The sequence below is a fragment of the Streptomyces sp. NPDC050147 genome (assembly GCF_040660195.1).
Classification (GTDB): domain Bacteria; phylum Actinomycetota; class Actinomycetes; order Streptomycetales; family Streptomycetaceae; genus Streptomyces.
This window is the reverse complement of the sequence record NZ_JBFALJ010000025.1, coordinates 112,085-158,518: the sequence shown is the minus strand read 5'-3', so window position 1 is coordinate 158,518 and position 46,434 is coordinate 112,085. Positions and strand designations below refer to the sequence as shown.

Sequence of the window (46,434 nt, the reverse complement as noted above, 5' to 3'; positions counted from 1 at the left end):
GCTGCCGAGCCGTTTCACCAGGCGTGGGGCGAGCATCGACGCCGCGAACTGCGCGACGCCCATGGGGATCAGGGTCAGACCGGACTTCAAGGACGCCGTCGCGTCCGCCACCGGGCCCGCCCCCGCGCGGCGCTACGAGTGAGCGGACTTCCGCGAGCGATCACGCGGCCTTGACCGGGTGAGTGCGGCGCCCGCCAGGATGATCACCGCGCCGACCGGGGTCGACCAGCTCAGGGACTCGCCGAGCACGGCGACGCCCGCGGCGGTGGCGATGACGGGGACGAAGTACGTGACCATCTGGGCCGTCGTCGGACCGACCTCGGAGACAAGGCCGTACTGGATCAGGAAAGCCAGCCCGGTGCCGACGGCACCCAGTGCCACGATCGCGAGGAGCGGCACGACGGGGAAGTGTGTGGGCAGGGACGTGAACAACGGTGTCACGACGGCCAGTTCGACGGTCGCCACCAGCAGTTGGGCGCCGGTCAGCGAGAGGTTCGAGTGACTGGAGCCCGCCAGGGTGCGGCGCACGTAGATCCAGCCGATCGGGTAGCTCAGCGAGGCGAGCAGCGCCAATGCCGTGCCACGGAAGTCGATGCCGCTGAAGCCTTGCCAGGCGCCGAGCACCGTGAGGACGCCGAGGAACCCGATGCCGAGGCCCGCGACCCTGCGCCGCGTCGGCCGGTCCTCGGAGAGCGCGACCATCGAGAGCGCCATGCCCCACAGCGGCGATGTCGCGTTGCAGATACCGGCGAGCGTGGACGGGATCGTCAGCTCCGCGTACGCGAAGAGCGAGAACGGCAGGGCGTTGAGCAGCAGCGCGGAGACGGTGAGGTGCGCCCAGGTCCGCACCCCGCGCGGGAGCCGTTCGCGCTTGGTGACGAGGACGACGGCGACGACCATCGTGCCGAACAGCAGACGCCCCAGGGTGACTTGGAAGGGGGCGTAACCTTCCGTGCCGACCTTGATCAGCAGGAAGCTGAAGCCCCAGATCAGCGAGAGGACGCCGAAGCGCAGACGCCAGCCCAGGGCGCGGCGGCGCTTCGGGTGAGCGGAGCCGGTGGCGGAGGGGGAGGTGGTGACGGGGGAGCCGGGAGGGGTCGTGACGTGCATGTACGCCAGGTTGAAGCCTCCGACCTCGTAGAACAAGCGAAATTAGCTGCCCAGTACCGCGTAGCATCGCTTACATGTTGAACCTGGAACGCCTGCGCACGCTGGACGCACTGGCACGGCACGGCTCGGTCAGCGGCGCCGCGGCCGGGCTGCACGTCACGACCTCGGCCGTCTCCCAGCAGATGACCAAACTGGAGCGTGAGGTGGGCCAGCAGCTCCTGGCCAAGAACGGCCGAGGAGTACGCCTCACCGATGCCGGGCGGCTGCTCGCCGAGCACGCCGCGCGCATCCTCTCCCAGGTGGCGCTCGCTCAGTCCGACTTGGAGGAGCAGCGCGGCAAGGCCGTCGGTGAGCTGCGGATCGCCGCCTTTCCCACGGCGATGCGCGGACTGCTGCCCGCCACGCTCGCCTCGCTGCGTGCCGGCCACCCCGGCCTGCGCGTCCGCTCGCAGGAGATGGAGCCGCAGCCCGGGGTGGCCGCCGTGGTGCGCGGCGACATCGACCTCGCGGTCGTCCTGGACTGGTACAACAAGCCGCTGCCGCTGCCCGGGGGCCTGGTCAAGGCGTCCCTCCTGGACGACCCCGCCGATGTCGCCATGCCCGCGGCGCACCCCCTCGCCGACCGCGCCGAAGTGGACCTGGAGGAGTTCGCGGACGACGAGTGGATCGCCTGGCCGGAGGGGGAGTTCTGTCACGAGTGGCTGATGTTCACGCTGCGCGCCAAGGGCATCGAGCCGCGGATCGCGCACCGCGCGGAGGAGCACCACACCCAGCTCGCGATGGTGGCCGCGGGCCTCGGCGTATGCGTGGCACCCCAGTTGGGGCGCGATCCGATGCCGGCCGGGGTCAGGACCGTTCCGGTGCGCCACCGGGTGCGCCGTCATGTGTACGTGGTGTGGCGCGCGGACGCGGACCGCCGCCCCTCGATCCGGGCGGCGGTGGAGGCGCTCCAGGTGGCGGGGGCCGGGCTGCGTTAGCGTCCAAAGGAGCACGCCGAAGTGTCCAAGGAGTGCGCCAAAGTGTCCAAGAAGCACGCCAAGGGGGTCAGGGGCGGGCGCGCGGCTCCGCCAGCTTCCGGAAGTCCCAGGACGTGACCGCTTCGGGCGTGAGGCGGAGCCAGGCGTGCTTCCCGTCGTACGGCATCATGTCCATTCCGAAGTACTTCTGGGCGAACAGCCGCTCAGGGGTTTCGAGTTCGGGGCAGGGCTCGCCCATGCGCGGTGATTCGGCGACGAAGACCGCCGACCCGGAAAGCTCCACGCCCCGCAGCTCCCCGTACTCCACGCCCGAGTCGATGACCACGGCGATCCGCTGATCGCCCCGCAGGTCGGCCCAGCGCTTGCTGCGGGTGATCGAGAACAGCCACAAGGACGTGCCGTCCCAGGCGAACCAGAGCGCGCTGACGTGCGGGGCGCCGTCACCGGACACGGTCGCGACCCGGCAGGTGCGTTCCGTGGTGAGGTAGGCGTCGAGCTCGTCCGGCGACATCATGATCCTGCGGCCCCGGCGTTGTGTGACGGCCATCGGTCCTCCTGAGCGTGGGAAAAGGCGGACGCACAACGTGAATTGACTACCCGTCAGTTCTGTCCGTCAGGAAAGCATGCGGTCTCTTCCGCCGTGACGCAATGGCGGCTAACCTCCGCGCATCCCGGGCGTGGCCGCTTCGAAGGACCCGACCGACCCGGACGACCCGGACGACCCGGACAGGGGGAGCGATGCCGTCGTACGAACAGCTCAGGGAACTCCTCGATCCCGCCACCACCGTACTGATGACCGTCGAGTGCCAGCAGGGCGTGGTGGGGACGGAGAGCGCGCTGCCCGAACTCGCCGATCAGGCACGCTCGTCGGGCTGCCTCGCCAACGTCGCGAGGCTCGTCTCCGCCGCCCACCAGGCCGGCGTCCAGGTCCTGCACGCCGTCGCCGAACGCCGGCCCGACGGGCGCGGCGCCAACCGCAACGCCCGCCTCTTCCGCGCCGCCGGGCGGCTTCCCGTGCAGCAGATCGCCGGGACCAGGGCCGTACGGATCGCGCCGCCCATCGAGGTGGCCGACGAGGACCTCGTCGTACGGCGGCTGCACGGGCTCTCGCCCCTCGCGGGCACGGACGTCGACCCGCTGCTGCGCAACCTGGGCTGCCGCACCCTCCTGGTGACCGGCGTGTCGGCGAACGTGGCGATACCGAACGCCGTCTTCGACGCCGTGAACCTGGGCTACACCGCCGTCGTGCCCTCGGACGCCATCGCGGGAGTCCCCTCCGACTACGCACCCGCGATGATCCGCAACACGCTCTCCCTGGTGGCCACCATCGCCACCACCGAGGAGGTCCTCGGCTGCTGGAAGCGTTCCAGGCCGGTGTGACCGGGACGTCTCAGGCCAGTGTGATCGTGTCCCCGTCCACCTTGATCTCGGCGGTGGGCAGCGGTTTCGGCGCGGGGGAGGCCTGCACGCTCCCGTCGGCGATGGAGAACTTGCTGCCGTGACAAGGGCAGTTGATGGTGCCGCCCTCGACGCTCGTGACCGGACACTGTTTATGGGTGCAGCGATTCGAGAAGGCCTTGAACTCGCCCTCCGTCGGCTGGGTCACCACCACCCCCTCCTTCTTGAAGATCTTGCCGCCGCCGACCGGGATCTCCGACGTCCTGGCGAGCGCGGCCCCGGCGGCGGCCTCCGGGGCCTCAGCCTCATCGGACCGCTCCGCGGCCTGGTCGGAGCCGTAACCGTCGTCGCTCTCACCGCAGGCGGCGAGGGCGGCGGCCAGGCTGACGACCCCCGCCGCGGTGACGACCGAACGGCGGGAGAGCGGGAGAAGAGGTTCCTTCGAAAGGGTCATGTCCGGAGGTACGAGGCCACGCGCCGCTGTGTTCAAACGCGTCAGGACTTGTTGTGCGAACCGAGTTCGGACCGGCATTAACCTGGGGCAATGCTCAACGAAGTCACCGCGGTCCGCTACGCCACGCCCCTGCGGGAGGGCGGATCGCTCCCCGGCCTCGTCGAGGCCGTCGACGGCCGGGGTGCGTACGCGCCGTACGTCATGAAGTTCACCGGGGCCGGACAGGGCCGCAAAACGCTCGTCGCCGAGGTGATCTGCGGTCAACTGGCGCGCGGCCTCGGCTTCCGGGTGCCGAGCCTCGCGCAGGTCCGGCTCGACCCCGTGCTCGGCCTGGGCGAGCCCGACCAGCAGGTGCAGGAACTGCTCAAGTCGAGTGGTGGACTGAACCTCGGGATGGAGTTCCTGTCGGGCGCGCTCGGCTTCGACTCGCTCGCGTTCGACGTCGCCCCGGCCGAGGCCGGCCGCGTCGTGTGGTTCGACGCGCTCATCAACAACGTGGACCGGTCCTGGCGCAACCCGAACATGCTCGTGGCCGGCGGAGACCTGTGGCTCATCGACCACGGCGCGAGCATGATCTGGCACCACAACTGGCGCACCGTAGAAACCGCGTCCGCCAAACCGTACGACGCCTCCGACCACGCCCTCGCCCCCTTCGGGCCGGACATCGCCACGGCCGCCGCCGAGCTCGCCCCGCTCGTCACCGAGGAGCTGCTCGCCGCCGCCGTGGCCGACGTGCCCGACGCGTGGCTGGTGGACGAGCCGGGCTTCGACGGCCCCGGCGCCGTGCGCCGCGCCTATGTGGCGGCACTGCTGCCACGCGCCAAGGCCATCCACGAACGGATCCAGCTGCCCGAGCCGCAGCGGAAGGGTGCCACCCAGTGACAGCGACAGTGACCGAGCAGCCACCGCCGACCGAGCGGGACGTCTTCGAGTACGCCCTGGTGCGCGTGGTGCCACGCGTGGAGCGCGGCGAGCAGTTCAACGCGGGCGTGGTCGTCTACTGCCGGGCGAAGTCCTATGTGGCCGCCCGTACGCATCTCGACGAGGGCAAGCTGCGCGCCCTGGACCCGGAAGCCGACCTCGGGGGCATCAGGGCGGCGCTCGGCGCCGTCGAGCGGATCTGCGCCGGGGGCCGGGAGGCTGGTCAGGCCGAGCGGGACGACGCCGGGAGACGCTTTCGGTGGCTGATCGCGCCGCGCTCGACCGTCGTACAGCCGGGTCCTGTGCACACGGGCCTCACCGCGGATCCTGCCGCAGAGGTGGACCGACTCCTCGACCTACTGGTGAGGTAAAGAATCACAGGCCCCGGTGTGCCGTTGACACCGGGTGCCAGGGCTTCTAGCGTCTCGTTCAGCTGAAGGTACTAAGCGGTCGCTCACCATCGGGGCGTACCGTAGAGCCGCATCCCAAGGGCGAGGAGAACCAGCATGTCCACCACTGAGCAGCGCGTCGCGGTCGTGACCGGAGCAGCGCGAGGCATCGGCGCGGCGACCGCCGTGCGCCTGGCCGCCGAAGGCCGCGCCGTAGCGGTGATCGACCTCGACGAGGCCGCCTGCAAGGACACCGTCACGCAGATCACCGCTGCCGGTGGCAAGGCGATCGCCGTCGGCTGCGACGTGGCCGACGAGGCCCAGGTCGAGGCGGCCATCGCGCGGATCGCCGACGAACTCGGTGCGCCCACGATTCTCGTGAACAACGCCGGTGTGCTCCGCGACAACCTCCTCTTCAAGATGAGCGCGAGCGACTGGGACACGGTCATGAACGTGCACCTGCGCGGTGCGTTCCTGATGTCCCGCGCGATCCAGAAGCACATGGTGGACGCCAAGTTCGGCCGGATCGTGAACCTCTCCTCCTCCTCCGCGCTCGGCAACCGCGGCCAGGTCAACTACGCCGCGGCCAAGGCGGGCCTCCAGGGCTTCACCAAGACCCTCGCCAAGGAGCTCGGCAAGTTCGGCGTCACCGCCAACTCCGTGGCCCCCGGTTTCATCGTCACCGAGATGACCAAGGCCACCTCCGACCGCGTCGGCATGGACTTCGAGGAGTTCCAGGCCGCGGCCGCCACCCAGATCCCGGTGCAGCGCGTCGGCCGCCCCGAGGACATCGCCAACGCCATCGCCTTCTTCACGGGCGACGCGGCGGGCTTCGTCTCGGGTCAGGTCATGTACGTGGCCGGCGGCCCGCTCAACTAGTTCGGTTCCGGTAGTTCTGTTCCGGAGGGATGCGGAGATGACAGTGCAGGACAGTGGAAAGGCGGCGCTCATCACGGGCGCGAGCCGCGGCATCGGCTACGGCATCGCGGAGGCGCTGGTCGCCCGCGGTGACCGCGTGTGCATCACCGGCCGCAACGAGGACGCGCTGAAGGAGGCCGTCGAGAAGCTCGGCGCCGACCGCGTCATCGGCGTGGCGGGCAAGGCCCACGACGAGGCTCACCAGGCGGTCGCCGTCGAGCGCGCCATGGAGGCTTTCGGGCGGGTCGACTTCTTGATCAACAACGCCGGTACGAACCCGGTGTTCGGGCCGATCGCCGAGCTCGACCTCAATGTGGCGCGCAAGGTCTACGAGACCAACGTGATCTCGGCGCTCGGCTTCGCCCAGCAGACCTGGAAGGCCTGGCAGAGCGAGAACGGCGGCGCGATCGTGAACATCGCCTCCGTCGCGGGCGTCGCCCCCTCGCCGTTCATCGGCGCGTACGGCATGAGCAAGGCCGCCATGGTCAACCTCAGCCTGCAGCTCGCGCACGAGTTCGCGCCGAAGGTACGGGTCAACTCGATCGCGCCCGCCGTGGTCAAGACCAAGTTCGCCCAGGCGCTCTACGAGGGCCGTGAGGCGGAGGCCGCCGCCGCGTACCCCCTGGGGCGCCTCGGTGTGCCCGAGGACATCGGGGGCGCCGCCGCGTTCCTCACGTCCAGCCAGTCCGACTGGATCACGGGGCAGACACTCGTGGTCGATGGCGGCATCTTCCTCAATGCGGGCGTCAGCTGACGAAGGCCTGACAACCGCCAGGTACGCCATCCAATGGGGACGTACACCCGCATCAAGTGCCCCGTCGGCGCCGCAAGTTGGCCCGGCGGGGCATTGCGATATTGTCTCCCGACCCATGGCATGGCCGATCGAGGAGCGTGCGCGTGTTCAGTGAAGTTCGCCTGGTGGTGGCGGCGGGTCTCCGTGGCCTGGCCGGGCACTCCCGCCGGGGCCTGCGGCCGGCCGCGGCACTGGTGTCCATATCCCTGCTTTCGGGATGCGGAATCTTCTCGTCGGACGAGTCCGACGAGGAAAAGAAGATCACCGTCGGCACCATGAGTGCCCCCAGTACCCTCGATCCGGCCGCGGCCTGGGACAGCTCCTGGGAGCTGTACCGCAACGTCTTCCAGACGCTTCTCAGCTTCCCCAGCGGGGCGGCGGAGCCCGAGCCGGACGCGGCCGAGTCCTGTAAGTTCACGGACGCGACGAACACCGTCTTCACCTGTGAGCTGCGCGAGGGCCTCAAGTTCTCCGACGGTCACGCGCTCGACGCGAAAGCGGTCAAGCACACCTTCGACCGCATGCGGCGCATCGACGTGAAGGGCGGGCCCGCCGGTCTGCTGGGGTCGCTCGACTCGGTCGAGACGAAGGGTGACCGGACCGTCACGTTCCGGCTCAAGAAGCCGGACGCCACCTTCCCGTTCGTGCTCTCCACACCCGCCATGTCGATCGTCGACCCCCGCGAGTACCCGGCGGACAAGCTCCGCAAGGGCCCCTCGATCGCGGGCTCCGGGCCGTACACCCTGGAGTCGTACGAGGCCGGCGATCGGGCGGAACTGGTCAAGAACGCGAACTACGAGGGCGCGGCCGACCGCCAGAACGACGCCGTCACGATCCGCTACTTCAAGAAATCGGCCGCCATGGTCGAAGCCCTGAAGGACAAGCAGATCGACGTCACCTTCCGCGGGCTCGCGTCGACGGACATCGTCGACATGCAGGCCAACAAGCACGCGCGCGAGGGAATCCAGCTGGTGGAGGGCTCGGGCACCGAGATCCGCTACCTGGTGTTCAACCCGGACGACCCCTGGGCCAGGAAGAAGCCGGTCCGCCAGGCATTCGCCCAGGTCATCGACCGCCCGGCCATCGCCCACAAGATCTACCAGGACACCGTCGAGCCGCTGTACTCGATGGTTCCCCAGGGTCTCACCGGGCACGGCACCGGCTTCTTCGACGACTACGGGGACCCCAGCAACAGCAAGGCCGCGGACATCCTCAAGAGCGCGGGCATCAACGAACCCGTGCCGCTCACGCTCTGGTACACCACCGACCGCTACGGTTCGGCGACCGCCGGGGAGTTCGAGGAGATCAAGCGGCAGCTCGAGGACTCCGGGCTCTTCGAGATCACGCTCAAGAGCCGGCCCTGGACCGAGTTCGACGCGGGGACCAAGAAGCGCGAGTACCCGGTCTTCGGCCGTGGCTGGTTCCCCGACTTCCCCGACGCGGAGAACTTCATCGCGCCGTTCATCGGGGAGAAGAACGTGCTCAACACGCCCTACCCGGCACCGGAGATCACCGACGAGGTGCTGCCGCGTTCGCGCCGGGAGGCCGACCGGGGCGCGGTGGCCGACGACTTCGAGCGGGCCCAGAAGGTCCTCGTCGACGACGCGCGGCTGCTGCCGTTGTGGCAGGGCAAGCAGTACATCATGGCGAGCGAGGAGATCGCGGGCGGAGAACGCGCCCTGGATCCTTCGGCGATCATGATGATGTGGGAGCTGGAGCGCAAGACCAGCTGGTAGCGGGGGCAGCGGGCCGTGGGCAGTGGGCGGCGGTGTGATTGTCAGTGGTCGCCGGTAGGTTCGATGGTGAGAAGTGACCGCACACCGGAGGTTGTTGACGTGACCGACATCGCCATGCTGCCCGCGTCCTGGCGCGGAGTCCTCGGCGAGGAGCTGCAGAAGCCGTACTTCAAGGAGCTCACCGAGTTCGTCGAGCAACAGCGGGCGCAGGGCCCCGTCTACCCTCCGCGTGACGAGGTCTTCGCCGCGCTCGACGCGACGCCGTACGACCAGGTCAAGGTGCTCGTCCTCGGCCAGGACCCGTACCACGGGGAGGGGCAGGGGCACGGCCTCTGCTTCTCCGTGCGGCCGGGCGTGAAGACTCCGCCCTCACTGCGGAACATCTACAAGGAGATGAAGGAGGAGCTCGGCCACCCCGTGCCGGACAACGGCTATCTGATGCCGTGGGCCCAGCAGGGCGTCCTCCTCCTGAACGCGGTGCTCACGGTCCGCGCGGGAGAGGCCAACTCCCACAAGGGCAAGGGCTGGGAGAAGTTCACCGACGCGGTGATCCGCGCGGTGGCCGACCGTCCGGACCCCGCCGTCTTCGTCCTCTGGGGCAATTACGCCCAGAAGAAGCTCCCGCTCATCGACGAGGAGCGGCATGTGGTCGTGAAGGGCGCACACCCCTCGCCGCTCTCCGCGAAGAAGTTCTTCGGCTCACGTCCCTTCACGCAGATCGACGAGGCGGTGGCGGCGCAGGGGCACGAGCCGATCGACTGGCGGATCCCGAACCTGGGCTGAGCCCCCTCCTGGCCGGGCTCAGCCGACTTGCCCTGCGCGCAGAGGCGGCGGGGACCGTCACCGGGCTGGCCCAGCGGTGCGCGCGTGCGCCTCGCGGCCGATCGCGCCTGACCGTGATTGTCAGTGGGGGCGGATAGCGTCGAGAGAGGTTGGCACGACGGGCGTACGAGTGTGGAGGAGCCGGTGGCGGAGCAGCAGGAGCAGGCGGCGGAAGACGCCATGATGACCCGGATCGGGCAGGCGGTCATGCTGCACCACGGGGGCGACCGTGAGGAGGCGCAGGGCCGCTTCCTCGGTCTGTGGTCGGAGATCGGCGAGGAGGGCGACCCGCTCCACCGCTGCACGCTCGCGCACTACATGGCGGACACGCAGGAGGACCCGTCGGACGAACTGGCGTGGGACCTGCGGGCCTTGTCGGCGGCCGACGAGCTCACGGACGAGCGCCTGCACGAACACCACGACTCCATCGCGGTCCGCGGTTTCTACCCCTCCCTGCACCTGAACCTCGCGGCGGACTACGCGAAGCTGGGGCGCCCCGAGGCGGCGCGCAACCACATCCGGCGGGCGCGAGGGGCGGTCGGGGCGCTGGGGGACGACGGGTACGGCGACGGCATCCGGGCGGCCATCGGGAGGCTGGAGCTGCAGTTGGGGGAGGGGAGCGAAGTGGAGTGAGTGGGGCGGAGTGAGTGAGTGGGGTGAGTGGAGTGAGTGGGGTGAGTGGGGCGGAGTGAGCTGAGGCGGCGCTTCGTGTCGCTTGGGGTCAACGCCCGTAGGCCTCCTGGCAGATGACTGATTCGGGGCTGCCCGGCTGCCAGCCGCCGTACTGCTTTCCGAGGGCGCAGAGGTCCGCGTTCGTGGGCGCGGCGGTGGGCAGAGTGGGCGGTTCCGCGGCCTCGGGCCGGTGCTCGGGGCGCCGCGTGGGCGGTTCCGAGTGCTGCGCGGGGCCGGCCGTGCGGGGCGGTGCGGCGGGGACGGCCGGGGCGGTGCCGGTGGTGTGGGGCGCCGGGGCCCGGGACGCCGGGGCCCGGGGCGGTCCGATGAGCTCAAGCGCCTCGCGGGCGGGGGCTTCCACGACGCGCGGGCGGGAGTCGCCGTCGGCGCGGGGCGCCGGGGGCGGGGCGCTCGCGGCGGACGGTCCTGGCGCGGGCTGCCGCTCGACGCTCACACAGCCGGAGAGGGCGGTGACCGCCACGGAGACCAGGAGTGTGGCGGTGGTCGTGGTTCGGTGCATTCGCGCAACTCTGCGGGCTGGGGGGTGCTTTCGGCGAGGGAACGGGGGGAAGTTGGCCCGCATGGGTGAGTGTGCCTCTGGCCGGAAGGGGGAGCGAAGGGCGGCGGGCCGGGAGCCTGCCTTGGTTGCTTCTCCATTCCGGGGTGTGGGCTCGGGGTTCTCGGCTGCGGGGTTCTCGGCTGCGGGCCGAGTCCCACCTGCCCGGCCCCTTCGCGCAGACCTCTCCCGTCCACGCATCCGCTTGCCCCGCGGTGGAGGCGTGCTGCGGCGACACCGCGCCCGCCATGGCCCCCACGCCGGCCCAGGGCGGCAATCAGACCGTCGAAAGCGCCTCGGCCCTGGCCTGGTCCCGCGGAGCTGCGCCTCCACCGCCGACCGGCACCCGCCGCGGCAGCCGTATGCTGCGGGAGCGGAACTCGCACAGCGGTAGAGCGAGCGGTCGTGCGGTAGAGCGGTAAAGCAGTGGAACGGCAGCAGTGGAACGGCAGAGGAGACAGGGAACAGTGGTGAAGGTCGGCTGTATCGGACTTGGTGACATCGCGCAGAAGGCATACCTGCCGGTGCTCACCACCCTGCCCGGGGTCGAGCTGCACCTGCAGACGCGCACGCCCGCGACCCTCGCCCGCGTCGCGGGCACCCACCACATCCCCGAAGGGCGCTGCCACACCGACCTGGACGCGTTGCTCGCCCAGGGCATCGACGCCGCCTTCGTGCACGCCTCGACCGCCGCCCACCCGGAGATCGTGACGCGGCTGCTCGAAGCGGGCGTGGCCACCTATGTCGACAAGCCCCTCGCGTACGAACTGGCCGACTCCCAGCGGCTCGTAAGCCTGGCCGAGGAGCGCGCGGTCAGCCTCGCCGTCGGCTTCAACCGCCGCTTCGCGCCCGGCTACGCGCAGTGCGTCGAGCACCCGCGCGAGCTGATCCTGATGCAGAAGAACCGCGTCGGTCTCCCCGAGGACGTGCGCACGCTCGTCCTGGACGACTTCATCCACGTCGTGGACACGCTGCGCTTCCTCGTGCCGGGACCGATCGAGCACGTCGGCGTGCGCGCCCGCGTCCAGGACGGGCTCATGGAGCACGTCGTGCTGCAGCTCGCGGGGGACGGGTTCACCGCGCTCGGCGTGATGAACCGGCTGAGCGGTTCCACCGAGGAAATCCTCGAGGTCTCGGGGCAGGACACCAAGCGGCAGGTCCTCAACCTCGCCGAGGTCATCGACCACAAGGGCCAGCCCAGCGTGCGGCGGCGCGGCGACTGGGTGCCGGTGGCCCGGCAGCGTGGCATCGAGCAGGTCGTGCTGGCGTTCCTCGACGCCGTGCGCGCGGGCAAGGTGCTCAGCGCCCAGGATGCGCTGGCGACCCATGAGCTGTGCGAGCGTGTGGTCCGTGCGGCTCAGGAGCAGGCTGGCTGAGGGGCCGCTTCGCGGGCCTTCGCAAGGAACGCACGCCTTCTGCCGCACACAGCACCGCGAGCACGACGAGCGCCCCGCGCACGGGCCAGTCGCCCAGCCTGACGTACGGCGTCACGCCGTCGGACAGCGGAATGTCGTACGTCGACGTGGCGCTCGCCGAGGTGCCGAGCGGTGTTCCGACCCGCTCGCCGCCCGCGCCGTAGACCGCGGAGACGCCGGTGAGCGTGGCGTGCACCATGGGGCGGCCGGTCTCGGCGGCCCGCACCGCCGCGAGCGAGGCGTGCTGCTCGGGCGCCCAACTGGACTGGAACGTCGAGGTGGACGACTGCGCGAGCAGCAACCGTGCGCCCTCACGCGTCAGATGACGGCTCATGTCGGGGAACGCCGATTCGAAGCACACCAGCGGGCCGACCTTCAGGCCGCTCCCGACGTCCATCACCACCGGACGCTCGCCCCGCCTGCGGTCCTCGCCCGCCGCCTTGCCCACGGACGTCGCCCAGCCGAGGAGCGAGCGGGCGGGGACGTACTCGCCGAAGGGGACGAGGCGCATCTTGTCGTAGCGGTCGCCGGTCGGGCCCTCGGGGCCCACGAGGACGGAGCTCTTGAAGATGCCGGGCCGGTCGGACCGGCGCGCGTCCACGTTCACCAGGATGTCGGCGCCGACCTGCCGGGACAGCGCGGCTATCCGCCGGGCGACGTCGGGGCGCTCCGCCAGGTCGTACCCGACACTGCTCTCGCCCCAGACGACCAGGTCCAGGTCCTGCCCCGCCAGGCCGCGGGTCAGGGCCTCCTCGCGCGCGAGCCGCCTGTCGGCGCCGCCCACCCCGTCGATGACGCCCGGCTGGACGACGGCCACGCGCATCCGGCCCGCCGGTTCGGGGCGCGGCGCCCACGCCCAGGCGGAGGTGGTCACGGCGGCCACGGCCACGAGTCCGGCGGTGGCGGGGACGGCCCTGGTGACGCGGGCGCGTGATGGCCCGTGCGTGTGCGACGCCCCCGAGGCGCGTGACGTCACGGGCGGGCGGACGGCGTGGGCCGCGACGAGCGCCGCCACGGCGGTGTTCACGGTGACGATCAGGGCACTGACCAGCCAGACCCCGCCCACGGACATCAGACGCAGGGCGGGTTCGACCTGCCACTGACTGGAGCCGAGCAGCCCCCACGGACCGCCGAGCCCCTCCCACGACCTGACCAGTTCGACCATCAGCCAGCCGGACGGCAGGACGACGAGAGCGGCCGCGGTCCGTCCCGGTGTGACCACCCCGCCCAAGAAGCGCCGTACGAGCCAGCCCCACGGCGCCCACAACAGGCCAAGGAGCGCGGCGATGACGAGGGTGAACACATGGAGGCTCGGCAGCAGCCAGTGGTGCACCGCCACCATGAACCCGAGGCCGCCGAGCCATCCGTCGATCGCGGCCCTGCGCCCGGTCTCCGCCGAACGTGCCAGCAAGATCCAGGGCACGAGCGCGACGTGGGCGAGCCACCACAGCGACGGTGCGGGGAAGGCGAGGGCGGGCAGCGCGCCGGCGGCGACGGCGAGGACGGCCCGCGGGCGGGCCGCTGTGAGCAGCCCCGCTGCCGAGGCGGCCGTGAGGCGTGGCCGCCGCCGGCCCCGGTCGTCGCGGAGTGGATCCATGCAGCGCCTCCCTCGGTCCCCGACGCCCGGTCGTCCCTCCAGTGTGCGCGCCACGGACGATCTAGGACAGTGCACCTGCCAGGCGTTTTCCCGGCCTCGCCTCAGCCCGCTCTCTCAGCCGGAGGCGCGGGTCCTGGACCGCTGCTCGACCTGGCGCCACTTCTCCTGCACGGTCACCTGACGCAGCCGCCAGCCCTGCTGCGTACGCAGGGCCGTGAAGGCGTAGCGGCCGCCGCATATGAAGTCCGGCGCCGAGGATGTCGTGCCGTCCTTGCCTTCGCTCCCGCCCCCGCGCTCCTCCTCGCCCGAGGCGAAGCGCATCGGGTTCACGTAGTCGGCCTGGACCTGGGCGATGTCGTCGATGTCCTGGTCGAGCGTCCCGAACCGTAGCCTCCGGTTGACGATCAGATGCTGGCGCATCGGGAAGAGCTCCATCGTCCCGGCCAGCCATCCGGCCACCTCGGCGGCGCTCGCGTCGATACCGCCCGCCGAGCTGTAGTCGGCGCGCCCGTCCGGGGTGAAGAGGCGCTGGTAGGCGTCCCAGTCGCCGTCGTCGACGGTCACTGCGTACTCGGTGATGAGGGAGTCGATGGCCAACCGGTCCATCACGGTGGCGAGTTCCACGCGCTGCGTCATCGGGTCAGTGTTGGGCACAGGGGGTCCGCAGCCAAGAGGCGTGCAGAAACGTGCCGGAACGGGGGCGGGAACAGGGACCTTGAACACACGCGGAACTGGCGCGGGAACCCGCGCGGGAACGCGGCACCTATGGTGCGGCCGGCGGGGGGCCGTGGCAGCGTAACTGCCGTACTATGCCCGGCAGTTCACCTTTCAGGAAGCAGAAACTCTCCGAGCTGGGAGGCCCGGTGAAGAACGAGCAGCGCATTGCGGCGTACAAACGGCAAGGCAACCGCAAGGAACTGACGGGGCGACAGAAGCGCCGCGTGGCGAGGAAGGCGCGCCAGGGCAAGGGCTGACGCGACGACCGTCGACGGCGGGGGCGTGACGCGGCGAGAGTACGGCACATGAGCCCGCACGCCCGCGGCGTACGTGAATGGACGTCGGCGGTGTGCTCGCCCGCGAGTGCCTGCCCGCTGTCGCGGCCAGTCGGGGCAGGCGGCCGGGCCTCACGACCATCGCCTTCACGGCCGCTCTGCACGTGGGGAACGACTCCGGGGTCCTCGTCTGCGGCGTCAGCGAGGACACCTGATGGGACACTGCCCGATTGCGGCTCCGCACGGGCTCCGACGCGATCGCCGAGCTGCGCCGGGGCCAGCCCCCCATGGAGGGCTGGGGCGAGGTGTTCGCGGCGCGCCTGCGCGACCTGCGGAAGCGGGGCGTCCGCACGGCCGTGGTCAGCGACATGTGGTCCGGCCTGCGCGCGGATGACGGCCGACGGCCTGACGGACATCGCCGACCACCTCGTCCTGACCTGCGAGGCCGATTGCGCCGAACCGGACCGGCGGATCCACGGGATCACATTGCGCATGCTCGCCGTCGGCCGCGCGAGCCTGCTCGAGCGCCCCGCTGACGCGAGCGCTCAGCTGAGTGGGTGAGACCGACTAGGCCGCCTTCACGACCTCTTCGCGCACGGCCGCGGCCCACTCCGTCACCAACTGTTCGTACTCACGGCGCTGTTCGGCCGAGAGACGTCCGTCGGCGCGCAACCACAGGCCGCGGATCCGCTCGTTCAGTTCCGCGGCAGACCGTGCGGAACCAAGGGACTGAGGGGTTAAGGGCATGAGTCAAGCCTAGGGGATAGCTACGACAATCGGAACTCTCAGCTACCGGGCACATCCCCCAAGTGAGCAGACGCACAGCTAAGCGGCCCCGGCGCCAGGTCGTGCCGCCTCATGCCGTACCCGCGCCTTCACCAGCCGAGACGCCCGTACCCGAGACTGCGCCCACGCCCGAGGTACGCCCGGAGGCGCCCGTACCTGCTGTCGTTCCCCAGAACGCCCCTCCGTCACCTCGGGTCTGCCAGCTACCGACTCGGCCCGGAACGACGGCGCTCCTTGGCTTGCACCCATTCGTGTCATAGCACCGCCATACCGCCTCCACAGCAGGCGCGTAGGCGCATGATGCTCCCCTCATCGCAGAGTCCCAGGGGGGAACCATGAGTCAACCGCAGCAACCGCCCGGATGGGGAGCGCCGCCCCAGCAGCCGCCCCAGCCGCAACCCCCGAAGAAGTCCAAAACCGGGAAGACGCTCGGCTTTGGCTGCCTCGGCGCCGTCGCTCTCATCGTCGTGATCGCCGCCATCGGCGCAGCCACCGGAGGCGACTCCAAGGACTCGACCAGCAGCGACAAGGCCGCGACGCCCAACGACAAGCCCAAGTCCGGCGACGCGAAGAAGGACCCGCCCGCCGAAGACAAGGGCAGCCAGGCAGACCAGTTCAAAGCATGCGTCGCCAAGGGCGGCAGCGGCAGCGAGAAGGCAGCCGTCAAGCACGTCACCAAGGTCACTGGCGCGGACAAGAAGAACGACATCCTCGATGCGGCCGAAGTGTTCACCGACTTCACCGGCGGGGTCGTGGGTCCGCACGCGTCGGATGGGAAGCTCGTTGCCAGTGCGTTCGGCTCTTGCTACGAGTCAGAGAACGGTCTGGTGACCGTGTACGACAAGGGCGGCGAGATCCTGTCGAACGGAAACTACTGACCGATCCACGCTGAATCGGCCCGGTCTCTCCCGTGAGCGGCCGGGCTTTCGTACGCCCGCAGGAGGTGGTGGCCCGTGACGCGTCCCAAGTTCAGCAAAAGGGGCCTCGTCTCCGACGAGGAGCGAGCCGAGATCATCCGGCTTCACGGGCGAGGCTACGGCCGTAACGGGTCTCAGGCAGGACCGCCACCGGAACCGCCGGCACTTCGGAGGCTTCTCGAATCGCCGAACGGAGTCCTCATCGCCTTCGGGCGCATTTCAGAGGACCTTTCGTCATGCCTTGTCGGCCTTCTGCTTCGCTGCTTCGAGCGCGACATCCCAGGGGTACCCCTTGGGGGAGCCCGAGCCGGGCGGGTTGGGTTCGAAACCGCCCTCGCCGTACAAGACTGTGATGCCCTGCTCGCGCAGCTCTGTGACGCTCCGGTCCAGGGCGCGATGACTGGCGTAGGCAGCGTTCACGCACGGCATTGCCACGGTTGGGATGCCCTTGCCGATTCCTTCGGCGACGACGCCGACTACGAAGGCCGACGTCAGCCCGAGCGCCCACGAGTTGAGGCTGTTGAAGGTCGCCGGGGCGAAGAGGATCACGTCGGCCTTGGGCCAGACGTCCGCCTCGCTGGGGAGCTTGTACTCGCTGCGGACCGGATGCCCGGTGAGGTCGGCCAAGCCGTCGAGGCTCTCGTCGAGCCACTGGGCCGCGGTCGGCGTCAACCCGAGGCAGACGTCCCACCCGTCAGCCTGCGCCCTCTCGATCACCTCGGCCACTTGGAAGACAGGAGGTGCAGCCGAGCCGAACAGGTACAAGGTCCGTGAGGTCATGGCCTCATCCCACCCTGCACGGTCGGCCACACGCAACTGCCCCCGGTTCAGGCGGATCAAGGGCAGAAGCCAGGCCAGCGCCACGGAGCGCGAGTACCGTTCCAAGTGGTGAGCCAGGAGCGGAGTTCCAGTATGTCCAGAGACGACCACACCGGGGCCCGAATCGCGCACCAGCGGAAGATCGCTGGCCTGACACAGCATGGCCTAGCTATGAAGATCCCCTACTCGTACAGCATGCTCCACCAGGTCGAGGGTGGGCATAAGGCTGCGAGTCCTGATCTCGTGTCGGCCGTCGCGCGGGCGCTGCATATCGACGTCACCGCCCTGACAGGACAGCCGTACATGACCGAACTGCAACAGGACCGGCTCGCCGAGTTGATCCGTCCCATCCGTGAGTCCCTCGACCTGTACGACCTCGGAGCCGATCCCGATGTCACCACTCGCCAGACGCCTCAACTCGTCAAGGCTGCAGCGGACATATGTGAACAGGTGCGCGCGACGCAGCTGAACACGGCCGCGCGAACGCTCCCGAAGCTGGTCGCCGAGCTGACAACCGCGGCATACCGCACACCGTCTGCCGAGCTGTGGGCCGCACTCGGCTCCACCTACCGCATGGCTCACGACGTCACGGTCAAGCTCGGGTTTTACGACCTGTCCACGATTGCCCTCGACCGGATGGAGTGGGCCGCGCAACGGGCATCCGACCCCGTACTGTCCGCGGTCCGCCAGTACATGCGCGGGCTCGTGTACCACCGCGAAGGCGAGCACACCATCGGCCTGCGCCTCGTGAACACCGGCCACCACGTCCTGTCCGAGGGCGAGGAGACCCGCGAGGCTCTGACCGTAGCGGGGCAACTACACCTTGGCGCGACCGTCATCGCCGCGCGTGCTCACGAAGAGAGCGTGGTCGAGACCCATCTCCGCGAGGCAAAGCGGATCGCTGACCAGGTCGGTGAAGCGGGGCACGTGCACTGGCTGTCGTTCGGGCCGACGAACTGGGCCGCGCACGAGCTGTCGGCGCTCACCGAAATGGGCAAGTACGGGAAAGCGGTGGAGAAGGCGAAGCAGCTCCACATGCCGCCGTCATGGCCAGCCTCCCGCCGGGCCCACGTCTGGATCGACCGCGGCCGGTCGGAGATGGAGACCGGTCACAGTGAGGCGGCACTGAAGTCCATCGCGAAGGCCCGTGAAGTGGCCCCGCAGCAGACCCGGTACCACCCCGGAGCGCGGGCAACAATCGAAGGATTGGTGCATCAGCAGCGCCGCACCCCGGACGCCTTGGGGCGCATGTCCGCCTGGCTCGTCCTGTGACATCGGCTGTCACTGAAGAGTGACAGTTAGCGTTCTTGCACGTCATCACACTGGTCTTAGACCTGATCGATGCTGATGACGACAGGGGCAGACGGTGGATGCGCAGCAGAGAGGCAAAGCCGCGGAATGGCTGGCGAGGGCGCAGGAACAGCCCGCGCACGCCTGGCGTGAATGGTCGGACACGGGCGTAGCTTTGCTGCCGCTCGGTCGGCGCTTCGTAGCGCCTCGTCTTGCTGAGCGGCTTGTGCAGGCAGCCACCGGAACCGGGGCGCAGAAGGAGACCGCCGTTCGCCTCGGGCAGCTCCTCGACGGGCCCGTCATCTACGACGGCCGCACGATGGGCGGCACCTACTACCCCTTGATGCGGCCGCTCGGTGACGCTGTGTGGGAGCACCAGAACACGGCGCCGCTCCTGACAGAGGGCACCTTCCTCGGGGTGCCGCGCCTCGACCGAGTGGATACATTCGGTACGCGCTCTACGCCGCGCTCATCACACCCCGGGGCGAGGGACGCCCGGTCCATCCCCCATCAGGAGGTACCTGATGGGCACGCGGATGGACAGCGGCGGCCCCCACGGACGAGATTCCGCGAGGGCCGCTGTTGCGCTGACAGTGGGAGAGAGTGGGAGACGACTGGGAGTTGATCAAGGGGAGACCTCTCGATTGACTACCAAAGTCCTCTAGTTCCTCTGACTTCAACTACAGGAAACTGTAGAAGGGGCGCCGCCCTCACCCTCCGGATTCACCCGCGTGAGGACTCAGCGCACCCGCCCCCACCAGGGCGAAGAGCACGATGCCGAGCACGATGCGGTAGTAGACGAACGGCATGAAGCTCTTGGTCGTGATGAACTTCATGAACCACGCGATTACGGCATATCCGACAAGGAACGCGACGATCGTCGCGAAGATCGTCGGGCCCCAGGAGACATGACCGCCCTCACTCGCGTCCTTGAGCTCGAAGACGCCGGAGGCGAGGACTGCCGGGATGGCGAGCAGGAACGAGTAGCGGGCCGCGGCCTCGCGGGTGTAGCCCATGAGCAGGCCGCCGCTGATGGTGGCGCCGGAGCGGGAGACGCCCGGGATCAGGGCCATCGCCTGGCACATGCCGAAGATCAGGCCGTCGCGGACGCCCAGTTCCTTCAAGCTCTTGCGCTCCTGGACGGCGCGGTGCTTGCCGCCGGCCTCGTCGCGGGCCGCCAGGCGGTCGGCGATGCCGAGGACGATGCCCATCACGATCAGCGTCGTGGCGATGAGCCGAAGATCGCGGAACGGGCCCTCGATCTGGTCCTTGAACGTGACGCCGAGCACGCCGATCGGGATCGAGCCGACGATGACGAGCCAGCCCATCTGCGCGTCGTGGTCGGAGCGTGGCACCTTGCCGAAGAGGGAGCCGAACCACGCGGAGATGATCCGGGCGATGTCCTTGCGGAAGTAGATCAGCACGGCGGCTTCGGTGCCGATCTGGGTGATCGCGGTGAACGCGGCTCCCGGATCGTGCCAGCCCGCGAACGCCGCGGTCAGCCGCAGATGCGCGCTGGACGAGATGGGGAGGAACTCGGTCAGTCCCTGGACGAGCCCGAGGATGAATGATTCAAGCCAAGACATGGAAACTGCGCCGTCCAAGTACGGATCATGGGCTGCGGGTGCGGTCATGTGATGGGAGATACGGGAGGTGTGCCAGCGAGGGGTGATCACTCCCTGCCGTGGGGCAGCGTAGCGTCACTTGGTTACGAGACCGCCGGAGGGCCGCCGTCCGGCGGTCCCGGCCATCCTTGTGCCGGACTTGTCCCTGTGTCGCCGTGGCTCACCTCGAAGCGCGCGCCCGCCCCTGCCGGGGTCTACCGGTTTCGCAGATGGTGGCGCTTGCACCACGCCACCACCGCACCCGCGAGCCCCGTCACGGCGATGAAGCCCATCGCGACGAGGAAAACGGGGGACGTCGGCGTCGACGCGCGGGCGCCCGCGATGACGTACGCGGCGGTGTTCGGGATCGACCCCAGGCCGGTGGCGAGCAGGAACGGCAGCCATCCCATGCGGGACACCGCCGCGCAGTAGTTGGCGGCCGCGAAAGGCACCCCGGGAAAGAGCCGCGCAGCCAGCATCGACCGGAAGCCGTGCCTGCTCAGCTGCCCGTCGGCCGCCTTCAGCCAGCGCCCGCGGAGCAGCGGGCGCAGCGCGTCCTGCCCCAGCATCCTGCCGAGCCCGAAGGCGATTCCGGAGCCGAGGACCGTGCCCGCGAGGGCCGCGGTGAGGCCCGCCTGCGATCCGAACAGGGCGCCTGCCGCCAGATTGAGCAACGGACGCGGTACGAACGCGGTGGTGCACAGGCCGTACGCCACGGCGTAGACCAGCACGGCGGCGGCGCCGCCGAGCTGCGCGGGCCAGCCGTCGGACAGGAGCCGCTGTGGCTCGAAGAGCAGTACGCACGTCCCGGCGGCCGCGAGCAGCGCCAACAGCAGAGACAGCCGCGACCACGGCGAGAGCAGCACCCTGGTGCAGCGCTCGGCGAAGCCCTGCGGGCGGACGGCGGCTGAGTCGAACATTCGGGGAGACTAACCGACAAACGTCTGTGATCGCCGTACGAGACGTCTCACGCACGTCACAGTCCTAGGGTGAGTCCATGAGCGTCCCCGTCCCGCCCAGCGACCTGGCCGACACCGTCATGGCACGGCTCACCGCCACGTACGCGACGTCGGCCGACCCCGCGCGGGCCGCGCGGGCGCAGGCGTACACAAGGAACGTCGCTCCCTATCTCGGCCTGCCCGCGCCGCTGCGCCGCCAACTGTCCCGCACGGTTCTCGCCGGGCTCCCGCGCCCCGACGAGACCGACTGTGCGGCGATCGCACTGCGCTGCTGGGAACTGCCGGAGCGCGAGTACGCGTACTTCGCCGTGGACTGTCTGCGCCGCCACGTGAAGCGCCTCTCGTCGGATTTCCTGCCGGTCGTGCGTCACCTCGTGACGACGGTCTCCTGGTGGGACACGGTCGACGCGCTCGCCGTGCATGTCGTCGGCGGCCTGGTCGCCGCCGATCCGAGGCTCAAGACCGAGATGGACGCCTGGATCGAGGACGAGAACCTGTGGGTCGCCCGCACCGCCCTCCTCCACCAGCTCCGGTACAAGGACGCCACCGACACGGAACGCCTCTTCGGCTACTGCGTGCGCCAGTCGGGGCACACCGACTTCTTCCTCCGCAAGGCCATCGGCTGGTGTCTGCGGGAGTACGCCAAGACCGACCCGGAGGCCGTACGCGCCTTCGTCGAGCGGGAGCGCGGGCGCCTCGCGCCGCTCTCGGCGCGCGAGGCCCTGAAGAACCTCTGAGCGCACCGGACTTCACGCGCCACCCCCGCGGCACCCCGGCGAAAACCATTCGACGTGTCCCCACCCGTCGGCAATGATCTGCGACATGTTCCGGTACGCCTTTTACGCAGACACGTCCGCAGTCGCGGACGTCGCGAAGGCTGCCGTTTTCCTCCGCGCCGCACTTCCTGTCGACGGCGCCCGACGCTGACCCTCCCCGGACACTCCGGCGGACCCCCTAGGGGGAGGGTCGGTTCGGCCCCGGGGTCCCCGTCCCGAGCGCGCACGCGATGACGTGCGCCCAGGACTTCAGCTTCGAGTTCCACAGAAGGAACCGCCATGTCCAAGACGGCATACATCCGCACCAAGCCGCACCTCAACATCGGCACGATGGGCCACGTCGACCACGGCAAGACGACCCTGACCGCCGCCATCACCAAGGTCCTCAGCGAGCGGGGCACCGGCACGTTCGTGCCCTTCGACCGCATCGACCGCGCCCCCGAGGAGGCGCAGCGCGGCATCACCATCAACATCGCGCATGTCGAGTACGAGACCGACACCCGGCACTACGCCCACGTGGACATGCCGGGCCACGCCGACTATGTCAAGAACATGGTCACCGGCGCCGCGCAGCTCGACGGGGCGATCCTCGTCGTCTCCGCGCTCGACGGGATCATGCCGCAGACCGCCGAGCACGTCCTGCTCGCGCGCCAGGTGGGTGTCGACCACATCGTCGTCGCGATCAACAAGGCCGACGCGGGCGATGAGGACCTCATCGACCTCGTCGAGCTGGAGGTGCGGGATCTGCTCTCCGCGCACGGGTACGGGGGTGACTCCGTCCCCGTCGTACGGGTCTCGGGGCTGAAGGCGCTGGAGGGGGACCCACGGTGGGCCGCCGCCATCGAGGCGTTGCTCGACGCGGTGGACACCTATGTGCCCATGCCCGAGCGGTACGTCGACGCGCCCTTTCTGCTGTCGGTGGAGAACGTGCTCACCATCACCGGACGCGGAACCGTCGTCACCGGAGCCGTGGAGCGCGGCACCGTGCGGGTCGGCGACCGGGTGGAGGTGCTGGGCGCGCAGACGGAGACCGTCGTCACCGGGCTTGAGACCTTCGGCAAGCCCATGGAGTCCGCCCAGGCGGGCGACAACGTGGCACTGCTCCTGCGCGGTGTGCCACGCGACGCCGTACGACGCGGGCATGTCGTCGTGGAGCCGGGCAGCGTCAGTCCAAGTCGCCGCTTCACCGCGCAGGTGTACGTCCTGTCGGCCAAGGAGGGCGGACGGTCGACGCCGATCGCGACCGGCTACCGGCCGCAGTTCTACCTCCGCACCGCGGACGTGGTCGGCGACGTCGACCTCGGTGAAGCCGCCGTGGCCAGGCCCGGCGACACCGTCACCATGACGGTCGAGCTCGGCCGCGACATGCCCCTGGAGACGGGCCTCGGCTTCGCGATCCGCGAGGGCGGCCGCACCGTCGGCGCGGGCACGGTGACCGAGCTCGGCTGACCTCCGATGCCCGCCTCCCGCGGGGGATCCACCCCCGGGGGAGGCGGGCACAATGGAGCGGTGACCGATGAGACCGATGACCAGCGCGCGGACGAGGCGATACCCGTCACCAAGGCCGTCGACCACGGCACGGCCAAGCTGATGCCGGACGTGGACCGGCCCCGCGCCTGGCTGCTCACGGTCGACGGAGCGCCCCAGTCGTACGTCGATCTCGACGCGCCCACCTACCTGGAGTTCGAGTACGCGCAGCGCCTCGCGCACGTCCTGGACACAGCCGACGACCAGGACCGCCCCCTGGACGTGATCCACCTCGGCGGCGGCGCGCTCACTCTGCCCCGCTATGTCGCCGCGACCCGGCCGGGCTCACGCCAGGACGTGGTGGAGGCCGACCGGGGGCTGCTCGAACTGGTCACCGAGCGGCTGCCGTTGCCCGAGGGGTGCGGCGTCACCGTGCACGGCGCGGACGCCCGGCAGTGGCTCGGGGCGGCGGCTACGGACAGCGCCGATGTCATCGTCGCCGATGTGTTCGGCGGCTCGCGGGTGCCCGCCCATCTGACCTCGGTGGCCTACGCGCGTGAGGCGGGCCGGGTGCTGCGCGCGGGCGGCGTCTATGCGGCGAACCTCGCCGACGGGGCGCCGTTCGGCTTCCTGCGCTCCCAGCTCGCCACTTTCGCCGCGGTGTTCGGGCAGGTCGCGCTGATCGCCGAGCCGGCCGTGCTGCGCGGCCGCCGCTTCGGCAACGCGGTGCTCGTCGCCTCGCACGAGGAGATCGAGATCGAGGCGCTGGCCCGGCGGACGGCGGCCGACGTCTTCCCGGCCCGCGTCGAGCACGGGGCCGCGCTGCGCCTGTTCACCGGTGACGCGAAGCCGGTGCGGGACGAGGACGCGGTCGCCTCACCCGAGCCGCCCGACGGGGCCTTCAGCATCGGCTGAGGGAGCACCGGCCGAGGAGGCGTCGGCTGGGAAAGCGTCGGCTGATCCGGCACCGGCTGAGGAAGAGCCGGCTGAGGGAGCGGTCGGAACGGGTGCGGGGCCGGCCGGGGGAGTGGCCGCCTTGGCCACCTCCTTCGACGACGCGCGCCGCGTCAGATTGCGCACGTCCGGCACGAACAGCACCAGCGCCGTCACCACGACCACCAGCGCCGCGCAGCCCCACAGCGATGCCGAACGCCCGAAGGCGAGCTCCGCCGGGCCAGCCAGCGCCGTGGCGAGCGGGACCATCGCGATCGAGCCGAACCAGTCGTACGCGGCGACCCGCGACAGCTTCTCCTCGGGTATCTCCTGATGCATCGCCGTCATCCACGAGACGCCGAACACCTCGATCGCCACGCCGCTGACGAACATCACCGCCGCGAGCCCCCACACCGGCAGCGGCACCGCGAGCGCCGCCGACGGCGCGGCGAGCGGGAAGACGCAGAGGGTGCCCGCGAGCAGCAGGCGCCGCGGCTTCCACCGCATCATCAGGAACGCGCCGCCGACCGTGCCCGCGCCGAACGCGCCGAGCGCGAGCCCCCAGGGGCCGGCGCCGCCGAGTTCGTCCCGGGCGACCAGGGGCCCGAAGACCGCCTCGGCCGCGCCGACCACCGCCACCACCACGGAGAACTGCGCGACGATCGCCCACAGCCACGGGCGACCGATGAACTCCCGCCAGCCCTCCCGCAGATCGGAGAGCAGCCCGCCGCCGGGTTCGCGCACCGGAATGTGGCTCACGTCGAGGAACGACCGCAGGGCTGCGGCCACCGCGAACGCCACCGCGTCCACTGCGAGCACCCAGCCGGGCCCGATCGCGGCGACCATCAGGCCGCCGAGTGCCGCGCCGCCCAGACCGGCGCCCTGCATCGCCATGCGGTACAGCGCGAAGGCGCGGCTGGCCTGTTCGCCGCTGACCGTCGACATCAGCATGCCTTCGGCGGCCGGGCCGAAGAACGCCTGACCGGTGCCGCCGAGCGCGGTGAGCAGCATCATCGACCACAGCGGGGGCGTGCCGGAGATGACGAGCACCGCGAAGACCGCCTGCGAGAGGCAGTTGAGGGCGTTGGCCGCGACCATCACGTGGTGGCGCGGCAGCCGGTCGGCGACGGCGCCCCCGATGAGCAGGAACAGCACGAGCGGCAGCGTGCGGGCCGCCGCCACCAGGCCCACGTCGCCGCCGTCACCGCCCGAGTCGAGCACGGCGAACGCCGCCGCGATCAGGGCGCCGTGGCTGCCCAGGTTGGTCACGATCGCGGCGGCGGTCAGCAGGCTGTAGTTGCGCCCGGCCCAGGAGGGGCGGCGCTCGGCGGCGGGTTTGGTCACCAGGGGACTATCGCCGCCGGACGACCGACTTGCCAAACCGATTCCGCACGGGGTCAAAACCCCCGCCGACGGCTCCGACGGCTCCGACGGCTCAGCGGCTCAGGACTCCGCGCCGTCCCCGTGCAGTCGCACCGTGCCGAGGATCTTCTTCACCGTGGCGTCGGGGATCTCGTCCTTCACGCCCTTGGCGCCGTACATCGACCAGGAGACGTACTCACCCTCGGAGTTCTTGAAGGCGAACGTCGTGGCCTTGCCGTCCGAGTCGCACTTGTCGCTTCCGGCCGCGCCGGAGGTCGTGGAGGTCGCGACGCTGCCCTTGATGCCCGACGCGGTGGTGAACGACTCCACCTTGCCGATCTTGATCTTCTTCTTGTCGGCCTTCTTCTGGCCCGTGTACCCGCCGAAGACCCACCACGCGGAGTCGTTGCGCGCGACGTCCTTGGTGTTCTTGGCGCCGTTCTGGCCCTTGGTGCCGACAACGCCGAGGGCGGTGTCGTCCTTGGTGCCGTCCTTGTCGTCGTCCGAGGAGCACCACTTCGGCTTGTAGTGCGCGGGCGCGGACATGCCGATGAGCGCGCTGCCGTCGCCCTTCTTCCTGTCCTCGAAGCCGATGAAGGTGCCCGGGGTGTCGACCTCCCAGTCCGCGGGCACGTCGAAGGCCGTACCCCATTTGGGATTCACGACGACCTGCCAGCCCTTGATCGTCGGCGTCGGGCCCTTGTCCGTGCCGCGCTCGCTGCCGCCGTCGTCCGTGGGGCTCGGTTTCGGGGACGCGGACTTGGCGGGAGACTTCTTGTCCGGCTTCCCGTCGGCCTCGTCGTCCTTGTCACCGCCGAGCACCAGGAAGCCCGTGACACCTGCGGCCACCAGGACGGCGAGCGCCGCGACGATCGCGGTGATCTTCGTCTTGTTTCCGCCGCCACCCTGACCGCCGCCCGGCTGGGGCGGCACGGGCGGTGGCGTGGGCGCGACCCACTGCGGCTGCTCCGGCTGCGAGAAGGCGCCCGAGTGCGGCTGCTGCTGGTAGCCCGGCTGCTGGTACGGGTTCGGCTGCTGGTACCCCGGCTGCTGGTACGGGTTGGGATTCTGACCCTGCGGGTTCTGCTCGCCCCCGGGCGGCTGCTGTCCTGGCCACATGAGCAGTAACCATAGAGGGGCTTGTGGCCTGATGTCATCGCTGGCCCCGTGGCGGGGACAGCACATCGGGGCCATAAGCCCCCGCGTGGTACGAAACGGCTCAGGACTCCGTGGGATCCCCGGACAGACGGACCGTGTTCAGGATCTTCATCACCGTCGCCTCAGGGATCTCGTCCTTGACGCCCTTGGCGCCGTAGAGACTCCAGGCGACGTACTCGCCCTCGGAGTTCTTGAAGCCGAAGGTGATCGCCTTGCCGTCCGAGTCGCACTTGCCGTTCTGCGGCGTGTTCGTCGAGTGAGCGCGCGCGATGCTGCCCTTGATGCCGGTCTTCGTGGTGAACGGCTCCGCCTTCTTGGTGAAGGTGAGGCTCTTCTTGTCCGGCTGGGTGTACCCGCCGAAGACCCACCACGGGACCTGGTTGACGGCGACCTCGTCGGTGCTCTTCGCGCCGTTCGCGCCCTTGGTTCCGACGGCGCCGAGGGCGGTGTCGTCCTTGGTGCCGTCCTTGTCGTCGTCGGCGGAGCACCACTTCGACTTGTAGTACGCGGGTGCGGACATCGTGATGAGCGGCTTCGCCTCGGCACCCTTGCTCGCGTCCTCGAAGCCGATGAGGGTGTCGGGGGTCTGCACCTCCCAGTCGGCCGGGACGTCGAAGGCCGTGCCCCACTTGGGGTTCACGACGACCTGCCAGCCCTTGATCGTCGGCTTCGGGCCCTTGTTCGTGCCGCGCTCGTCCTCGCCGCCGCCGGTCACCGGGTCCGGACTCGGCTTCTTGGACACGGACTTGGCCGGCTTCGGGTCCGCCGCGTCCGCCTCGTCGTCCTTGTCGCCGCCGAGCACCAGGAAGCCGGTGACACCCGCGGCCACCACGACCGCCGTCGCCGCGACGATCGCGACCAGCTTGGTCTTGTTGCCGTTGCCGCCGCCCCCGTCACCGCCGGGCTGCTGCGTCACGCCCATCGGCGCGGTCGGCGCGCTCCATTGGCCCTGCTGCCCCGGTCCCGGCTGCTGGTACGGATTCGGATGCTGATATCCCGGCTGCTGGTATGGGTTCGGCTGCTGGTACCCCGGCTGCTGGTACGGGTTGGGATTCGGGTCCTGCGGGTTCTGCTCGCCCCCGGGCGGCTGCTGTCCTGGCCACATGGCGGGAAACGATACGGGGTGTTGCAGCGGACACGTCACGGAGGACCGGGGGGCGGGGCGGACGTGAAGGTCCGCTCGTTCAGGACTTCGGCTCCGCCTCGATCTCGCGCACCGTACCGAGCATCTTCCTGACCGTCGCGTCCGGGACTTCGTCACTCACGCGCTGCGCGCCGAAGAACGACCACGAGACGAGTTTCCCCTCGGAGTCCTTGAAGCCGAAGGTGGTCGCCTTGCCGGCCGTTCGGCACTTGTCGGCGTTCGAGGTGCCGGAGACCGAGGACGTGGCCAGGCTGCCGGTGATGCCGGACTTGGTGGTGTACGACTCCACCGCGCTGGTCTTGATCTTCTTCCGGTCGGGCTGCGCGTACGCGCCGTACACCCACATCGCCGAGTCTTCCCTGGCGATCTCCTCGGTGGTCTTCGCGCCGCGGTTGCCCCGGCTGCCGGCCTCGGCGAGAGGCGTGTAGTCCTTGGTGCCGTCCCGGTCCGAATCGCTCCCGCACCACTGCTTCTTGAGTACGGCAGGTGCCCCCATCCCGATCAGGACGCTGTCGGGATCGTCGCTCTCCCCGACGGCCGTGACCCAGTCGGGCGACCTGAGTTCCCAGTCCGGGGGTACGTCGAAGGCGATCCCGCGCTCGGGATTCACGACGGTGTGCCAGCCGGGAACCGTCGGCTTGGGCCCCCGGTCGTTGCCGCGGGAGTCGGAGCCATCGGCCCCGGCCGTGCTCGCAGCCGCGGTCGGGGACTTCGCCGGGTCCGGCTTCGCGCTGTCGTCCTTGTCGCCGCCGAGGACGAGGAAGCCGACGACGCCGGCGGCCACCACGACCGCCGCCGCGGCGACGACGGCGATGACCTTGGTCCTGTTGCCGCCACCCCCTCCGTCGCCCCCGCCACCCCGCGGAGCCTGCGGTGGGCCACCGGGAACGGTGGGCGCGTTCCACGGCGCCGGTTGCTGATATCCCGGCTGGTGGTACGGATTCGACTGGTTCGGCCCGCCCCCGGGCTGCTGCTCTCCTGGCCACATGCGAGGCAACGATAGGTGACGTTGATCCACGCGCCGCCGACTCCTGGTCAAAGAACGCTACTCGTGGGTAACATTGTGGCCATGAGCGCTGACCAGATGTCGATAGGCGAGATGCTCGCCGCCACCGTGCCGATGGCCCGGACGCTGAACCTCGAGTTCCGCGAGACCACGCCCGAGAAGGCCGTGGTCGCCCTGCCCGACCAGGCCGACTACCACAACCACGTCGGCGGGCCGCACGCCGGAGCCATGTTCACGCTGGGGGAGTCGGCGAGCGGCGCCATCGTGCTCGCCGCGTTCGGTGACCAGCTCTCGCGGGCCGTGCCCCTCGCGGTCCGTGCCGACATCGCGTACAAGAAGCTCGCCATGGGGCCGGTGACCGCCACGGCGACCCTCGGCCGCCCGGCCGCCGAGGTCGTCGCCGAACTGGACGCGGGGCAGCGCCCCGAGTTCCCGGTGGCGATCGCGATCCAGCGCGAGGACGGCGCCGTGACCGGCGAGATGACGGTCGTCTGGACGCTGCGCCCCAATAACTGAGTCGCGTACGGGCGTTCGCTTCCGTACGTTCGTTGAACACAGCGGCGTCGCGTCGGCCGGGCCACGGGGGTCCCGACCGGCGCGGCGCCGTTCTTCGTGACTCCATCCAGCCGTTCCGGCGGACCTTCTGTTCATGTCATTGACACGAGTCAACGGTCGTCATAGTTTCCGGCCGCCAGGGTTGACGTCTTCGAGGGAGTCGCCGCATGAGACGCACGGGACGCACAGGACGCACGGGACGCAAACGCACCACCCGAACCACCCTCACGGTCATCGCCGCCGCCGCGGCTCTGCTCACCCCGCACACAGCGCAGGCAGCACAGACAGCGCAGACCACCCCGAAGGGCACGTCCCGGGCGGGTGCCGACACGCTCGTCCGTACGGACGCGGGCTGGCTGCGCGGGGAATCCACCGCCGAGGGGCGGCAGTTCCTGGGCGTCCCGTACGCCCAGCGGCCCGTCGGTGACCTGCGCTGGAAGGAACCGCGTCCCGTCAAGCCCTGGCAGGGCGTGCGCGGGGCGACCGCCTTCGGCAACCGCTGCGTACAGACGGCGAGTTGGGACCCCGGGTACGAGAAGCCCAGCCACACGGAGGACTGCCTCGACCTCAACGTCTACGCGCCCGAGGGGGAGCGGAAGCAGCGGCCCGTCCTGGTCTGGCTGCACGGCGGCGGGCTCACCGCGGGCGCGGGGGAGGACATCGTGCCCGACACCTTCGCCCGGCGCACCGGCACGGTGGTGGTGACCGTCAACTACCGCCTGGGAGCCATGGGTTTCCTCGCGGGCAAGGGTCTCGACGAAGAGGCGTCCGACGACGTCTCGGGCAACTACGGCATGCTCGACCAGCAGGCCGCCCTGCGCTGGGTGCGCGCCAACATCGGCGCTTTCGGCGGCGACCGGCAGCGCGTCACCATCGCCGGAGAGTCCGCGGGCGGCCGCTCCGTCTGCACGCAGCTCGCCTCACCGACCGCCAAGGGCCTCTACCGCGCCGGCATCGTGCAGAGCGGCGCCTACGGGGACTGCGCCGCCCGCGAGCGCGACGAGGCGCTCACGCAGGGTGCGGCGTTCGCGAAGAAGGCGGGCTGCCCCGACCCGGCGACCGCCCTCGCGTGTCTGCGGGAGAAGCCCGCGAAGGAGATCCTCGCGGCGCAGGCCGGGTTCGACTGGGGGCCGGTGGCAGGCGGCGACTTCCTGCCGGTCCAGCCCGAGGAGGCGTACGAGAGCGGCGGCGCCTCACGCGTGCCGGTCCTGAACGGCGCGAACAGCGACGAAGGGCGGCTCTTCGCCTACGGACAGTTCGACGGGCAGGGCAAGCCACTGACCGAGGAGCAGTACCCGGGCGCCCTCACTCGGACGTACGGCGCGGAGCTGGGCGCCGAGGTGCTGAGGCGCTACCCCGTGGACGGGCACGCCTCGCCGACGCACGCGTACGCGGCCACCCTCGGCGACCAGATGTTCGCCTGTACGGCGCTGCGCATGGACAGGACGCTCGCGGGCCGCGGCCCCGTCTACGCCTACGAGTTCGCCGACCGCACCTCGCCGCCCTTCGCGTCCATCCGGGATGCGGGCAAGACGTTCGACTTCGGCGCGACCCACGTCAACGAAGTGCAGTACCTCTTCAAGCACTTCGGGCTCGCGTCGCCGCTCAACAAGGAGCAGCGGGCTCTGGCCCGGCAGATGGTCCAGTACTGGGGCTCCTTCATCCACGGCGGCGCGCCGCGCGCCGACGGTCAGCCCACCGCGCCCGACCAGCGGAAACAGCCCGGTCAGGTGCTCTCACTGCGGACCGCGTCCGCCGGAGGGAACGAGCTGAGCTCCGCGGTGGCCCGTGAGCATCAGTGCGACCTGTGGGACCGCGGGGGCCCGGAGGGTGCTGCCCCGGCCGACGCCGGGTGAGCGGGTAGGCTGCCCGGCGTGCGCGATCTTGGGGGGAGCGCGCACGCCGGGTACAGGCACATCAGCACAGGAGGAACCGGCGTTGCACGTCCAGGAATGGCTGGAGACCGTACCGGCCGTCAGTATCTACGCGCTGGTGGGCGTGATCATCGGTCTGGAGAGCCTGGGCATCCCGCTGCCGGGTGAGATCGTGCTCGTCTCCGCCGCGCTGCTCTCCTCGCAGCACGGCGAGCTCAACCCCGTCGTCCTGGGGATCTGCGCCACCGCGGGCGCCATCATCGGTGATTCGATCGGGTACGCGATCGGACGCAAGGGCGGCCGACCGCTCCTGACCTGGCTGGAACGGAAGTTCCCCAAGCACTTCAGCGCCGCGAACGTCGGCAGCGCCGAGCAGTCGTTCCAGAAGTGGGGCATGTGGGCGGTCTTCTTCGGCCGCTTCGTCGCCCTGCTCCGCATCTTCGCGGGACCCCTCGCGGGCGTGCTGCGCATGCCGTACTGGAAGTTCCTGATCGCCAACGTCCTGGGCGGCATCGTCTGGGCGGGCGGCACCACCGCCGTCATCTACTACATCGGTGTCGTCGCCGAGGACTGGCTCAAGCGGTTCTCGTACTTCGGCCTGGCCATCGCCGTCCTGATCGGCGTCGGCTCCATGCTGCTCGTCAAGCGCCGCGCCAAGAAGGCCGCGGCGGCCCGCTGCGAGGCGCGAGCGGACACCGGTGTGCGGACGGCGGCCGAGCCGGTCCCCGTCCCGGCCGCCGACTGACGTCACTCGGCGTGGGCCTCCCGGTGGGCCTTGGCCAGCTCCACGTACATCGTTCCGTTGAGGGTGACGCCCGCGCGCTCCTCGTCGGTGAGCGGGCGGCGCACCTTGGCGGGGACGCCCGCGACCAGTGAGCCGGGCGGCACGACCATCCCCTGCGGCACGAGGGCCTGCGCCGCGACCAGCGAACCGGCGCCGATCACCGCACCGTTGAGGACCGTCGCCCCCATGCCGATCAGGCAGTCGTCCTCGACGGTGCAGCCGTGCAGGACGGCGTTGTGGCCGACCGAGACCCGCTCTCCGATGCTCATCGGGAAGCCCAGGTCGACGTGGAGGCTGCAATTGTCCTGGATGTTGCTTTCGGCGCCGACGACGATCGGCCCGCCGTCCGCGCGGAGCACCGCCCCGTACCAGGCGCTCGCACCGGCGTGCAGCGTCACCTCGCCGATGATGACCGAGGTGGGCGCGGTGAAGGCGTCCTGATCGATCTGCGGGTGCTTGCCGCCGAACCCGGTGATGAGTGCCTCGTGGCTCATCGGAACTCTCCATTCGTACGTGTCTCGCGCCTGGCGGAACCGTACGGGACGGGGCGGGGGCCGCCGCCTCGTGGGGTGAAGATCACAGCTGCCCGGGCTCACCGCGCCGCGCACGGCTGAGTAACGTGAGCGCGTGCCGAAGAACAGGAACACGTTCTCATCCGCGGTCGCCGACTGGCGGCGCCGCGCGACCCAGCGCGCCGTCCACGCGGGCTGGGCCTGGGTGCAGCGGACGGGCGCGGTCACCGCACAGCGGCCGGGGCGGCTGCGGTTCGCCGCGATCGGCCCGGGTACGAAGCTGGCCTTCCCGCAGGGGACCGTCTTCGGTGAGCCGTGGATCCGGATCGGAGACCACTGCATCATCGGTGAGCAGGTCACCCTCACCGCCGGGATGATGCCCGACCTGGACCTCGGCCCCGACCCGATCCTGAGCATCGGAAACGGCGTCGTGCTCGGCCGCGGCAGCCATGTCATCGCGGACACCACGGTGACGATCGGCGACGACTGCTACTTCGGGCCCACGGTGTACGTGACGTCCACGAACCACTCGTACGACGATCCGCACACGCCCATCGGCAAGCAGTGGCCGCGCATGGAGCCGGTCGAGATCGGCCCCGGCTGCTGGATCGGCACCAACGCGGTGATCCTGCCCGGCGCCAGGATCGGCCGCAATGTCGTGGTGGCCGCGGGCGCGGTCGTGCGGGGCCACGTGCCCGACCATGCCGTGGTGGCCGGAGCGCCGGCCCGCGTGGTGCGGACCTGGGACCCGGAGGCCGGCTGGCAGCCGCCGCTGCGGACGCCCGCGCCGGTGCCTATTCCTGACGGGGTCACGCCGGAACAGCTGCTTGCCCTCGCGGAGTTGGACGACCTCGATCTCGGTGAGCAGGTCTGACCCGCGGCGGCCGGGTCAGCTCGCCAGCAGTACCGTGCCCACCAGCGCAAGACCGGCCCCTGCCGCCTGCACCCCGCGCAGCCGTTCCTTGAGCACCATGCGGGCTGCGAGGGCGGTGACCACCGGGTAGACGGAGGCGAGCACGGCGGCCACGGTGACCGGGCCGTTCTGGGCCGCCACCGAGTATGTGCCGTTGGCCGCGACGTCCGCGAGGCCGATGAAGGCCAGGGCCGGGACCGCCGCCCAGACGACGGACATGCCGCTGCCCTCGGGGAGCGCCCTGCCGCCCCGCTTGACCGAGACGAACAGTGCCGCGCCGCCTGTGGCCACGTTCGTCACACGCTGCACGAACAGGGCGAGGAACAGTCCCGTGAGGTTGCTCGACGCCTCGGAGATGAGCGCCATCACCCCGCCGAATCCGAAGGCCGCGACCAGCGTGAGCAGGACCGCCTGCCGCTGTACGGGGGCGCCGCGCAGCTCGGGTCCGCCCGCGAGCACGATGCCGATCACGGCGACAGCGATCCCGGCGAACTGCGGGACGCCCGGCCGCTCGCCGAGGAGGAGGCCGACGCCCACCGGTACGACGACGCCCAGCGAACCGAGGGGCGAGACGACGCCCATCGGGCCGAGCGCCAGGGCCTTGTAGAAGGCGAGCATCGCGACGGGGCCGACGAGCCCGGCGCCGACCGCGAACCACAGCTGCGGGCCCCATTCCGTCCAGCCGCCCGTCGCGACGACTATCACCCCGAGCACGATCACCGCGATGGTCTGCGAGGCGACCACGACCGTGAGCGCGGGGAGGCGGCGGGTCAGCAGTCCGCCGCCGAAATCGGCAAGGCCCCACAGGAGGCTGGTGGCCAGAGCGAACAGTGCTGTCATCGAAGAACCTCGCAGTACAGTGTGGTGAACCTTTGGGTGCACCACACCGTAGTTCAGTATCGTAAACTCTGTCATTCAATATATTGGACGGAATGTGTCGGACCTCGATCAGCTCACCCAGTCCCTCGCCCGCAACCTCAAGCGCTGGCGCTCGGAACGGGGCTTCACGCTCGACGCGCTCGCGGCCCGCGCGGGCGTCAGCCGCGGCATGATCATCCAGATCGAGCAGGCCAGGACCAACCCCAGCGTCGGTATCACGGTGAAGCTCGCCGACGCCCTCGGCGTCAGCATCACCACCCTCCTCGACTACGAGCAGGGCTCGCACGTCCGGCTCGTGCCGCCGGAGCAGGCGGTGCGCATGTGGTCCACGGAGGCGGGCAGCAGTACGACGCTGCTGGTCGGGACCGAGGCGCGCGGGCCCTTCGAGCTGTGGGCGTGGAAGCTGATGCCCGGCGAGGGCAGCGACTCGGACGCGCACCCGCCGGGGACGATGGAACTGCTGCACGTGGCGGCGGGCGAACTGACGCTCCTCGTGGACGGCGTGGAGCATCTCGTGCCCGCGGGATCGGCCGCGTCGTTCGAGGCGAACGTCCCGCACGGCTATCACAACAAGGGTGCGGAGCCCGTCGAGATGACCATGTCGGTGTCGGTGCCGCCGGCCCACGCCTCGTCGTACTGAGCCGAGGGGCGGCCTGTTAGCGTGCGGCCATGCGTGCACCCATGGGAGATTTCGACGACGTCCGACCCGCGCCCGAGGCCCTCGACCTCCTGATCGCACCCGTCGCGGAGGCCGTGCGCGGATGGAGCGGGACCATCCCCGCCGAGCAGCTCATCCACGTCGACACCGACCCGCAGTGGGCCGACACCGCCACCTTCGTGGAGCACTACGGCCAGGACATCCTGGAGCAGTCCGCGAACTGCGTCGTGGTCGCGGGCAAGCGCGGCGGCGAGACCTCGCTCGCCGCGTGCCTGGTCCTGTCCACGACCCGCGTCGACGTCAACGGCGTCGTACGTCGCCAACTCGGCGCCCGCAAAGCCTCGTTCGCACCGATGGACACGGCCACCGGCGAGACCGGCATGGAGTACGGCGGCATCACCCCGATCGGCCTGCCTGCCGAGTGGCCGCTGCTCGTGGACGCAGCCGTCGTCGACCTGCCGTACGTCCTGATCGGCAGTGGCAGCCGCAGGGGCAAGCTCATCGTGCCCGGCAAGGCGTTCGCCGAACTGCCCAACGCGGTGGTGCTCGAAGGGCTCGGCGTCGCCTGACGCGGAGGGGGCTCACCCGCAGACGCCCGACTCGCGCAGCCGGGCGATGGCCTGCGGGTCACGTCCCAGTTCCTCCAGGATCCGCTCGGTGTGCTCGCCCGCGGCCGGCACTGGGTCCATGCGCGGGGCGACCCCACTCAGATCCGCGGGCGGCACCAGCGCCTGCACCGGGGCCGAGCTGCCCGGGATCGCGACCTCACGCCAGCGGTCACGCTCGGCGAGCGCGGGGTGGTCGAGGAACTCGGCGACCGAATTGACGCCCGCGTTGGCGATGTTGGCGCGGTCGAGCAGCTGCATCGCCTCCTCGCTGCCGAGTTCCGCGAAGCGCGCGGAGATGATCGCGTCGAGTTCGTCGCGGTGCGCGACACGGTCGGAGCCGGTGGCGAACCGCGGATCGTCGGTCAACTCCGGACGCCCGACGACCTGTTCGCACAGGGCGGCCCACTCGCGTTCGTTCTGCACGGACAGCAGCACGTCCTTGCCGTCGGACGCGGTGAACGGGCCGTAGGGCGCGACCGTCGCGTGCCGGGCACCGACGCGGGGCGGCTGCGTGCCGCCGTAGCGCGTGTAGTACGCGGGCTGGCTCATCCACTCGCCGAGCGCGTCGAAGAGGGAGACCTCGATGGCCGGCGCGCGCCCGGTGGTGGCCCGGGTGAAGAGCGAGGTGAGGATGCCGCTGTAGGCGTACATCCCGCCCGCGATGTCCGCGACCGAGATCCCTGCCCGCACCGCCTCGTCGGGCGTGCCGGTCAGCGAGAGCAGCCCGGTCTGGCACTGCACGAGCAGGTCGTACGCCTTACGGTCCGCCCAGGAGCCGCTGGTGCCGTACCCGCTGACGGTGCAGGGGATCAACGAGGGGTAGCGGGCCTGCAGTTCGTCCGCGCCGAGGCCGAGGCGGTCGGCGGCGCCGGGGGCGAGGTTCTGCACGAACACGTCGGCGCCCGCGAGGAGTTCGTGCAGGATCGCCCTGCCCTCATCGGACTTGAGATCCAGGGTGAGGGACTCCTTGGAGCGGTTGAGCCAGACGAAGTAGCTCGCCTGGCCGTGCACCGTGGTGTCGTAGCGCCGGGCGAAGTCGCCGCCCCCGGGACGCTCGACCTTGATCACGCGGGCGCCGAGGTCGGCCAGCTGGCGGGTGGCGAAGGGAGCGGCGACGGCCTGCTCCAAGCTGACGACGGTGATGCCCGCCAGGGGGAGATGACCGGCCGGCTCGTGGTGCTTCGTCGCCATGACTGCCTTTCGTTCGCGGGTGTGCTGCTCGTTCGCGGGTGTCGCCGCTCTTTCGCCTCTTGCCTGCGCAGTTGTGCCCGCCGCGTCAATCGCCTTCGCCCACGACCGACTTGGACACGAGGTGCCCGTCGGCGAAGCAGAGCCGGTAGCCGTCGGACGACAGGAGACGCGTGCTGTAGTACGCGCAGTCCTGGCCGCGCGGCGTCGCGGGCGCGCCGTCCGGCGGGCCGTCCCTGGTGAACCGGGGCAGCCGGGATTCGACCTCGCCTCGCGGCTCCCCGGTCGTCAGACCGTCGTACACGTCCCGGTCCAGGACCGAGAAGACCGAGCTGATCAGGCCGAGGGGGATCATGAGCAGCAGTATCCCGGCGAGGACCGCGAGCGGCGCGAGGACCACCTGCGTGAGCCGCCGTCTGATCCTCCGCCTGGCCAGCTCCAGTTCACGGGCGGACGTGGTCGGCCGGGGCGCGCCGGCGGCGCGTGGTGCGGCTCCCGCCGCGGGCAGCTCGGCGGTCACCTCGAAGCCGCCGCCGTCCGTGGGGCCCGCGCGCAGCGTGCCGCCCGCGAGGCGCACCCGCTCGTCGAGGCCGACAAGGCCGCTGCCGCCCGACGCCACTCCGGGCAGACGTCCGGCCGGGGCAGGGTCGTTCACCACCGTGAGGCGCAGCGTGTCGCCGTCCCGCGCGATGCGGACGCGGACCGCCGCGCCGGGAGCGTGCTTGGCTGCGTTCGTCAGGGACTCCTGGAGCACGCGGTGGACGGCGTGGCCGACCATCGGCGCCAGATCACCCGTGGCCCCCGACCGTACGAGGGTGACCTCGACCCCGGAGGCCCGCGCGCGCTCGACCAGGGCGTCCGCGCTCTCCTCCGACGGCGCCCTCGGCGGCGCTTCGTCGTCGGCCCGCAGCACGCCGATGATCTCCCGCAGCCGTTCCGTGGCCGCTCCCGCCGCCTCGCGCAGCTCACCGACCGCCGCCTGCTGGCGGGCATCAAGGGTGGGATCGACCTCCAGCACGCCCGCCCGGACGGCGATGAGCGTCAGGTCGTGGCCGAGCGAGTCGTGCATGTCGCCCGCGATCCTGGCCCTTTCACGGATACGGGTGCGGTCGGCTATCACCTGCTGCTCGTGCTCCATGCGTTCGGCGAGCCGCCAGCCGGTGGCCGTCAGGTCGGCGTACTGACGGCGATAGCGGCCGAGCAGCCAGGGCAGCACCACGGCGATCAGGAGTGTCAGGAGCATCGTGGGCCAGCCCCACAGGTCGCTCGACACGACCGTGCACAGCACAAGACCTGCCGCGGCGACCGTCCCGAAGAGCCACAGCGCGGGACGCACCGCGACGCTGCGACTACCCGCGAGGTAACCGAAGACGGCCAGCGCGGCCCAGTAGACGGGCGTCAGCATCTCCGCGTCCGTCATCAGACTCAGCGCGATGGGCACGGCGAGGGCGACGAGCGGCCACCGCCTGCTGAACGCCACGGCGCCCCCGAGCAGCGGCACCCCCACGGCCGCCACGACCGCGTCACGTCCGTCGGGACCGAGGGCGGCCGAGACCGGTGGCGCGCACACCACGAGCCACACGCCGATGTCGAAGAGCCGGGGAAGCCAGCTGTGTACGCCACGCACCGGCCAAGCATCGCCGATCAGCCACGGAACGCGCGCCCCTGACGAAAGCAGGGGATCTCCCCTCCGGGCCCTGGGTCCTGGGGACCTGGGGCTTCCAAGCCCTGGGCTCCCGGGGTCCTGGGGGACGTGTGGCGTGGGGGCGTTCACTCCTCTCCGACGAGCCCCGCCTCGTACGCGAGGATCGCGGCCTGCACACGGTTCTTGAAGCCGAGGCGGGCGAGGACCTGGCTGACGTACGCCTTCACCGTGCCCTCGACGACGTGCAGCCGCCCGGCGATCTCCGCGTTCGACAGACCGGCCCCGACCAGCGCGAGCACCTCGCGCTCGCGCGCCGTCAGCTCCTCGACGCGGGCCCGCGCGGTGGCCTGCTTGCCGAGCTGCCCGGCGCCGAGGTGGGAGATGACCCGCCGCGCGATCGACGGGGAGAGATACGCGCCGCCCTCTGCGACGGCCTGGACCCCGGCGATCAGTTCGCGTGGATTGCCGGACTTGAGGAGGAACCCGGCAGCTCCCGAGCCGAGCGCGCTCGCGATGTACTCGTCCTCGGAGAACGTGGTGAGCATCGCCACCGCGGTGTCGGGCGCGACCTTGTGCAGCTCGGCCGCCGCCTGGAGGCCGTCGAGCCGGGGCATACGAATGTCGAGGAGACAGACGTCCGGGCGGTGCTTGAGGGCGAGTTCGACCGACTCGCGCCCGTCGGCCGCCTCGGCGACCACCTCGATGCTCTCGCAGGTGCCGAGGATCGCCCGTACCCCGGCCCTGATCATCGCCTCGTCGTCGGCGAGCAGCACTCTGATCATGCGAGCACGCTACCCCGGCCGTTCGGGACCTCGTTCGGGATCTCCTGCCGGGCCCCGTTCGGGATCTCGGCGGGCTGCGCAGCGTGAGCAGCGGACGAGCCGGCATGCGACCTCGGACAGGTGGCGGGCCAAGTGTTTGCGATCGCCGTTCACCTGATGCTCATGAGGGTCCTGACCGTCGGCCTCGCGGCCATGGTGCGCAGTTCAGCCGGGGCCATCACCGTGCTGTTCGTGCTGCTGCTCATCGTGCCGACGATCCTTCGATCGATTCCCCTCGACTTCCTCACGGACCTGGCGCAGTTCCTGCCCCGGGCGGCGGGCACGCGGTTCCTCACGGGTGAAGCGGGCCCCTCCGCCTGAGCCCTCCTGCGCTCACGACCGACCCTCCCCGAACGGAGACCGGATCTGTCATGCCATCGACATCCGCCGCCTCGACGCCCGCCGCTCCCGCTGCTTCCCCCGCGCGCACGGCCCCTGCCGTTTCCAGCGTGTACGTCACCTCCATCGCCGACTCCGAGGAGCAGGTCCGGGCCGCGCAGCGGCTGCGGTACCGCGTCTTCGGCGAGGAGATGGGCGCCACGCTGCACACCTCCCTGCCCGGCCACGACGTGGACCCCTTCGACGACCTCGTGGACCACCTGATCGTCACGGACACCACCACCGGCGAGGTCGTCGGTACCTACCGCCTGCTGCCGCCCGGCCGGGCCGCGCGGTCCTATTCCGACAGCGAGTTCGACCTGCGTGCGCTGGACGGGCTGCGGTCCTCCACGATCGAGGCGGGCCGCTCCTGCGTGCATCCCGACCACCGCTCCGGCGCGGTGATCAACCTGATGTGGTCGGCGCTCGCCCGCTACGTCCTGCTCTCCGGCCACCGCCATCTGGCGGGCTGCGCCTCGGTGCCGCTGTCCGACGGCGGCAGGGCGGCCTCCAGCGCCTGGCTGCTCGGCACGTCCAAGCACGCCTCGCCGCCCGAGCTGCGGGTCCAGCCCCGGCGCCCCTGGGTGCCCACCGCGTCGCCGGTGGAGCGGCCGGCCTACGCCGACCTGCCGCCGCTGCTGAGGGGTTACCTCCGCCTCGGTGCGTGGATGTGCGGGGCGCCCGCGCACGACCCCGAGTTCGACGTCGCCGACTTCTTCGTCCTCCTGGACATGGACCGGCTCGGCGACCGCTACCGCCGCTATTTCCTGGGGGAGTCGCGATGAGCCCCGCGGGAGCCCCGGCGGCGCTGTGCACCCCGGCCTGCGTCACCCGCTCAGCGCCGGAGATCCAACCGGTCGAACTGGCCCGCCGGTACGCCGCGTTGGCGTACGAGATCGGCATCGCCGTGACCCAGGGCGACCGGCTCGCCGACCCGCGCGCGCTGCGGGCGCGGGCCCGGGGAATCCTGGCGGCGCTGGGCATACGTCTCGACGCCGGGCCGGAGCGGCTGACGGTGGCCGGCTCTCGTCCCGGCACCCTGATCGTCGCCAATCACATCTCCTGGCTCGACGTCGTCAGCCTGCTCGCCGTGGAGCCGGTCATGGTCCTCGCCAAGCGGGAGGTGGGCGGGTGGCCAGTGATCGGTACGCTCGCCCGGCGGGCCGGTTCCCAGTTCATCGACCGCGACGGGCTACGGCAACTACCCCATGCCGTATCCGAGTTGGCGTCGACTCTGCGCTCCGGCCGCTCCGTCCTCGCCTTCCCGCAGGCCACGACCTGGTGTTCCGTGGCCGGTGGCCGCTTCCGGCGGGCCACCTTCCAGGCGGCGGCCGACGCGGGCGCGCCCATACGGCCGGTGACCATCCGCTACCACCAGCACGGGACGCGCAGCACCACGGCCGCCTTCCTCGGCGACGAGACCTTCGGGGCCTCGCTGCACCGCGTCGCCCGCGCCCGTGGACTGGCCGTGCGCGTCACCGCACACGCCCCGCTGCGCGGCTCGGACCGCCGGGAGCTGGCCGCCGAGGCCCAAGCGGCCGTCGGAGCGTACGAGATGCCCGCTCATGTCTGAGGTCAGGAACCTCCGAGAGCCGTGACCGGTGTCACCTCGCTGACATGCACCACGGCGTCGAACCACTCCGCGAGCGAACCGCCGGACAGATGATGGCCGGCGTCATCCCGGGCGTTGTGGAAGGGACCGACGAGACGGGTCTTGGCGGGGGCGCCGAGCCAGGCGTCGACGGGCGCCGGGCGCGGCGTGCGCAGGTCCAGGAAGTACGCGGGCAGGCCGGCCGCTCCGAGCGCCGCTTCGGCGAAGTCCGCGGGCGGTACGGGGTGGTCCGTGCCGTGGTGGAAGGTCAGTCCGATCGACACGTATCCCTTGCCGAAGTGCTCGCGCAGGTGCCCGCCCGCGTTGCGGTGTGTCTGCGGGGCGGGGGAGGAGACCGTCCGGGGAGCGCCGACGGCCGTATGGGCGAGGCCGCCCCAGTAGACGGTCTTGTGCCGGGTGCGCTCGTGCCACCGGATCGTGTCGTCGGCCAGGGCCCGCTCGATCCCCGCGAGACCGGCACCCGGCGGTGTGGACCGCGGTGAGGGAGCCGCCAGTTGGACGGGGTCGTGCGGATTGCGTTCGTTGTGGGCACGCATCCAGCGCAGTACGTCGAGGATCTCCCGGGTGCGCAGGAAGGCGCGGGCCTCGGAGAGCAGGGCCGACGGATCGCCCACCCCGGTCAGGACGTACGCGTCGAGGCCGAGCCGTACCGGATCGTCCCCTTCGAGGACCAGGGAGCGGAACCCCTGCTCCTCGACCAGGAAACGCAGCATCCGGTGCTGGACGACGGACAGTTCGTGCGTGGCGCGGGACCCCACGCCGAGCGCGACGATCTCGGCACCCGCCACCACGGCGGCCAGCGGGCGCAGATCCTCCGACCCGGCGTGTGGATCAAGGGCGTTGATGGGGTGGGCGTGCCGGCCCAGCCAGTCGGCCGCCGCTTCGGTGGTTGCCTCGGTGATCGCCTCGGTCGTCGCTTCTGATATCCGGTTCATGAGCCCAGGCTCGTACCTGAAGTTTGGTTCAGGTCAACTGGGTTGTGCGGCACGGGAACTCGGGGCCCTCCTCGGCCGACTCCTGAACAGGCGCGGGCACGACGGTTCCGCGCTGTCGCGTTCACGAGTGTCAGGAGACCGACGATGAGCGATCGTCCCCCACTGCCCCTGCTCGGCGGGTTTCTCGCGCTGCTCGCGGTGATCTTCGCGGTGTCGTACGCCGTGGGGACGGCCGTCGGACCGGGCGAACCCGGGACGCAGCGGACCGATAAGGATGCCGAGACCGACAAGGAACCCGCCGACGAGAGTGGTGGCGGGTCTCATGGCGGCGACATGGAAGACATGCACTCCGGAGGCGACATGGAGCACACGCACCCGGGTGGTGGCCGATGAGCGAGTCCACGTCCACGGAACGCGGAATCGGTGCGGGCCGTCGTCGGCTGCTGCGTGGCGCGGCGGCCGGGACGCTGGGCGCGGCCGGGCTCGCCGCCGCGTCGGATCACCCGGCGTACGCGGCGGATCGCGATGCCCCCGCGCCGGACGGCGCGGCATCGGTGAGCGTCGCCGTGCTGCTCTACGACGGTTTCACCGCCCTGGACGCCGTCGGCCCGTACGAAGTGCTGTGCCGTGTACCCGGCGTCCGCGTGACGACGGTCGCGCGGAAGGCGGGCCCGGTCCGCACCGACACCGGCGAGTTGGCGCTGGTCGCCGAGCGGGCCATGGGCGACGTCACCCGGGCCGACGTGCTCCTGGTGCCCGGCGGCGGCAACCGCGGGACCGTCGCCATGATGGAGGACGCCGACGCCCACCGGTGGATCCGCCGCGTCCACCGCCACTCCACGTGGACCACCTCGGTCTGCACCGGCTCCCTGATCCTCGGCTCCGCGGGCCTGCTCCGCGGACTCCCGGCCACCACCTACTGGGCCTCACGCCCCTACCTGGAGAAGGTCGGCGCCGTCTACACCCCGGGCCGCTTCGTGGAGACCGGCAAGATCATCACGGCGGCGGGTGTCTCCGCGGGCATCGACATGGGCCTCTACCTCGCCTCCCGCCTCTCCGACGAGAAGGTCGCCCAGGCGATGCAGCTGGCCGTCGAGTACGACCCGGATCCGCCGTACGACACGGGCAGCCCCGAGAAGGCCGACGCGGAGACGCAGGCCCTTGCCCTCAAGCTCCTTGCGGACTCCGCGCGATAGTCCTCCCTCAGGAGTCGCGGCCCGGGGCCGTCCAGTTCCCGCCCGTTGATGTGCCGTGGTTCACACATGTGGGGCGGGTGAGCGGCCCGGGGCCATTTCGCGTACCCGTCCGTGGAAGGAGGGGCACCAATGCAAAGATGGCCCCGCCATGACTGCTGGGTGGTGTTCTCGCGCGGTACGGGCTGCGGTGTTCGCGGCCGCCTGTGTGCTGCTCGCTGCCCTGGGGCACGTCATGATGTCGGGGACCTCGGTGCCCTGGTGGACGGTGGGTGCCGGAGCCGTCGGAGTCGGCGGCACGGCATGGCTGCTGGCCGGGCGCGAGCGGGGGCTGCCCCTGGTCGTCGCCGTGGCGGTCGCCGCTCAGACCGCGCTGCACGCGGGGTTCTCCCTGGCCCAGGCCGCCGCGCAGCCCTCGGCCGGAACGCCGCTCGTGCGGCGCTGGGTGCAGCACGTGCTCTGCGCCGCGCCGGTGGGCGCCGATTCCACGGGGGCCACAGGGGCCACGGCGGTCATGGGAAGGCAACAGGGGTCGGCCATGTCGGCGCCGCTGCCCGACGCGGGGACGACTCCCATGCCCGCCATGCCCGCGTCGTCGATGAGCTCCTCCATGGAGCACATGGACCACATGGGCGGCGGCCACGACATGAGCGGCATGTCGCCGACCGGCATGCTCGCCGCCCACCTTCTCGCCGCGCTCCTGTGCGGTCTCTGGCTCGCGCACGGCGAACGCGCGGCCTTCCGCGTCGCGCGTGCCTTCGCCGGGTGGCTCGTCGCCCCGTTGCGGGTGCCTCTCGCGCTGCCCACGCCCGCACACCGGCCCCGCATCCGGCGCCATCGCCACCGTTCGGCCGGCCGGCCGCGGCAGTTGCTTCTCGTTCACGCCATCACTTCTCGGGGCCCGCCCGCGGGGACCGCTGTCGCCTGACAGCTGGTTCCCCGACGCCGCTCCCGTGCGCCTTGTCGCGCGGCCGGACGGCTCGGGCATCGGTCGTACGCACTCTCGCGCGGCCGTACCCCCCTCACCGGACCCGCCGGACCCGCCGCACGCACGCACGCACGTACGTACGGCGTGTCCGGGTCCCGGATCCCGGATTCCCGAGAAGGACACCAGGTGATCATTCCTGCCCTGCCCAGCTCACCCTCTGCCGACGAGTCGATAACGGCGTGGGCGCTCGCCGCCCGTGCCGGAGACCCCGAAGCGGTCGAGCACTTCGTACGCGCCCTGCACCGGGACGTCCGCCGGTACGTCACGTACCTCGGCGGCGACCCCCAGGCCGCCGACGACCTGACGCAGGACACGTTCCTGCGGGCCCTCGGCAGCCTGCACCGGTTCGAAGGGCGCTCGTCCGCCCGTACGTGGCTGCTCTCCATCGCCCGGCGCGCCGTGATCGACAGCCTGCGGCACGCCGCCGCCCGGCCCCGCCTCAGCGACACGGACGACTGGCAGTCCGCCGCGGAACGGGCCCAGCCGCGAGGGCTGCCGGGCTTCGACGACGGCGTGGTCCTCGCCGACCTGCTCGCGACGCTGCCCGACGAACGGCGTGAGGCCTTCGTCCTCACCCAGCTCCTCGGGCTGCCCTACGCGGAGGCCGCGCTGCTCACGGGTTGTCCGGTGGGCACGGTCCGCTCCCGCGTGGCGCGGGCCCGCGTCGCGCTGATGCAGCGCCTGCGGGAGGCCGAACGCCCCGCCCTGGTGGGCACCGCGGCCTGACGCCCCCGCACGATCGCCGGGCCGTGACCACGTCTAGGCCCGGCCTTGCAAGGCCCCGAGCTGCGCCGGAGTGAGACGGTCCGGTCCGGCGCGGCTCAGGGCCTCGGTCACGCGGTCCGGTGGCCAGCCCAGCGCGGTGGCCACTTGGGCGACCGGGAGCGATGTGCCCGCGTGCCGCAGCGCGGCCAGTACGGTCAGGGCGTCCTCGACGGTTCCCGAGCCGCCGCTCATGTCGTCGCTGAGCGTCGCGAAGAACTGGCTCATGTGGGCGAGCCTGGCCCCCGCGGGCGTCGCCGGGTCGAGGACGTCGACTCCTCGCTGTGCGGTCTCGGCCCACATCGCGTGCTGCTGGGCGCTCGTCATCCACGCCCGGAGCCAGACGTCGTCGTCGATGACGTACCGCCGGCGGCGGTGTCCGGGCTCCCGTACGCGCCGGATCACCTCAAGGCCCTCGAGGTAGCGGACGGCCAGGGACACCGACGCGGGGCTGACCCGCAGCCGCTGGACCAGGTCCGCGGCGGTGAGGCTGCCGGAGTCGTCGGTGATGAGACGGGCGAGAACCCGCGCGGCCATGCGGGGCACCCCGGTCCTGACCATCAGCGCCGCGAGCTGCTCGGCGAAGTCGCGCACGGCGTCGGGGTCGCGGCCGTACGCATCGGGGGGCGTGGCCGGATCGCGGTGCGGGATCGCCTCGCGCCGTCGGGCGCGTCGTCGGGTGGCGAGGTGGGCGTGGTCGGCGCGGTATCCCCCCGGCCCGCCGTTGCGGGCCACCTCGCGGCTGATGGTCGAGGTCGGCCTGCCGATGCGCCGGGCGATCTCGGCGTACCCGAGCCCTTCGGCGAGACCCGCGCCGATGTCGCGGCGGTCCCGGTGGGTCAGTCTGCCTCCCGGCATGAGCATCGGCCTCCTTCCTCGCTCGCGAGCGCCGCTTGCGTTCAACGGCAAGCCCATTGCAATGAATCCGTGCAATTCCCCATGCCCGGCGTCTATTAGTCCAGTCATTCATTGAAGGCTGCTTGAACGCAACGTAGCTTCGCCGCTATCTGCACGCTGTACGGATACGGGGAGGAGCCGACGTGACGGCGACGAGCGAGGACGTGGTGCTCGATGTCGAGGGGCTGCGCATGCGCTACGGCACGGTCGACGTACTGCGCGACGTGACGTTCCGGGCGCGCCACGGTGAGGTGCTCGCCC

At 70.9% G+C, this 46,434-nt stretch carries 52 protein-coding genes (1 of these 52 running past the window's edge); 31 read left to right on the top strand and 21 right to left on the bottom strand.

Annotation, left to right across the window (positions count from 1 at the left end; all coding sequences use genetic code 11):
* Nucleotides 1-132: 132 nt before the first annotated feature.
* Nucleotides 133-1,110 carry a DMT family transporter gene (locus tag AB0I94_RS32105; protein WP_363313219.1) on the bottom strand — a complete coding sequence of 326 codons (978 nt, stop codon included), beginning with the start codon at nt 1,108-1,110 and terminating at the stop codon, nt 133-135.
* A 74-nt stretch (nt 1,111-1,184) separates the two neighbouring features.
* Between AB0I94_RS32105 and AB0I94_RS32100 the strand changes: the two genes are divergently transcribed.
* Complete coding sequence (locus AB0I94_RS32100; protein ID WP_363313218.1) at nt 1,185-2,087, top strand: LysR family transcriptional regulator; 903 nt, start codon at nt 1,185-1,187, stop codon at nt 2,085-2,087.
* Between the two features lie 67 nt (nt 2,088-2,154).
* On the opposite strand, the gene AB0I94_RS32095 is transcribed toward AB0I94_RS32100, so the two are convergent.
* Entirely contained in the window at nt 2,155-2,634 is a 480-nt protein-coding gene (locus tag AB0I94_RS32095) for a pyridoxamine 5'-phosphate oxidase family protein (protein WP_363313217.1), read from the bottom strand.
* 191 nt (nt 2,635-2,825) lie between these two features.
* On the opposite strand from AB0I94_RS32095, the gene AB0I94_RS32090 reads away from it, so the two are divergent.
* Entirely contained in the window at nt 2,826-3,467 is a 642-nt protein-coding gene (locus AB0I94_RS32090) for a cysteine hydrolase (RefSeq protein ID WP_363313216.1), read from the top strand.
* Nucleotides 3,468-3,477: 10 nt separating this feature from the next.
* Here AB0I94_RS32090 and AB0I94_RS32085 read toward each other — a convergent pair whose 3' ends face one another.
* On the bottom strand, nt 3,478-3,939 hold the full coding sequence (locus AB0I94_RS32085; protein ID WP_363313215.1) for a Rieske (2Fe-2S) protein: 462 nt from the start codon (nt 3,937-3,939) through the stop codon (nt 3,478-3,480).
* Nucleotides 3,940-4,029: 90 nt separating this feature from the next.
* Between AB0I94_RS32085 and AB0I94_RS32080 the strand changes: the two genes are divergently transcribed.
* From AB0I94_RS32080 to AB0I94_RS32050, 7 genes are all read left to right on the top strand, one after another.
* Nucleotides 4,030-4,821: a HipA family kinase gene (locus tag AB0I94_RS32080; protein WP_363313214.1), complete on the top strand. Its 792-nt coding sequence runs from the start codon at nt 4,030-4,032 to the stop codon at nt 4,819-4,821.
* A complete protein-coding gene (locus tag AB0I94_RS32075) occupies nt 4,818-5,231 on the top strand; it encodes a DUF3037 domain-containing protein (protein WP_363313213.1) in 414 nt (137 codons plus the stop codon). Before AB0I94_RS32080 ends, AB0I94_RS32075 begins: the two co-directional genes overlap by 4 nt.
* 135 nt (nt 5,232-5,366) lie before the next feature.
* Nucleotides 5,367-6,128, top strand: a complete 762-nt coding sequence (gene fabG / locus AB0I94_RS32070; protein ID WP_363313212.1) for a 3-oxoacyl-ACP reductase FabG — start codon at nt 5,367-5,369, stop codon at nt 6,126-6,128.
* Between the two features lie 37 nt (nt 6,129-6,165).
* Entirely contained in the window at nt 6,166-6,921 is a 756-nt protein-coding gene (locus AB0I94_RS32065; RefSeq protein ID WP_363313211.1) for an SDR family oxidoreductase, read from the top strand.
* 188 nt (nt 6,922-7,109) lie between these two features.
* Nucleotides 7,110-8,696 carry an ABC transporter substrate-binding protein gene (locus AB0I94_RS32060; protein ID WP_363313234.1) on the top strand — a complete coding sequence of 529 codons (1,587 nt, stop codon included), beginning with the start codon at nt 7,110-7,112 and terminating at the stop codon, nt 8,694-8,696.
* A 99-nt stretch (nt 8,697-8,795) separates the two neighbouring features.
* On the top strand, nt 8,796-9,479 hold the full coding sequence (gene ung / locus AB0I94_RS32055) for a uracil-DNA glycosylase (protein ID WP_363313210.1): 684 nt from the start codon (nt 8,796-8,798) through the stop codon (nt 9,477-9,479).
* Nucleotides 9,480-9,662: 183 nt separating this feature from the next.
* On the top strand, nt 9,663-10,151 hold the full coding sequence (locus AB0I94_RS32050) for a tetratricopeptide repeat protein (RefSeq protein ID WP_160503640.1): 489 nt from the start codon (nt 9,663-9,665) through the stop codon (nt 10,149-10,151).
* A gap of 88 nt (nt 10,152-10,239) precedes the next feature.
* Here the strand turns inward: AB0I94_RS32050 and AB0I94_RS32045 are convergent, their stop codons facing one another.
* On the bottom strand, nt 10,240-10,710 hold the full coding sequence (locus AB0I94_RS32045) for a hypothetical protein (RefSeq protein ID WP_363313209.1): 471 nt from the start codon (nt 10,708-10,710) through the stop codon (nt 10,240-10,242).
* Between the two features lie 506 nt (nt 10,711-11,216).
* Between AB0I94_RS32045 and AB0I94_RS32040 the strand changes: the two genes are divergently transcribed.
* On the top strand, nt 11,217-12,122 hold the full coding sequence (locus AB0I94_RS32040; protein WP_363313233.1) for a Gfo/Idh/MocA family oxidoreductase: 906 nt from the start codon (nt 11,217-11,219) through the stop codon (nt 12,120-12,122).
* Here AB0I94_RS32040 and lnt read toward each other — a convergent pair.
* Together lnt and AB0I94_RS32030 are read right to left on the bottom strand one after the other, a co-directional pair.
* The gene (gene lnt, locus AB0I94_RS32035; protein WP_363313207.1) at nt 12,046-13,758 is read right to left on the bottom strand and encodes an apolipoprotein N-acyltransferase; all 1,713 of its coding nucleotides are present in this window, start codon (nt 13,756-13,758) and stop codon (nt 12,046-12,048) included. The two genes, AB0I94_RS32040 and lnt, sit on opposite strands and share 77 nt — an antisense overlap.
* Before the next feature lie 114 nt (nt 13,759-13,872).
* Nucleotides 13,873-14,394 (bottom strand): nuclear transport factor 2 family protein, encoded by a 522-nt coding sequence (locus AB0I94_RS32030; protein ID WP_363313206.1) that lies wholly within the window; start codon nt 14,392-14,394, stop codon nt 13,873-13,875.
* A 415-nt stretch (nt 14,395-14,809) separates the two neighbouring features.
* Here AB0I94_RS32030 and AB0I94_RS32025 point away from each other — a divergent pair, with 415 nt between their 5' ends.
* Nucleotides 14,810-14,965 carry a hypothetical protein gene (locus AB0I94_RS32025; protein WP_363313205.1) on the top strand — a complete coding sequence of 52 codons (156 nt, stop codon included), beginning with the start codon at nt 14,810-14,812 and terminating at the stop codon, nt 14,963-14,965.
* Nucleotides 14,966-15,140: 175 nt separating this feature from the next.
* Nucleotides 15,141-15,311, top strand: a complete 171-nt coding sequence (locus tag AB0I94_RS32020; RefSeq protein ID WP_363313204.1) for a hypothetical protein — start codon at nt 15,141-15,143, stop codon at nt 15,309-15,311.
* A gap of 6 nt (nt 15,312-15,317) precedes the next feature.
* On the opposite strand, the gene AB0I94_RS32015 is transcribed toward AB0I94_RS32020, so the two are convergent.
* Nucleotides 15,318-15,497 (bottom strand): hypothetical protein, encoded by a 180-nt coding sequence (locus AB0I94_RS32015; RefSeq protein WP_363313203.1) that lies wholly within the window; start codon nt 15,495-15,497, stop codon nt 15,318-15,320.
* A 374-nt stretch (nt 15,498-15,871) separates the two neighbouring features.
* Between AB0I94_RS32015 and AB0I94_RS32010 the strand changes: the two genes are divergently transcribed.
* Nucleotides 15,872-16,414 (top strand): hypothetical protein, encoded by a 543-nt coding sequence (locus AB0I94_RS32010; protein WP_363313202.1) that lies wholly within the window; start codon nt 15,872-15,874, stop codon nt 16,412-16,414.
* A gap of 273 nt (nt 16,415-16,687) precedes the next feature.
* On the opposite strand, the gene AB0I94_RS32005 is transcribed toward AB0I94_RS32010, so the two are convergent.
* Entirely contained in the window at nt 16,688-17,233 is a 546-nt protein-coding gene (locus AB0I94_RS32005; protein ID WP_363313232.1) for a flavoprotein, read from the bottom strand.
* A 132-nt stretch (nt 17,234-17,365) separates the two neighbouring features.
* On the opposite strand from AB0I94_RS32005, the gene AB0I94_RS32000 reads away from it, so the two are divergent.
* Nucleotides 17,366-18,544, top strand: coding sequence for a helix-turn-helix transcriptional regulator (locus tag AB0I94_RS32000; RefSeq protein ID WP_363313201.1), 1,179 nt, complete (start codon nt 17,366-17,368; stop codon nt 18,542-18,544).
* Nucleotides 18,545-19,272: 728 nt separating this feature from the next.
* On the opposite strand, the gene AB0I94_RS31995 is transcribed toward AB0I94_RS32000, so the two are convergent.
* Both AB0I94_RS31995 and AB0I94_RS31990 read right to left on the bottom strand, forming a co-directional pair.
* Nucleotides 19,273-20,148: an undecaprenyl-diphosphate phosphatase gene (locus AB0I94_RS31995; protein ID WP_363313200.1), complete on the bottom strand. Its 876-nt coding sequence runs from the start codon at nt 20,146-20,148 to the stop codon at nt 19,273-19,275.
* Nucleotides 20,149-20,381: 233 nt separating this feature from the next.
* Complete coding sequence (locus AB0I94_RS31990) at nt 20,382-21,086, bottom strand: TVP38/TMEM64 family protein (protein WP_363313199.1); 705 nt, start codon at nt 21,084-21,086, stop codon at nt 20,382-20,384.
* A gap of 77 nt (nt 21,087-21,163) precedes the next feature.
* Between AB0I94_RS31990 and AB0I94_RS31985 the strand changes: the two genes are divergently transcribed.
* The 3 genes from AB0I94_RS31985 to AB0I94_RS31975 all read left to right on the top strand — a co-directional run bounded on the left by AB0I94_RS31985 (nt 21,164) and on the right by AB0I94_RS31975 (nt 24,283).
* Entirely contained in the window at nt 21,164-21,862 is a 699-nt protein-coding gene (locus tag AB0I94_RS31985) for a DNA alkylation repair protein (protein WP_363313198.1), read from the top strand.
* A 318-nt stretch (nt 21,863-22,180) separates the two neighbouring features.
* Complete coding sequence (tuf, locus tag AB0I94_RS31980) at nt 22,181-23,350, top strand: elongation factor Tu (protein WP_363313197.1); 1,170 nt, start codon at nt 22,181-22,183, stop codon at nt 23,348-23,350.
* Nucleotides 23,351-23,491: 141 nt separating this feature from the next.
* Nucleotides 23,492-24,283, top strand: a complete 792-nt coding sequence (locus tag AB0I94_RS31975; protein WP_363313231.1) for a fused MFS/spermidine synthase — start codon at nt 23,492-23,494, stop codon at nt 24,281-24,283.
* On the opposite strand, the gene AB0I94_RS31970 is transcribed toward AB0I94_RS31975, so the two are convergent.
* The 4 genes from AB0I94_RS31970 to AB0I94_RS31955 all read right to left on the bottom strand — a co-directional run bounded on the left by AB0I94_RS31970 (nt 24,245) and on the right by AB0I94_RS31955 (nt 28,953).
* On the bottom strand, nt 24,245-25,645 hold the full coding sequence (locus AB0I94_RS31970; RefSeq protein WP_363313196.1) for an MFS transporter: 1,401 nt from the start codon (nt 25,643-25,645) through the stop codon (nt 24,245-24,247). The genes AB0I94_RS31975 and AB0I94_RS31970 overlap by 39 nt on opposite strands.
* A 99-nt stretch (nt 25,646-25,744) precedes the next feature.
* Nucleotides 25,745-26,782 (bottom strand): hypothetical protein, encoded by a 1,038-nt coding sequence (locus AB0I94_RS31965; protein WP_363313195.1) that lies wholly within the window; start codon nt 26,780-26,782, stop codon nt 25,745-25,747.
* A gap of 100 nt (nt 26,783-26,882) precedes the next feature.
* A complete protein-coding gene (locus AB0I94_RS31960) occupies nt 26,883-27,926 on the bottom strand; it encodes a hypothetical protein (RefSeq protein ID WP_363313194.1) in 1,044 nt (347 codons plus the stop codon).
* 79 nt (nt 27,927-28,005) lie between these two features.
* The gene (locus AB0I94_RS31955) at nt 28,006-28,953 is read right to left on the bottom strand and encodes a hypothetical protein (protein WP_363313193.1); all 948 of its coding nucleotides are present in this window, start codon (nt 28,951-28,953) and stop codon (nt 28,006-28,008) included.
* Nucleotides 28,954-29,049: 96 nt separating this feature from the next.
* On the opposite strand from AB0I94_RS31955, the gene AB0I94_RS31950 reads away from it, so the two are divergent.
* The 3 genes from AB0I94_RS31950 to AB0I94_RS31940 all read left to right on the top strand — a co-directional run bounded on the left by AB0I94_RS31950 (nt 29,050) and on the right by AB0I94_RS31940 (nt 32,145).
* Complete coding sequence (locus tag AB0I94_RS31950) at nt 29,050-29,487, top strand: DUF4442 domain-containing protein (protein ID WP_363313229.1); 438 nt, start codon at nt 29,050-29,052, stop codon at nt 29,485-29,487.
* 206 nt (nt 29,488-29,693) lie between these two features.
* Nucleotides 29,694-31,382, top strand: a complete 1,689-nt coding sequence (locus AB0I94_RS31945) for a carboxylesterase family protein (RefSeq protein ID WP_363313192.1) — start codon at nt 29,694-29,696, stop codon at nt 31,380-31,382.
* Between the two features lie 82 nt (nt 31,383-31,464).
* The gene (locus AB0I94_RS31940; RefSeq protein ID WP_363313191.1) at nt 31,465-32,145 is read left to right on the top strand and encodes a DedA family protein; all 681 of its coding nucleotides are present in this window, start codon (nt 31,465-31,467) and stop codon (nt 32,143-32,145) included.
* Nucleotides 32,146-32,147: 2 nt separating this feature from the next.
* Here AB0I94_RS31940 and AB0I94_RS31935 read toward each other — a convergent pair whose 3' ends face one another.
* Nucleotides 32,148-32,678: a gamma carbonic anhydrase family protein gene (locus tag AB0I94_RS31935; RefSeq protein WP_363313190.1), complete on the bottom strand. Its 531-nt coding sequence runs from the start codon at nt 32,676-32,678 to the stop codon at nt 32,148-32,150.
* 133 nt (nt 32,679-32,811) lie between these two features.
* On the opposite strand from AB0I94_RS31935, the gene AB0I94_RS31930 reads away from it, so the two are divergent.
* Complete coding sequence (locus AB0I94_RS31930) at nt 32,812-33,570, top strand: acyltransferase (protein ID WP_363313189.1); 759 nt, start codon at nt 32,812-32,814, stop codon at nt 33,568-33,570.
* Nucleotides 33,571-33,585: 15 nt separating this feature from the next.
* Here AB0I94_RS31930 and AB0I94_RS31925 read toward each other — a convergent pair whose 3' ends face one another.
* Complete coding sequence (locus AB0I94_RS31925) at nt 33,586-34,449, bottom strand: DMT family transporter (RefSeq protein ID WP_363313188.1); 864 nt, start codon at nt 34,447-34,449, stop codon at nt 33,586-33,588.
* Between the two features lie 94 nt (nt 34,450-34,543).
* Here AB0I94_RS31925 and AB0I94_RS31920 point away from each other — a divergent pair, with 94 nt between their 5' ends.
* Both AB0I94_RS31920 and AB0I94_RS31915 read left to right on the top strand, forming a co-directional pair.
* Nucleotides 34,544-35,128: an XRE family transcriptional regulator gene (locus tag AB0I94_RS31920; protein WP_363313187.1), complete on the top strand. Its 585-nt coding sequence runs from the start codon at nt 34,544-34,546 to the stop codon at nt 35,126-35,128.
* Between the two features lie 29 nt (nt 35,129-35,157).
* Nucleotides 35,158-35,715 (top strand): YbaK/EbsC family protein, encoded by a 558-nt coding sequence (locus AB0I94_RS31915; protein WP_363313186.1) that lies wholly within the window; start codon nt 35,158-35,160, stop codon nt 35,713-35,715.
* Between the two features lie 12 nt (nt 35,716-35,727).
* Here the strand turns inward: AB0I94_RS31915 and AB0I94_RS31910 are convergent, their stop codons facing one another.
* The 3 genes from AB0I94_RS31910 to AB0I94_RS31900 all read right to left on the bottom strand — a co-directional run bounded on the left by AB0I94_RS31910 (nt 35,728) and on the right by AB0I94_RS31900 (nt 39,369).
* Nucleotides 35,728-36,945, bottom strand: coding sequence for a CaiB/BaiF CoA-transferase family protein (locus tag AB0I94_RS31910; protein WP_363313185.1), 1,218 nt, complete (start codon nt 36,943-36,945; stop codon nt 35,728-35,730).
* A gap of 85 nt (nt 36,946-37,030) precedes the next feature.
* On the bottom strand, nt 37,031-38,569 hold the full coding sequence (locus AB0I94_RS31905; protein ID WP_363313184.1) for a histidine kinase: 1,539 nt from the start codon (nt 38,567-38,569) through the stop codon (nt 37,031-37,033).
* Between the two features lie 143 nt (nt 38,570-38,712).
* Nucleotides 38,713-39,369: a response regulator transcription factor gene (locus AB0I94_RS31900; protein ID WP_363313183.1), complete on the bottom strand. Its 657-nt coding sequence runs from the start codon at nt 39,367-39,369 to the stop codon at nt 38,713-38,715.
* 162 nt (nt 39,370-39,531) lie between these two features.
* Between AB0I94_RS31900 and AB0I94_RS31895 the strand changes: the two genes are divergently transcribed.
* From AB0I94_RS31895 to AB0I94_RS31885, 3 genes are read left to right on the top strand one after another with little or no spacing between them, the layout of a single operon-like run.
* Nucleotides 39,532-39,729, top strand: a complete 198-nt coding sequence (locus AB0I94_RS31895) for a hypothetical protein (protein WP_363313182.1) — start codon at nt 39,532-39,534, stop codon at nt 39,727-39,729.
* Nucleotides 39,730-39,779: 50 nt separating this feature from the next.
* Nucleotides 39,780-40,571 carry a GNAT family N-acyltransferase gene (locus tag AB0I94_RS31890; RefSeq protein WP_363313181.1) on the top strand — a complete coding sequence of 264 codons (792 nt, stop codon included), beginning with the start codon at nt 39,780-39,782 and terminating at the stop codon, nt 40,569-40,571.
* The gene (locus AB0I94_RS31885; RefSeq protein WP_363313180.1) at nt 40,568-41,359 is read left to right on the top strand and encodes a lysophospholipid acyltransferase family protein; all 792 of its coding nucleotides are present in this window, start codon (nt 40,568-40,570) and stop codon (nt 41,357-41,359) included. The genes AB0I94_RS31890 and AB0I94_RS31885 overlap by 4 nt, the downstream gene beginning before the upstream one ends.
* Before the next feature lie 2 nt (nt 41,360-41,361).
* On the opposite strand, the gene AB0I94_RS31880 is transcribed toward AB0I94_RS31885, so the two are convergent.
* Complete coding sequence (locus tag AB0I94_RS31880; RefSeq protein WP_363313179.1) at nt 41,362-42,333, bottom strand: erythromycin esterase family protein; 972 nt, start codon at nt 42,331-42,333, stop codon at nt 41,362-41,364.
* A gap of 144 nt (nt 42,334-42,477) precedes the next feature.
* On the opposite strand from AB0I94_RS31880, the gene AB0I94_RS31875 reads away from it, so the two are divergent.
* From AB0I94_RS31875 to AB0I94_RS31860, 4 genes are all read left to right on the top strand, one after another.
* Nucleotides 42,478-42,726 (top strand): hypothetical protein, encoded by a 249-nt coding sequence (locus AB0I94_RS31875; protein ID WP_363313178.1) that lies wholly within the window; start codon nt 42,478-42,480, stop codon nt 42,724-42,726.
* On the top strand, nt 42,723-43,529 hold the full coding sequence (locus AB0I94_RS31870) for a DJ-1/PfpI family protein (protein WP_363313177.1): 807 nt from the start codon (nt 42,723-42,725) through the stop codon (nt 43,527-43,529). Before AB0I94_RS31875 ends, AB0I94_RS31870 begins: the two co-directional genes overlap by 4 nt.
* Nucleotides 43,530-43,677: 148 nt before the next feature.
* Nucleotides 43,678-44,454, top strand: a complete 777-nt coding sequence (locus tag AB0I94_RS31865) for a hypothetical protein (protein ID WP_363313176.1) — start codon at nt 43,678-43,680, stop codon at nt 44,452-44,454.
* Between the two features lie 186 nt (nt 44,455-44,640).
* Complete coding sequence (locus AB0I94_RS31860; RefSeq protein WP_363313175.1) at nt 44,641-45,240, top strand: sigma-70 family RNA polymerase sigma factor; 600 nt, start codon at nt 44,641-44,643, stop codon at nt 45,238-45,240.
* 33 nt (nt 45,241-45,273) lie between these two features.
* On the opposite strand, the gene AB0I94_RS31855 is transcribed toward AB0I94_RS31860, so the two are convergent.
* Complete coding sequence (locus tag AB0I94_RS31855) at nt 45,274-46,134, bottom strand: MarR family transcriptional regulator (protein WP_363313174.1); 861 nt, start codon at nt 46,132-46,134, stop codon at nt 45,274-45,276.
* A 230-nt stretch (nt 46,135-46,364) separates the two neighbouring features.
* Here AB0I94_RS31855 and AB0I94_RS31850 point away from each other — a divergent pair, with 230 nt between their 5' ends.
* Nucleotides 46,365-46,434: the 5' portion of an ABC transporter ATP-binding protein gene (locus AB0I94_RS31850; RefSeq protein WP_363313228.1), read on the top strand. It continues 806 nt past the right edge of the window; the window shows 70 of its 876 coding nt (coding positions 1-70); it begins with the start codon at nt 46,365-46,367; its stop codon lies off the right edge, out of view.

Excerpts from the sequence above, each read along its gene's own strand:
- AB0I94_RS32105 (WP_363313219.1), bottom strand. The coding sequence starts at position 1,110 with ATGCACGTCACGACCCCTCCCGGCTCCCCCGTCACCACCTCCCCCTCC.
- AB0I94_RS32100 (WP_363313218.1), top strand. The coding sequence starts at position 1,185 with ATGTTGAACCTGGAACGCCTGCGCACGCTGGACGCACTGGCACGGCAC.
- AB0I94_RS32095 (WP_363313217.1), bottom strand. The coding sequence starts at position 2,634 with ATGGCCGTCACACAACGCCGGGGCCGCAGGATCATGATGTCGCCGGAC.
- AB0I94_RS32090 (WP_363313216.1), top strand. The coding sequence starts at position 2,826 with ATGCCGTCGTACGAACAGCTCAGGGAACTCCTCGATCCCGCCACCACC.
- AB0I94_RS32085 (WP_363313215.1), bottom strand. The coding sequence starts at position 3,939 with ATGACCCTTTCGAAGGAACCTCTTCTCCCGCTCTCCCGCCGTTCGGTC.
- AB0I94_RS32080 (WP_363313214.1), top strand. The coding sequence starts at position 4,030 with ATGCTCAACGAAGTCACCGCGGTCCGCTACGCCACGCCCCTGCGGGAG.
- fabG (WP_363313212.1), top strand. The coding sequence starts at position 5,367 with ATGTCCACCACTGAGCAGCGCGTCGCGGTCGTGACCGGAGCAGCGCGA.
- AB0I94_RS32065 (WP_363313211.1), top strand. The coding sequence starts at position 6,166 with ATGACAGTGCAGGACAGTGGAAAGGCGGCGCTCATCACGGGCGCGAGC.
- AB0I94_RS32045 (WP_363313209.1), bottom strand. The coding sequence starts at position 10,710 with ATGCACCGAACCACGACCACCGCCACACTCCTGGTCTCCGTGGCGGTC.
- lnt (WP_363313207.1), bottom strand. The coding sequence starts at position 13,758 with ATGGATCCACTCCGCGACGACCGGGGCCGGCGGCGGCCACGCCTCACG.
- AB0I94_RS32030 (WP_363313206.1), bottom strand. The coding sequence starts at position 14,394 with ATGACGCAGCGCGTGGAACTCGCCACCGTGATGGACCGGTTGGCCATC.
- AB0I94_RS32025 (WP_363313205.1), top strand. The coding sequence starts at position 14,810 with ATGGACGTCGGCGGTGTGCTCGCCCGCGAGTGCCTGCCCGCTGTCGCG.
- AB0I94_RS32020 (WP_363313204.1), top strand. The coding sequence starts at position 15,141 with ATGACGGCCGACGGCCTGACGGACATCGCCGACCACCTCGTCCTGACC.
- AB0I94_RS32015 (WP_363313203.1), bottom strand. The coding sequence starts at position 15,497 with ATGCCCTTAACCCCTCAGTCCCTTGGTTCCGCACGGTCTGCCGCGGAA.
- AB0I94_RS32010 (WP_363313202.1), top strand. The coding sequence starts at position 15,872 with ATGAGTCAACCGCAGCAACCGCCCGGATGGGGAGCGCCGCCCCAGCAG.
- AB0I94_RS32005 (WP_363313232.1), bottom strand. The coding sequence starts at position 17,233 with ATGACCTCACGGACCTTGTACCTGTTCGGCTCGGCTGCACCTCCTGTC.
- AB0I94_RS32000 (WP_363313201.1), top strand. The coding sequence starts at position 17,366 with ATGTCCAGAGACGACCACACCGGGGCCCGAATCGCGCACCAGCGGAAG.
- AB0I94_RS31995 (WP_363313200.1), bottom strand. The coding sequence starts at position 20,148 with ATGTCTTGGCTTGAATCATTCATCCTCGGGCTCGTCCAGGGACTGACC.
- AB0I94_RS31990 (WP_363313199.1), bottom strand. The coding sequence starts at position 21,086 with ATGTTCGACTCAGCCGCCGTCCGCCCGCAGGGCTTCGCCGAGCGCTGC.
- AB0I94_RS31985 (WP_363313198.1), top strand. The coding sequence starts at position 21,164 with ATGAGCGTCCCCGTCCCGCCCAGCGACCTGGCCGACACCGTCATGGCA.
- tuf (WP_363313197.1), top strand. The coding sequence starts at position 22,181 with ATGTCCAAGACGGCATACATCCGCACCAAGCCGCACCTCAACATCGGC.
- AB0I94_RS31975 (WP_363313231.1), top strand. The coding sequence starts at position 23,492 with ATGCCGGACGTGGACCGGCCCCGCGCCTGGCTGCTCACGGTCGACGGA.
- AB0I94_RS31965 (WP_363313195.1), bottom strand. The coding sequence starts at position 26,782 with ATGTGGCCAGGACAGCAGCCGCCCGGGGGCGAGCAGAACCCGCAGGGT.
- AB0I94_RS31960 (WP_363313194.1), bottom strand. The coding sequence starts at position 27,926 with ATGTGGCCAGGACAGCAGCCGCCCGGGGGCGAGCAGAACCCGCAGGAC.
- AB0I94_RS31955 (WP_363313193.1), bottom strand. The coding sequence starts at position 28,953 with ATGTGGCCAGGAGAGCAGCAGCCCGGGGGCGGGCCGAACCAGTCGAAT.
- AB0I94_RS31950 (WP_363313229.1), top strand. The coding sequence starts at position 29,050 with ATGTCGATAGGCGAGATGCTCGCCGCCACCGTGCCGATGGCCCGGACG.
- AB0I94_RS31945 (WP_363313192.1), top strand. The coding sequence starts at position 29,694 with ATGAGACGCACGGGACGCACAGGACGCACGGGACGCAAACGCACCACC.
- AB0I94_RS31935 (WP_363313190.1), bottom strand. The coding sequence starts at position 32,678 with ATGAGCCACGAGGCACTCATCACCGGGTTCGGCGGCAAGCACCCGCAG.
- AB0I94_RS31925 (WP_363313188.1), bottom strand. The coding sequence starts at position 34,449 with ATGACAGCACTGTTCGCTCTGGCCACCAGCCTCCTGTGGGGCCTTGCC.
- AB0I94_RS31915 (WP_363313186.1), top strand. The coding sequence starts at position 35,158 with ATGCGTGCACCCATGGGAGATTTCGACGACGTCCGACCCGCGCCCGAG.
- AB0I94_RS31910 (WP_363313185.1), bottom strand. The coding sequence starts at position 36,945 with ATGGCGACGAAGCACCACGAGCCGGCCGGTCATCTCCCCCTGGCGGGC.
- AB0I94_RS31900 (WP_363313183.1), bottom strand. The coding sequence starts at position 39,369 with ATGATCAGAGTGCTGCTCGCCGACGACGAGGCGATGATCAGGGCCGGG.
- AB0I94_RS31895 (WP_363313182.1), top strand. The coding sequence starts at position 39,532 with ATGAGGGTCCTGACCGTCGGCCTCGCGGCCATGGTGCGCAGTTCAGCC.
- AB0I94_RS31890 (WP_363313181.1), top strand. The coding sequence starts at position 39,780 with ATGCCATCGACATCCGCCGCCTCGACGCCCGCCGCTCCCGCTGCTTCC.
- AB0I94_RS31885 (WP_363313180.1), top strand. The coding sequence starts at position 40,568 with ATGAGCCCCGCGGGAGCCCCGGCGGCGCTGTGCACCCCGGCCTGCGTC.
- AB0I94_RS31880 (WP_363313179.1), bottom strand. The coding sequence starts at position 42,333 with ATGAACCGGATATCAGAAGCGACGACCGAGGCGATCACCGAGGCAACC.
- AB0I94_RS31875 (WP_363313178.1), top strand. The coding sequence starts at position 42,478 with ATGAGCGATCGTCCCCCACTGCCCCTGCTCGGCGGGTTTCTCGCGCTG.
- AB0I94_RS31870 (WP_363313177.1), top strand. The coding sequence starts at position 42,723 with ATGAGCGAGTCCACGTCCACGGAACGCGGAATCGGTGCGGGCCGTCGT.
- AB0I94_RS31865 (WP_363313176.1), top strand. The coding sequence starts at position 43,678 with ATGACTGCTGGGTGGTGTTCTCGCGCGGTACGGGCTGCGGTGTTCGCG.
- AB0I94_RS31855 (WP_363313174.1), bottom strand. The coding sequence starts at position 46,134 with ATGCCGGGAGGCAGACTGACCCACCGGGACCGCCGCGACATCGGCGCG.